At 71.2% G+C, this 55745-nt stretch carries 53 protein-coding genes and 1 tRNA gene (1 of these 54 running past the window's edge); 23 read left to right on the forward strand and 31 right to left on the reverse strand.

The genetic code is table 11. The features are described from left to right. Positions 1 to 206 precede the first annotated feature (206 nt). Complete coding sequence (locus ACZ6H8_RS11645) at positions 207 to 1343, reverse strand: benzoate/H(+) symporter BenE family transporter (protein WP_464147288.1); 1137 nt, start codon at positions 1341 to 1343, stop codon at positions 207 to 209. An 81-nt stretch (positions 1344 to 1424) separates the two neighbouring features. Continuing rightward, on the reverse strand, positions 1425 to 2129 hold the full coding sequence (locus tag ACZ6H8_RS11650; RefSeq protein ID WP_464147006.1) for a beta-ketoacyl-ACP reductase: 705 nt from the start codon (positions 2127 to 2129) through the stop codon (positions 1425 to 1427). A gap of 74 nt (positions 2130 to 2203) precedes the next feature. On the opposite strand from ACZ6H8_RS11650, the gene ACZ6H8_RS11655 reads away from it, so the two are divergent. The 5 genes from ACZ6H8_RS11655 (at position 2204) to ACZ6H8_RS11675 (ending at position 4592) form a co-directional block, all read left to right on the forward strand. Beyond that, on the forward strand, positions 2204 to 2464 hold the full coding sequence (locus ACZ6H8_RS11655) for a DUF3099 domain-containing protein (RefSeq protein ID WP_464147007.1): 261 nt from the start codon (positions 2204 to 2206) through the stop codon (positions 2462 to 2464). A gap of 16 nt (positions 2465 to 2480) precedes the next feature. After that, positions 2481 to 2717: a hypothetical protein gene (locus tag ACZ6H8_RS11660; RefSeq protein ID WP_464147008.1), complete on the forward strand. Its 237-nt coding sequence runs from the start codon at positions 2481 to 2483 to the stop codon at positions 2715 to 2717. Beyond that, positions 2717 to 3535 (forward strand): SURF1 family cytochrome oxidase biogenesis protein, encoded by an 819-nt coding sequence (locus ACZ6H8_RS11665; protein ID WP_464147009.1) that lies wholly within the window; start codon positions 2717 to 2719, stop codon positions 3533 to 3535. Before ACZ6H8_RS11660 ends, ACZ6H8_RS11665 begins: the two co-directional genes overlap by 1 nt. 78 nt (positions 3536 to 3613) lie before the next feature. Continuing rightward, positions 3614 to 3706 (forward strand) — tRNA-OTHER (locus ACZ6H8_RS11670). A 1-nt stretch (position 3707) separates the two neighbouring features. After that, the gene (locus ACZ6H8_RS11675) at positions 3708 to 4592 is read left to right on the forward strand and encodes a hypothetical protein (RefSeq protein ID WP_464147010.1); all 885 of its coding nucleotides are present in this window, start codon (positions 3708 to 3710) and stop codon (positions 4590 to 4592) included. Here ACZ6H8_RS11675 and ACZ6H8_RS11680 read toward each other — a convergent pair. Continuing rightward, on the reverse strand, positions 4589 to 5260 hold the full coding sequence (locus tag ACZ6H8_RS11680; RefSeq protein ID WP_464147011.1) for a trimeric intracellular cation channel family protein: 672 nt from the start codon (positions 5258 to 5260) through the stop codon (positions 4589 to 4591). The genes ACZ6H8_RS11675 and ACZ6H8_RS11680 overlap by 4 nt on opposite strands. A gap of 18 nt (positions 5261 to 5278) precedes the next feature. Beyond that, positions 5279 to 6889, reverse strand: coding sequence for an ABC-F family ATP-binding cassette domain-containing protein (locus tag ACZ6H8_RS11685; protein ID WP_464147012.1), 1611 nt, complete (start codon positions 6887 to 6889; stop codon positions 5279 to 5281). Between the two features lie 158 nt (positions 6890 to 7047). Between ACZ6H8_RS11685 and ACZ6H8_RS11690 the strand changes: the two genes are divergently transcribed. The 5 genes from ACZ6H8_RS11690 to ACZ6H8_RS11710 all read left to right on the forward strand — a co-directional run bounded on the left by ACZ6H8_RS11690 (position 7048) and on the right by ACZ6H8_RS11710 (position 12237). Beyond that, entirely contained in the window at positions 7048 to 8571 is a 1524-nt protein-coding gene (locus ACZ6H8_RS11690) for a DHA2 family efflux MFS transporter permease subunit (protein WP_464147013.1), read from the forward strand. Positions 8572 to 8661: 90 nt separating this feature from the next. Beyond that, a complete protein-coding gene (locus ACZ6H8_RS11695) occupies positions 8662 to 9522 on the forward strand; it encodes an ABC transporter ATP-binding protein (RefSeq protein WP_464147014.1) in 861 nt (286 codons plus the stop codon). Continuing rightward, positions 9519 to 10397, forward strand: a complete 879-nt coding sequence (locus ACZ6H8_RS11700; protein WP_464147015.1) for an ABC transporter permease — start codon at positions 9519 to 9521, stop codon at positions 10395 to 10397. Before ACZ6H8_RS11695 ends, ACZ6H8_RS11700 begins: the two co-directional genes overlap by 4 nt. 44 nt (positions 10398 to 10441) lie before the next feature. After that, positions 10442 to 11608, forward strand: a complete 1167-nt coding sequence (locus ACZ6H8_RS11705; protein WP_464147016.1) for a sensor histidine kinase — start codon at positions 10442 to 10444, stop codon at positions 11606 to 11608. Further along, entirely contained in the window at positions 11605 to 12237 is a 633-nt protein-coding gene (locus tag ACZ6H8_RS11710; RefSeq protein ID WP_464147017.1) for a response regulator, read from the forward strand. The genes ACZ6H8_RS11705 and ACZ6H8_RS11710 overlap by 4 nt, the downstream gene beginning before the upstream one ends. A gap of 9 nt (positions 12238 to 12246) precedes the next feature. On the opposite strand, the gene pnuC is transcribed toward ACZ6H8_RS11710, so the two are convergent. Next, a complete protein-coding gene (gene pnuC, locus ACZ6H8_RS11715) occupies positions 12247 to 12942 on the reverse strand; it encodes a nicotinamide riboside transporter PnuC (protein ID WP_464147018.1) in 696 nt (231 codons plus the stop codon). Between the two features lie 112 nt (positions 12943 to 13054). Here pnuC and ACZ6H8_RS11720 point away from each other — a divergent pair, with 112 nt between their 5' ends. The 4 genes from ACZ6H8_RS11720 to ACZ6H8_RS11735 all read left to right on the forward strand — a co-directional run bounded on the left by ACZ6H8_RS11720 (position 13055) and on the right by ACZ6H8_RS11735 (position 16927). Continuing rightward, a complete protein-coding gene (locus ACZ6H8_RS11720; RefSeq protein WP_464147019.1) occupies positions 13055 to 13651 on the forward strand; it encodes a biotin transporter BioY in 597 nt (198 codons plus the stop codon). Positions 13652 to 13684: 33 nt separating this feature from the next. After that, entirely contained in the window at positions 13685 to 14608 is a 924-nt protein-coding gene (locus ACZ6H8_RS11725; RefSeq protein ID WP_464147020.1) for an alpha/beta hydrolase fold domain-containing protein, read from the forward strand. 70 nt (positions 14609 to 14678) lie between these two features. Further along, the gene (locus tag ACZ6H8_RS11730; RefSeq protein WP_464147021.1) at positions 14679 to 16475 is read left to right on the forward strand and encodes a DEAD/DEAH box helicase; all 1797 of its coding nucleotides are present in this window, start codon (positions 14679 to 14681) and stop codon (positions 16473 to 16475) included. A 92-nt stretch (positions 16476 to 16567) separates the two neighbouring features. Next, positions 16568 to 16927 carry a tryptophan synthase subunit alpha gene (locus ACZ6H8_RS11735; RefSeq protein ID WP_464147022.1) on the forward strand — a complete coding sequence of 120 codons (360 nt, stop codon included), beginning with the start codon at positions 16568 to 16570 and terminating at the stop codon, positions 16925 to 16927. A gap of 75 nt (positions 16928 to 17002) precedes the next feature. Here ACZ6H8_RS11735 and ACZ6H8_RS11740 read toward each other — a convergent pair whose 3' ends face one another. From ACZ6H8_RS11740 to sufB, 5 genes are read right to left on the reverse strand one after another with little or no spacing between them, the layout of a single operon-like run. Continuing rightward, on the reverse strand, positions 17003 to 17335 hold the full coding sequence (locus ACZ6H8_RS11740; RefSeq protein ID WP_376915663.1) for a metal-sulfur cluster assembly factor: 333 nt from the start codon (positions 17333 to 17335) through the stop codon (positions 17003 to 17005). Further along, a complete protein-coding gene (sufC, locus tag ACZ6H8_RS11745; protein ID WP_464147023.1) occupies positions 17335 to 18093 on the reverse strand; it encodes a Fe-S cluster assembly ATPase SufC in 759 nt (252 codons plus the stop codon). The genes ACZ6H8_RS11740 and sufC overlap by 1 nt, the downstream gene beginning before the upstream one ends. 1 nt (position 18094) lies before the next feature. Further along, complete coding sequence (locus ACZ6H8_RS11750) at positions 18095 to 18448, reverse strand: non-heme iron oxygenase ferredoxin subunit (RefSeq protein ID WP_464147024.1); 354 nt, start codon at positions 18446 to 18448, stop codon at positions 18095 to 18097. Beyond that, positions 18445 to 19707, reverse strand: a complete 1263-nt coding sequence (gene sufD, locus ACZ6H8_RS11755; protein ID WP_464147025.1) for a Fe-S cluster assembly protein SufD — start codon at positions 19705 to 19707, stop codon at positions 18445 to 18447. The genes ACZ6H8_RS11750 and sufD overlap by 4 nt, the downstream gene beginning before the upstream one ends. Continuing rightward, entirely contained in the window at positions 19707 to 21125 is a 1419-nt protein-coding gene (gene sufB / locus ACZ6H8_RS11760; protein ID WP_464147026.1) for a Fe-S cluster assembly protein SufB, read from the reverse strand. Before sufB ends, sufD begins: the two co-directional genes overlap by 1 nt. Before the next feature lie 184 nt (positions 21126 to 21309). Here sufB and ACZ6H8_RS11765 point away from each other — a divergent pair, with 184 nt between their 5' ends. Continuing rightward, the gene (locus ACZ6H8_RS11765) at positions 21310 to 22206 is read left to right on the forward strand and encodes a COX15/CtaA family protein (protein WP_464147027.1); all 897 of its coding nucleotides are present in this window, start codon (positions 21310 to 21312) and stop codon (positions 22204 to 22206) included. A gap of 32 nt (positions 22207 to 22238) precedes the next feature. Beyond that, positions 22239 to 23159 (forward strand): Ppx/GppA phosphatase family protein, encoded by a 921-nt coding sequence (locus tag ACZ6H8_RS11770; protein WP_464147289.1) that lies wholly within the window; start codon positions 22239 to 22241, stop codon positions 23157 to 23159. Here the strand turns inward: ACZ6H8_RS11770 and ACZ6H8_RS11775 are convergent. Both ACZ6H8_RS11775 and ACZ6H8_RS11780 read right to left on the reverse strand, forming a co-directional pair. After that, a complete protein-coding gene (locus ACZ6H8_RS11775) occupies positions 23156 to 23977 on the reverse strand; it encodes an SDR family NAD(P)-dependent oxidoreductase (RefSeq protein ID WP_464147028.1) in 822 nt (273 codons plus the stop codon). The two genes, ACZ6H8_RS11770 and ACZ6H8_RS11775, sit on opposite strands and share 4 nt — an antisense overlap. A gap of 38 nt (positions 23978 to 24015) precedes the next feature. Then, a complete protein-coding gene (locus tag ACZ6H8_RS11780) occupies positions 24016 to 24927 on the reverse strand; it encodes a heme o synthase (RefSeq protein WP_464147029.1) in 912 nt (303 codons plus the stop codon). A 149-nt stretch (positions 24928 to 25076) separates the two neighbouring features. Here ACZ6H8_RS11780 and tkt point away from each other — a divergent pair, with 149 nt between their 5' ends. Genes tkt through pgl form a run of 6 tightly spaced genes read left to right on the forward strand, consistent with a single transcriptional unit; the run spans position 25077 to position 33141 of the window. Further along, positions 25077 to 27212, forward strand: coding sequence for a transketolase (gene tkt, locus ACZ6H8_RS11785; RefSeq protein WP_464147030.1), 2136 nt, complete (start codon positions 25077 to 25079; stop codon positions 27210 to 27212). Then, positions 27209 to 28330 carry a transaldolase gene (tal, locus tag ACZ6H8_RS11790; protein WP_464147031.1) on the forward strand — a complete coding sequence of 374 codons (1122 nt, stop codon included), beginning with the start codon at positions 27209 to 27211 and terminating at the stop codon, positions 28328 to 28330. The genes tkt and tal overlap by 4 nt, the downstream gene beginning before the upstream one ends. After that, complete coding sequence (locus tag ACZ6H8_RS11795; RefSeq protein ID WP_464147032.1) at positions 28327 to 29919, forward strand: glucose-6-phosphate isomerase; 1593 nt, start codon at positions 28327 to 28329, stop codon at positions 29917 to 29919. The genes tal and ACZ6H8_RS11795 overlap by 4 nt, the downstream gene beginning before the upstream one ends. After that, positions 29916 to 31451 (forward strand): glucose-6-phosphate dehydrogenase, encoded by a 1536-nt coding sequence (zwf, locus tag ACZ6H8_RS11800; RefSeq protein WP_464147033.1) that lies wholly within the window; start codon positions 29916 to 29918, stop codon positions 31449 to 31451. Before ACZ6H8_RS11795 ends, zwf begins: the two co-directional genes overlap by 4 nt. Next, positions 31448 to 32425, forward strand: coding sequence for a glucose-6-phosphate dehydrogenase assembly protein OpcA (locus ACZ6H8_RS11805; RefSeq protein ID WP_464147035.1), 978 nt, complete (start codon positions 31448 to 31450; stop codon positions 32423 to 32425). Before zwf ends, ACZ6H8_RS11805 begins: the two co-directional genes overlap by 4 nt. Then, positions 32422 to 33141 (forward strand): 6-phosphogluconolactonase, encoded by a 720-nt coding sequence (gene pgl / locus ACZ6H8_RS11810; RefSeq protein WP_464147036.1) that lies wholly within the window; start codon positions 32422 to 32424, stop codon positions 33139 to 33141. Before ACZ6H8_RS11805 ends, pgl begins: the two co-directional genes overlap by 4 nt. Positions 33142 to 33226: 85 nt before the next feature. Here the strand turns inward: pgl and ACZ6H8_RS11815 are convergent, their stop codons facing one another. The 14 genes from ACZ6H8_RS11815 to coaE form a co-directional block, all read right to left on the reverse strand. Next, complete coding sequence (locus ACZ6H8_RS11815) at positions 33227 to 33589, reverse strand: RNA polymerase-binding protein RbpA (RefSeq protein ID WP_464147037.1); 363 nt, start codon at positions 33587 to 33589, stop codon at positions 33227 to 33229. After that, positions 33589 to 33843, reverse strand: coding sequence for a preprotein translocase subunit SecG (gene secG, locus ACZ6H8_RS11820; protein ID WP_464147038.1), 255 nt, complete (start codon positions 33841 to 33843; stop codon positions 33589 to 33591). The genes ACZ6H8_RS11815 and secG overlap by 1 nt, the downstream gene beginning before the upstream one ends. Before the next feature lie 77 nt (positions 33844 to 33920). Next, complete coding sequence (gene tpiA / locus ACZ6H8_RS11825) at positions 33921 to 34703, reverse strand: triose-phosphate isomerase (RefSeq protein ID WP_464147039.1); 783 nt, start codon at positions 34701 to 34703, stop codon at positions 33921 to 33923. Beyond that, on the reverse strand, positions 34697 to 35908 hold the full coding sequence (locus ACZ6H8_RS11830; protein ID WP_464147040.1) for a phosphoglycerate kinase: 1212 nt from the start codon (positions 35906 to 35908) through the stop codon (positions 34697 to 34699). The genes tpiA and ACZ6H8_RS11830 overlap by 7 nt, the downstream gene beginning before the upstream one ends. Continuing rightward, positions 35908 to 36915, reverse strand: coding sequence for a type I glyceraldehyde-3-phosphate dehydrogenase (gene gap / locus ACZ6H8_RS11835; protein ID WP_464147041.1), 1008 nt, complete (start codon positions 36913 to 36915; stop codon positions 35908 to 35910). The genes ACZ6H8_RS11830 and gap overlap by 1 nt, the downstream gene beginning before the upstream one ends. A 76-nt stretch (positions 36916 to 36991) precedes the next feature. Beyond that, a complete protein-coding gene (locus ACZ6H8_RS11840; RefSeq protein ID WP_464147042.1) occupies positions 36992 to 37615 on the reverse strand; it encodes a superoxide dismutase in 624 nt (207 codons plus the stop codon). 98 nt (positions 37616 to 37713) lie between these two features. Further along, positions 37714 to 38679 (reverse strand): DNA-binding protein WhiA, encoded by a 966-nt coding sequence (gene whiA / locus ACZ6H8_RS11845; RefSeq protein ID WP_464147043.1) that lies wholly within the window; start codon positions 38677 to 38679, stop codon positions 37714 to 37716. A gap of 1 nt (position 38680) precedes the next feature. Next, positions 38681 to 39541 (reverse strand): RNase adapter RapZ, encoded by an 861-nt coding sequence (gene rapZ / locus ACZ6H8_RS11850; RefSeq protein ID WP_464147044.1) that lies wholly within the window; start codon positions 39539 to 39541, stop codon positions 38681 to 38683. Continuing rightward, on the reverse strand, positions 39538 to 41430 hold the full coding sequence (gene uvrC, locus ACZ6H8_RS11855; protein ID WP_464147045.1) for an excinuclease ABC subunit UvrC: 1893 nt from the start codon (positions 41428 to 41430) through the stop codon (positions 39538 to 39540). The genes rapZ and uvrC overlap by 4 nt, the downstream gene beginning before the upstream one ends. 18 nt (positions 41431 to 41448) lie before the next feature. Then, complete coding sequence (gene uvrA / locus ACZ6H8_RS11860) at positions 41449 to 44307, reverse strand: excinuclease ABC subunit UvrA (protein WP_464147290.1); 2859 nt, start codon at positions 44305 to 44307, stop codon at positions 41449 to 41451. Positions 44308 to 44446: 139 nt separating this feature from the next. Continuing rightward, a complete protein-coding gene (locus tag ACZ6H8_RS11865; RefSeq protein WP_464147047.1) occupies positions 44447 to 45025 on the reverse strand; it encodes a Dps family protein in 579 nt (192 codons plus the stop codon). 92 nt (positions 45026 to 45117) lie between these two features. Further along, the gene (gene uvrB, locus ACZ6H8_RS11870) at positions 45118 to 47169 is read right to left on the reverse strand and encodes an excinuclease ABC subunit UvrB (RefSeq protein WP_464147048.1); all 2052 of its coding nucleotides are present in this window, start codon (positions 47167 to 47169) and stop codon (positions 45118 to 45120) included. Positions 47170 to 47179: 10 nt separating this feature from the next. Beyond that, complete coding sequence (locus ACZ6H8_RS11875) at positions 47180 to 48652, reverse strand: serine hydrolase domain-containing protein (RefSeq protein ID WP_464147049.1); 1473 nt, start codon at positions 48650 to 48652, stop codon at positions 47180 to 47182. Beyond that, a complete protein-coding gene (gene coaE, locus ACZ6H8_RS11880; RefSeq protein ID WP_464147050.1) occupies positions 48646 to 49248 on the reverse strand; it encodes a dephospho-CoA kinase in 603 nt (200 codons plus the stop codon). Before coaE ends, ACZ6H8_RS11875 begins: the two co-directional genes overlap by 7 nt. Positions 49249 to 49331: 83 nt before the next feature. Between coaE and ACZ6H8_RS11885 the strand changes: the two genes are divergently transcribed. Continuing rightward, the gene (locus ACZ6H8_RS11885; RefSeq protein WP_464147051.1) at positions 49332 to 49946 is read left to right on the forward strand and encodes a DUF4126 domain-containing protein; all 615 of its coding nucleotides are present in this window, start codon (positions 49332 to 49334) and stop codon (positions 49944 to 49946) included. A 91-nt stretch (positions 49947 to 50037) separates the two neighbouring features. On the opposite strand, the gene rpsA is transcribed toward ACZ6H8_RS11885, so the two are convergent. The 5 genes from rpsA to polA all read right to left on the reverse strand — a co-directional run. Beyond that, positions 50038 to 51495 (reverse strand): 30S ribosomal protein S1, encoded by a 1458-nt coding sequence (gene rpsA / locus ACZ6H8_RS11890; protein WP_464147052.1) that lies wholly within the window; start codon positions 51493 to 51495, stop codon positions 50038 to 50040. A gap of 151 nt (positions 51496 to 51646) precedes the next feature. Then, complete coding sequence (locus ACZ6H8_RS11895; protein WP_464147053.1) at positions 51647 to 52159, reverse strand: hypothetical protein; 513 nt, start codon at positions 52157 to 52159, stop codon at positions 51647 to 51649. Beyond that, positions 52156 to 53838: a DUF885 domain-containing protein gene (locus tag ACZ6H8_RS11900; RefSeq protein ID WP_464147054.1), complete on the reverse strand. Its 1683-nt coding sequence runs from the start codon at positions 53836 to 53838 to the stop codon at positions 52156 to 52158. The genes ACZ6H8_RS11895 and ACZ6H8_RS11900 overlap by 4 nt, the downstream gene beginning before the upstream one ends. A 46-nt stretch (positions 53839 to 53884) precedes the next feature. Next, a complete protein-coding gene (locus ACZ6H8_RS11905) occupies positions 53885 to 54886 on the reverse strand; it encodes a TIGR03560 family F420-dependent LLM class oxidoreductase (RefSeq protein ID WP_464147055.1) in 1002 nt (333 codons plus the stop codon). Between the two features lie 69 nt (positions 54887 to 54955). Continuing rightward, positions 54956 to 55745, reverse strand: the 3' end of a protein-coding gene (gene polA, locus ACZ6H8_RS11910) for a DNA polymerase I (protein ID WP_464147291.1). It continues 1838 nt past the right edge of the window; 790 of the gene's 2628 nt are visible here — the last part of the coding sequence; the start codon falls outside the window, past its right edge; its stop codon occupies positions 54956 to 54958.

Consider the following 55745-nt stretch of genomic DNA (forward strand, 5'->3'; position numbering starts at 1 on the left):
CACACCCTCAAGCACGCCACCGCCTGGACCGTCGCACACCCACACCCCGGCGAGCTCCGCTGGCGATCACCACTCGGCCACACTTACATCGACCGACCACCACCGACCGGACCGACCTTCGCAGACCTGCAACCCCCATCCAGCCGCCCCGACACAGCAGACCGATGGGGCAACGGAGACGACGACGCCGACGCGCCCTTCTGACGTCAAGCCGGGCGTCGCCAGCCGCGCAGCACCGCACGCAGCAGGATGCCGACGACGAGCGCCCAGAACGCGGCGCTCACGCCCGCGATGGCGATGCCGGATGCGGCGACGACGAAGGCCACGACTGCGGGGATGCGTTCGTCGACCTCGTCGAGCGCGGCGTGCAGCGACGACGCGAGCGTGCCCAGGAGCGCGAGGCCCGCGACGGCGGCGACGACGCCGGCCGGCGCGAGGCCCACGAGCGTCGCGAGGGCGCTGGAGGCGACGCCGAGCACGACGAGCAGCGAGCCCGACGACACCGACGCGAGCCAGCGCCGCGAGCGGTCCTCCCCCGCATCCGGCCCGGCGGCGAGCGCCGCCGAGATGGCGGCGAGGTTGATGGCGTGGCCGCCAAGCGGCGCGACGAGCACCGTGCCTGCACCCGTGACGAGCATCGACCGCCGCCACGGCACCTCGTAGCCGAGGCCGCGCATGACGGCGACGCCCGGCACGTTCTGCGATGCCATGGTGACGAGGAACAGCGGTACCGCGATGCCGACGACGCCTGCGATCGTGAAGGTGGGCGCCGTGAGCGCCACGTGCGGGGCCAGGTCGGATGCCGCGGGTGCGGCACCCGTCGCGACGAGGTGCACCGTCACGACGACCGCGGCCGCGACGAATGCGAGCGGCGCAGCGAACCGCGGCGCGAGCCGCATCGCCACGATCCACACGACCACGACGGGTGCGACGCCCAGCGGGTTCGCCGCGAGCCCGGTCACGATGCCGAGGCACAGCTGCAGCAGCACGCCCGCGAGCATCGCCTGCGCGATCGACGTGGGGATCGCGGCGATGAGACGGCCCAGCCACGGCACGAGGGCGGTGAGCAGCACGAGCACGCCCGTGACGAGGAACGCGCCGACGGCCGCCTGCCAGCCGCCGTCGACGACGCCCGTGCCGACGAGCAGCGCCGCACCCGGCGTCGACCATGCCACGGTGATCGGCATGCGCGTCGACACGGCGAGCACGATGCTCGCCACGCCCATCGCGATCGTCACCGCGAGCAGGCCGCTCGCAGCCTCATCCGGCGACGCGCCCACCGACGAGAGCCCCTGCAGCACCACGACGAACGCCGACGTGAATCCGACGAGCGCCGACACGATGCCGGCTGCGACGGGCGTCGACCACGGACCCCGTGGCGCGGATCCGTGGGGCGGGGCGCTGCGCGGAGGGCGCGCGTCCGTCTAGTGCCCCATCCCGAGGCCGCCATCCACCGGGATGACGGCGCCGGAGACGTAGGCGGCGTCGTCGGACGCGAGCCACGTGATGACCTTCGCGACCTCCTCGGGGCTCGCGAAGCGGCCAGCGGGGATCTGCGCCTTGTACTGCTTCTGCTGCTCCTCGGGGAGCGCATCGGTCATGTCGGTCTCGATGAAGCCGGGCGCGACGACGTTCGCCGTGATGCCGCGGGAGCCGAGCTCGCGGGTGATCGAGCGAGCGAGACCCACGAGCCCCGCCTTCGACGCCGCGTAGTTCGCCTGCCCTGCGCCGCCGAAGAGGCCGATGACGCTCGACACCAGGATGACGCGGCCGAACCTCGCCCGCACCATGCCCTTCGACGCGCGCTGCACGACGCGGAACGAACCCGTGAGGTTCGTGTCGACGACGTCGGAGAAGTCCTGCTCGCTCATGCGCATGAGCAGCGTGTCGCGCGTGATGCCCGCGTTCGCCACGACGATCTCGACGGGGCCGAGCTCGGCCTCGATCTGCGAGTACGCGGCGTCGATCGACGCCGAGTCGGTGACGTCCGCACGCACCGTCAGCGTGCCCTCGGGGCCTTCGCCGGACCTCGCGGTCACGGCGACGCGGTAGCCAGCCTCGACGAAGGCGGTGGCGATCGCGCGGCCGATGCCGCGGTTGCCGCCGGTCACGAGCACGGTGCGGGACATGGGTTCCTCTCGAGGCGGAATGCAAGGCGTCGTCGGCAAGCCTAGCCAGGCGTACGCTCATGCTCAGGAACCCCATGCAGCACGACGATCCGTCCATCACCGACCTGCCTGTGTCGCCGACCGAGGATCGACGCAGGCGCACTCGGGCGTACCTGATCATGATGGGCATCAGGGTTGTGTGCATCGTCCTGTTCATCGTCGTGCCGGACTGGTGGAAGGTCGCGCCCGCGATCGTCGCGATCGTCATCCCCTGGGTCGCCGTCGTCGTCGCGAACGCGTCGAGCTCGCTCGCGACGAAGACCGACCGCGTCACCCGCAGGCAGCTCGATCCGTGATCGTGCGGACCGCCCGATGAGCCTGTGGGACCTCGGCGGCTCGTCCGACGCTGCCGAGTGCTCGTCGGCCGGGTGCCGTGCGGTCGCGACGTGGACGATCTCGTGGCGCAACCCGCGCATCCACGGCGCGGAGCGCGTCAAGGAGTGGGCTGCGTGCGACGCGCATCGCGACCACCTCCGCGACTGGCTCGCGAGCCGCGACTTCCCCGTCGCCGTGACGCCCTTCGGGGAGTCCGTGGCACGATTGGGCTGATGCTCGCCCTGCTCCGCACCCGCCGCTGGCTGGGCTACCTCGCTCTCGTCGCGCTCTTCGCGACCGTGTGCGTCGCGCTCGGCTCGTGGCAGTGGAACCGCCGCGAGGAGGCGCTGGCAGCCATCGCACGCCTCGACGCCAACTACGACGAGCCGGCCGTGCCGCTCGCCGACGTGCTCGTCGAGCCGGACGACTACGAGCTCGGTCAGCAGTGGACGGTCGTGGAGGCGTCCGGCGAGTACCTGGCCGACGAGCAGCTGCTGCTGCGCGGCCGCGTGCGCGACACGCAGGTGGGCTTCGACGTCGTCGTGCCGTTCCGCACCGACGAGGGCCGCATCCTGCTCGTCGACCGCGGCTGGCTGCCGCCCGGCGCGACCTCCGCGGCCCCCGACGTCGTGCCTGCCCCGCCGGAGGGCGAGACGACGATCGTCGTCCGGCTGCGCGAGGACGAGGGCGAGATCGCCGGGCGCGGTGCACCGGAGGGGCAGATCGCGAGCGTCGACCTCGACGCGATCGCGTCGACGCACGACGAGACGGTGTACACGGGTGCGTACGGACTCCTCGCGACGGAGGACGGCGACGTGCCGACCGACGTCGCCGTGTCGACGCGTCCCATCCTCGACGAGGGCCCGCACCTGTCGTACACGCTGCAGTGGTTCGTGTTCGCGGCGATGGGCGGCGTCGGCTACGTGTGGGCGCTGCGGCGCGAGGCGCGCGGCGACGCCGAGCTCGACGAGGCACCGCGCGAGCCGCGCAGGCCCAGGCGCCGCTCGGATGCCGACATCGAGGACGCGATCCTCGACGGCGCCGAGCGCTGAGCGCGAGCTCGATTACGCGCCCAGAAATGTCGGGTAGGCGCCAGAGCGTTCTCAGGGTCGTGCATTATCGTCGGGACCGCGTTGATGGTCTAGTTGGTATGGCGCCCGCCTTCATCGGTCGTTCTTCGATCTCTCAGAGCGGGAGACGCTCGTTCGAATCGAGCCAACGCACGTGGAACCGCTGAGCGTCCGATTGTCAACGACTCCTGCGCGCCGTGCCTTCAAACGTGCAGCAGGCCAAAACAATCACTTCCTCATCACGATCCTCGTTGGACTGGACGGCGTCGCCGGGGGCGACGTCACTCGCGCCAAAGAATTCTCGACGGCGTGGTCTCCGGTGGACGCAAAGCAGTCAGCCCTGCGCAGCCGCGAATTTGCGATCCGCACCTCCCTCGTGTGGGTCGCAGAGCTCGTCGACGACTACGCGAAAACACTGCGGCGGACTCCTGGTCTATTTTCGGACGCTGAGGTAGAGCGCCTTGCGACCGTCAAAGGGGGAAAGAGCGGACGTCTACTCGCGCTCACGAAGGCCCTGGCGGTGGAGAGCCCAATCGCGCTCGCCCTCACTCGGCTTGCCCTCACCTGGCGCAACAACACCGTGCACTTCGGATCAGCGCGTCCCACGAGCGACGTGATCGGGGCACTGCGGGCACAGCGTCAAGAGATCGCAAGCCGCCACCGCGGGCTGGACATCGACTTCGCGTTGCAGGGGGTCGTGACGCGCAGTCCCACCTTTAAGGAGGTCGCCTCGTTCATTGCCGCCGCACACCGGTTGATTCAAGATCTGGACGCGCGGGCAGTTGAGATGATCGACCTCGAGCGCTTCGTCGAAGCGGCCCTCCTCACCCATCTCCAGCAACTAGAAGAAGTTGAAGGCCCTGGGGTCTTCGCACGATACTGGCCAGGCTCGGTAGACAAGACACGGAACCGCGTCCAGCAGGTGCTGAGGCAAACCGGCATGACGGTGGGACCGTCCGAACTTCGAAGCGGATTTGGGACTGAGCTGTGCAGTCTCAGTGCAAGCGAAGCCAAGAGGCGGTTCGGCCGAACTGCCTAGGTAGCGTCGGGGTCGCGGCGCTCGACCACGGGCAGCACCGTCGTCGACAGCGCAGGCACCCGCCACCGGAACCGCTCGGCGAGCAGCCGGAAGGCGATGACGCCGGCGCCGACGCCCACGAGCACCCACGACGAGCCGACGCCGAGCTCGACGAGCAGCGCCGTCAACGCGGCCCCCGTGAGGGCCGGCAGCAGGTAGAGGCGCGACTCGCGGCGCATGACGGTGGGGATGTCGTTGCCGAGCACGTCGCGCAGGATGCCGCCGCCGACGCCCGTGAGCATGCCCACGATCGCAGCGCCGACGGGCCCGATGCCTGCCTCCATCGCCACGATGGTGCCCTCGACGCAGAAGATGCCGAGGCCGATGGCGTCGAACACGAGCACGGGCCTCGCGAGGTGCGCGATCCACCGGTGCAGCGCGAACACGGCGGCGGCGCCGACGACGGCGACCCCGACCATCCACACGTCGACGAGCACGACGGGCGTGCGTCCCACGAGCAGGTCGCGCAGCATGCCGCCACCCGTGGCGGTGACGACGGCGAGGAACGCCATGCCGACGACGTCCATGCGCTTCTCGGCAGCGAGCTGCGCGCCGGAGATCGCGAACGCGAGCACGCCGAGCCCGACGAGCACCGCGTGCACGGTGCCGAGCCAGCCGTCGATCACCATCGCGCCGCCATCATCCGGTCAGGCGAGCTCGATGAGCTCGAGGTACTCGGCGTTCCAGTGGTCCTCGGTGCCGTCGGGCATGATGAGCACCCTGTCGGGGTGCAGCGCCTCGACGGCGCCCGCATCGTGGCTCACGAGCACGACCGCTCCCTCGAAGGAGGCGAGCGCGCCGAGGATCTCCTCACGGCTCGCGGGGTCGAGGTTGTTCGTCGGCTCGTCGAGCAGCAGCACGTTCGCAGCGGACACGACGAGGGTCGCGAGGCTGAGGCGCGTCTTCTCGCCGCCCGAGAGCACGCGTGCGGGCTTGTGCACGTCGTCGCCCGAGAACAGGAACGAGCCGAGCACGCGGCGCGCCTCCACCTCGCCGATGTCGGGCGCCGACGACACCATGTTCTCGAGCACGGTGCGGTCGACGTCGAGCATCTCGTGCTCCTGCGCGTAGTAGCCGATGCGCAGGCCGTGGCCGCGCTCGATCTCGCCGGTGTCGGACTCGGACACCCCGGCGAGGATGCGCAGCAGCGTGGTCTTGCCCGCACCGTTGAGACCGAGCGCGACGACCTTCGTGCCGCGATCGATCGCGAGGTCGACGGCCGAGAAGATCTCGAGCGAGCCGTACGACTTCGACAGGTCGTGCGCCTGCAACGGCGTCCTGCCGCATGGCGCGGGCTTCGGGAAGCGCAGCTTCGCGACCTTGTCGTCGGCGCGCACCGCCTCGAGCCCGGACATGAGACGGTCGGCGCGCTTCGCCATCTGCTTCGCCGCGACGGCGCCGGAGGCCCGCGCACCCATCTTCGCCGCCTGCGTCTTCAGCACGCCCGCCTGCCGCTCGGCGTTCGTGCGCTCGCGTTTGCGCCGGTCTGCATCCGCCTCGCGCTGGCGTAGGTAGTGCTTCCAGCCCATGTTGTAGATGTCGATGACCTGCCGGTTCGCGTCGAGGTAGAAGACGCGGTTGACGGTCTCCTCGACGAGGACGACGTCGTGGCTGATGACGACGAGCCCTCCCTGGTAGCCCTGCAGGAACTCGCGCAGCCACACGACGGAGTCGGCGTCGAGGTGGTTCGTCGGCTCGTCGAGGATCATCGTCTCGGCCCCGGAGAACAGGATGCGGGCGAGCTCGATGCGGCGACGCTGACCGCCGGAGAGCGTCTCGAGGGGCTGATCGAGGATGCGCTCGGGGAGCTTGAGGTTGGAGGCGATCGCCGCGCCCTCCGCCTCGGCCGCGTAGCCGCCGAGACCGAGGAACTCGTCCTCGAAGCGCGAGTACGCCTTCATGGCGCGCTCCCCCTCGCTGCCGCCGAGCGCCATGCGCTCCGTGGCGGCGCGCATCTCCTCGATGACGGTGCCGATGCCGCGAGCGTCGAGGATGCGGGTCCTCGCCGTCTGCTTCGGATCGCCGGAGCGGGGATCCTGCGGCAGGTAGCCGATCTCGCCTGAGCGTTCGATGCGGCCCGAGAAGTCGTGGCCGTCGCGGTCGTCGGTGACGCCGGCGAGCACCTTCGTCATCGTGGTCTTGCCTGCGCCGTTGCGGCCGACGAGGCCGATCTTGTCGCCCCGCTCGACGCGGAACGACACGCCGGACATGAGGGTGCGTGCCCCGACGGAGAGGTCGAGGTCGGTGACGGAGATCATGGCGGTGCCTCGCGGCTCTCAGGTGGGGTGGGAGGTGGCCGACGTGGCCAGCCGCCCAGTCTACCGTGCTCGAGCGACGCAACGGTGCCGGAGGCGGCACGCCGATGTCGCCGGCACGTGCCACACTCGACCTCTCCCCTGGCGCAGAAGGACCTCGCATGACCGACGCAGCAGCCGTTCGATCCCCATGGCCGGCGCTCTGGGCGCTCGTCATCGGATTCTTCATGATCCTCGTCGACTCGACGATCGTGTCCGTCGCGATCCCGCACATCATGGCGGGGCTCGACGCCGGCATCAACGAGGTCATCTGGGTCACGAGCGCCTACCTGCTCGCCTACGCCGTGCCGCTGCTCATCACCGGGCGTCTCGGCGACCGGTTCGGACCGAAGCCCGTGTACCTCGCAGGCCTCGTGGTCTTCACCCTCGCGTCGCTGTGGTGCGGCCTGGCCGACTCGATCGAGATGCTCATCCTCGCCCGTGTCGTGCAGGGGCTCGGTGCCGCGCTCATGACGCCGCAGACGATGGCCGTCATCATGCGCACGTTCGCCCCGAACGCGCGCGGCGCGGCGATGGGCCTGTGGGGCGGCGTCGCAGGCCTCGCGATGCTCGTCGGTCCGCTCGTGGGCGGCGCGCTCGTCGACGGCCTCGGATGGGAGTGGATCTTCTTCATCAACGTGCCGGTCGGCATCCTCGGGTTCGTGCTCGTCATGCGGCTCGTGCCGCGACTGCCGCTGCACGCGCACTCGTTCGACTGGCTGGGCGTCGTGCTGAGCGCCGCAGGCATGTTCCTGCTCGTGTTCGGCATCCAGGAGGGCGAGACGTACGACTGGGGCACGATGCCGATCCTCGGCATCGAGGTGCCGCTCGTCGCCATGATCGTCGCCGGCATCGCGCTCATGGTCGCGTTCGTCGTGTGGCAGGCGCGCAATCCGCGCGAGCCGCTCGTGCCGCTGGGCATCTTCCGCGACCGCAACTTCACGCTCGCGAGCATCGCGATCGCCACGATCGGCTTCCTCGTCACGGCGATGGCCGTGCCGATCTTCCTCTACGCGCAGGGCGTGCGCGGCCTCAGCCCCACCGAGTCGGCGCTCCTCATGGTGCCGATGGCGCTCGGCGCCGGGTTCCTCTCTCCGTTCACGAGCCGCTTCCTGCAGGCGCGCGACCCTCGCCTGTTCACCGCAGCCGGCATCCTCGGCATGGGTGCCGCGGTCGCCTGGTATGGCATCGGCGTGCAGCAGCAGATCGACGTGTGGCTGCTCCTGCTGCCCGGCGCGCTCATGGGCGTCTCGAGCGCCTTCGTGTGGGGCCCGCTGGGCATCGTCGCCACGCGCAACCTCGACCCGCGACTGGCGGGAGCCGGATCGGGCGTCTACAACACCGTGCGTCAGATGGGCGCCGTCATCGGCTCGGCGGCCATCGCCGCGGCCATGTCGTGGCGCATCGACGCGGAGCTCGGAGCCGGTGCCGGCGACCAGGTCTCGGGCGCCTCGTTCGGCGGCGACCTGCCGGCGCAGGTCGCCGGGCCGTTCTCGGCGGCCCTCGGGCAGTCGCTGCTGCTGCCCGCGGCGGTCACGGCGGTCGGGGTCGTCGCAGCACTGTGCTTCGCGAAGCCGAAGGCGCAGCAGCCGCCCACCCTCGCGGCCGACGACGCCGCGGCCGCGGCAGCCGTCGCCGCCGACTGAGGCGCGACCGGCATGTCCACCGGATGGTGGACGCGCCGGTCCCCCGCACGCCGCTCGCAGCGGGGCCACCGCGAGCGCATGCTGGAGCACATGGCAGCGAACCGACTCGTCGACGTGCAGCACCTCCGGAAGTCCTACGGGGACCACGTCGCGATCGACGACGTGACCCTCCACATCGAGGAGGGCGAGACGCTCGCCCTGCTCGGGCCCAACGGCGCGGGCAAGTCGACGATCATCGAGATTCTCGAGGGCTACCGCGTGCGCTCCGGCGGCGACGTGCGCGTGCTGGGCGAGGACCCGCAGCGCGCGGGCGTCGCGTGGCGCGCCGGGCTCGGGATCGTGCTGCAGTCGAGCGGCGAGGCGTCGGTCGCGACCGTGCGGGAGGAGCTCCGCGGCCTCGCCGCGCTGCATCCCGACGCGCGCGACGTCGACGAGGTCATCGACGCCGTCGGGCTCGCCGACCACGCACGACGGCGCATCGCGTCGCTCTCCGGCGGCCAGCAGCGCCGCGTCGACGTGGCGCTCGGCATCGTGGGCCGCCCACGGCTGCTGTTCCTCGACGAGCCGACGACGGGGTTCGACGCCGAGGCCCGTCGCGCCTTCTGGCAGCTCATCCGCTCGCTGCAGCGCGACGGCACGACGATCCTGCTCACGACCCACTACCTCGAGGAGGCCGCGCAGCTCGCCGACCGCATCGTCGTGATCGCCGACCGCACGGTCGCCGCCGAGGGCACGCCGACGACGATCGGCGGTGCGGAGGCACGGGTGCCGATCGTGCGATGGCGAGAGGGCGACGGCGTGCACGAGCAGCGCACGCACGCGCCCGGCGCGTTCGTCGCGTCGCTCGCAGCACGCCTCGGCGAGCCCGACGGGCTCGAGATCGTGCGACCGAGCCTCGAGGACGTCTACCTCGACATCGTGCGCGCCGACCGCGAGGAGCTCGCAGCATGACGACGCACGCCTCGCCCACGACGCCGAGCGCTGCCGCGCTGCCCGCCTCGCTCTCCCCCGCGGGCATCGCGCGCACGACGCGCATCGCGGCGGGGCGCATCGGCTACGAGGTGCGCACCTACTTCCGGCAGCTCGACCAGGTCTTCTTCACGTTCCTGTTCCCCGTGCTCATGCTCGGCATCTTCGCGTCGGTGTTCGAGACCATGACCTTCCCGGACGGCGCGGGCGGCACCGTCGAGATCGCCGCGGCCGAGTACTACCTGCCCGCGATGCTCGCATCCGGCATCCTGCTCTCCGGCGTGCAGAACCTCGGCGTCGACGTCGCGGTCGCACGCACGAACGGCACCCTCAAGCGCCTCGCGGGCACGCCGATGCCGCCGATCGCGTACTTCGCGGGCAAGCTCGGCCAGGTGGTCGTCACGGGCTTCGCGCAGGCGGTCGTGCTGCTCGCCGTCGGCGCGCTCGTCTTCGGCGTCTCGCTGCCCTCCGAGGCCGGTGCGTGGGCGACGTTCGCGTGGGTCTTCGTGCTCGGCACGCTCACGAGCGCGCTGCTGGGCATCGCCCTCTCGCGCATCCCGCGCTCCGGTCGCAGCGCGACGGCCGTCATCATCCCGATCGTGCTCGTCGTGCAGTTCGCCTCAGGCATCTTCATCCAGTTCTCCGTGCTGCCCGAGTGGATGCAGCAGGCGGCGCAGGTGCTGCCCGTCGCGTGGATGGCGCTCGGCATGCGGGCGGCGCTGCTGCCCGAGTCGTACGCGGCGCTCGAGCCGAGCGGCTCGTGGAACCTCGAGGGCACGGCGCTCGTGCTGGGGATCTGGCTCGTCGTCGGGCTCGTGCTCGTGCGCCTCACGTTCCGCTGGATCCGGCGATCGTGACGACCAGCACCCGCCGCGGTGCGGGGGTGCGTCAGGATGAGGCCGTGGACCCCGTCGCCGCACGCCCGCCTGCCGTCCCGGCGGGGAGGCCGTGGGCCGACGTCGCGGTCGTCGCGATGGTCGGCATCGTGGGCGTGCTGCTCGTCGTCGCACCCGTGTCCGGCGCGCAGCGCGTCGTCGGCGCCGCGGCGATGGTCGGGCTCGTCGCGGCGTGGCTCGTCATGCGCCGGCACCTCGCGGTCGGGCCCGTGGGCTCCGCGTGGCGCACGCTCGCGCTCGCGGCCGTGGGATTCGCGTGCACGCTCGCCGCGCCGTGGCTCGCCATCGTGCAGGCCCTGCTGCATCCGCTCGTGTGGCTCGGCGGCAGGCGGCGACGGCAAGGGGTCGTCGGCTCGGGCGTCCTCTGCGCAGCAGTCGCCGCCGGATGGATCGTGCACGAGCCCGGCGACTGGTGGGCTGCGCTCGCGGTGCAGCTGGGCTCGTGGGGCTTCTCGGTCTGGTTCGGGCTGTGGATCGCGTCGATCGACAGGCTCAGCACCGAGCGGCAGCATCTCGTCGACGCGCTGCAGGCGACGCGCGAGGAGGTCGCGGCGCTCGCGAGCGAGCAGGGTGCCCGGCGCGAGCGCGACCGCATCGCACGCGACGTGCACGACACGATCGCGCAGGACCTCGCGGGCGTCGTCATGCTGCTCGAGGGCGCCAGGGCATCGGTGACGGGCGGGCCGGCGCAGGCGCTCGAGCGCGCGGAGCATGCAGCGAGGCGTTCGCTCGCCGATGCGCGCGCGCTCGTCGCGGGCGAGATCGACATCGAGGTCGACGGACGCGGGCTCGCGGGCACGCTGCGCGACGTCGTCGAGCGATGGTCGGCCGAGTGCGGCATCGAGGTCGACGCATCGATCGCCTCGACGTCGCTGGGTCGCGAGGCGCAGGTCGTGCTCGTGCGCGGGCTGCAGGAGGCGCTGTCGAACGTCCGCAGGCACGCGCACGCCAGCACGGTGCACGTGGTGCTCCGTCTCGAGGAGGCGGATGCCGTGCTGCGCGTCGACGACGACGGGGCGGGCATCGCGACCCGCCACCGCGCGGAGGCGGGGTTCGGCCTCGCGGCGATGCAGCGCCGGGCGGCGCTCGCGGGCGGATCGGCTGCGACGACGTCGTCGCCGTCTGGCGGCACGCGGGTCGAGATCCGCGTCCCCGTGGAGGAGCAGGCATGACCGACGACATCCGGGTGCTGGTCGTCGACGACCACGAGGTCGTGCGTGCCGGCATCGTCGCGCTGCTCGAGGCGGCGGAGGGCATCGTCGTCGTCGGCGAGGCGGACGACGGCGACGCGGCCGTCGCGCGCGTCGGGGTGCTGCAGCCGGACGTCATCCTCATGGACCTGCGGATGCCGCGCATGGGCGGGGTCGAGGCGACGCGGCGCATCGTCGCGGCCGACGCCGCCGCGCGCGTGCTCGTGCTCACGACGTACGAGTCCGACGACGACATCCTCGCGGCGATCGCCGCTGGCGCGACCGGCTACCTGCTGAAGGCGGCACCGGCCGCGGAGGTCGTCGCGGGCATCCGCTCGGTCGCCGCGGGCGAGACTGCCCTCGCGCCCTCGGTGGCGCGTGCGCTCGTGCGTGCGGCACGCGAGCCCGACGCGTCCGTGGTCGCGCTCTCGGCGCGCGAGGCGGAGGTGCTGGCGCTCGTGGGCGAGGGGCTCACGAACCGAGCGATCGGGGCGCGGCTCTTCGTCGGCGAGGCGACGGTCAAGACGTACCTCGCCCGCGTGTTCGACAAGCTCGGCGTCTCCGATCGCACGCGAGCCGTCACGAGGGCCCTCGAGCTCGGCCTGCTCTGATCGGGCGCATCACTCCTGGATGCGCGGATCCGGCAGCAGGGTCTCGACGGATGGCTTCCTGCCCTGTGCACGCCACCACACGACGAACCCGACGGCGGTGAACACGCCGTAGAACACGTACATCGCAGCGGTCGCGTAGTAGCCGGCGCTCACGAGCAGCGGCACGCCCACGACGTCGACGGCGATCCAGACGAGCCAGAACTCCGTCCATCCCCGCGCCATGCCGTAGGTGGCCAGCAGCGAGCCGACGAACGTCCACGCATCCGCCCACACGGGCTCGTACGAGCCGAGCAGCCGGAACAGCGGCGTGAGGGCGACGGTGCCGACGAGCATCGTCACGACGATGCCGACGCGGGCGCGTGCGCTCGCCCATCGCGGCACGATCTGCCCGCCGCCGGAGCGGGCCTGCCGCCACCGGATCCAGCCGTAGACCGACACGGCGATGAACATGACCTGCCTGCCTGCCTGGCCGAGCAGGCTCGGCAGCGAATGCGCCGGGTCGACGATGGAGGCGACGAAGACGCTCAGCAGCAGCACGTTGCCGACGATGCCGATCGGCCATGCCCAGACGCGCCTGGCCATGCCTCCGAGGGCGCTGGCGAGCCCGAAGACGTTGCCGACGACCTCGCGCAGCAGCAGCGACTGACCACCGGGCAGCGGGATCGTCGCGGTGTACGCGTCGACGAGCCAGGCGATGGGATCCATCCGCTCATGCTGGCACGCGGCGGCCGCCGACGACGGGAGCGCGCGTCACGTGCCGACGCGGACGGGTGCGTCGGCCTAGGATCGTGCTCATCGCCCGTCGACAGGAGCTCGCATGACCTCGATCGCCGCCCCCACCGTGCTCGCCGACCGGCTCGTCGCACGGCGATCCGTCGCGACCGACGTCGCGCTCGTCGCCGCAGGCACCGCGCTCACGGCGGTGCTCGCGCAGGTGGCGATCCCGCTGTGGCCCGTGCCCGTCACGGGCCAGACGCTCGCGGTGCTCCTCGTGGGCGCGTCGCTCGGCGCCGCGCGCGGCGCGGCGTCGCTGGCGCTCTACGCGGTGCTCGGCGCCATCGGCCTGCCGATCTACTCCGACGCCTCCAGCGGCCTCGCGGTGCTCGCAGGCCCCACGGGCGGCTACATCGTGGGCTTCGTGCTCGCCGCGGCGCTCACCGGCTGGCTCGCCGAGCGGCGCTGGGACCGCCGCTTCCTCGGTGCTGCCGTCGCGATGACGGCCGGCACGCTCGTGACCTTCGCGATCGGCATGCCGTGGCTCGCGTTCGCCACCGGCGGCACGGCCGAGCAGGTGCTCGGCTGGGGTCTGCTGCCGTTCATCCCCGGCGGCATCGTGAAGGCGCTCATCGCCGCCGCCCTCCTGCCGCTGGCGTGGCGCGGGGTCCGCGCGCTCGACGCACGTCGCGGCGAGTAGCGACCAGCGGCGACGACGGCAGCGACGATGGGGATGCGGCGTGCGTTCGCCCTCGCGGGCGTGGGCGCCGTCGGCGTGCTCGCGCTCGTCGGCGCCGTGCTCGTCCCCGGCATCACGTCGAGCCACTCGGGAGACGAGCGTGCGTCGCTGCCAGACCGCGACGCGTCGGGTGCGACGATCGTCGCCGACGTCGCATACGGCCCCGACGCATCGCAGCGCATCGACGTCTGCCTCCCGCCCGGTGCCGCGGTGGCGGATCGTGCGGCGATCCTGCTCGTGCACGGCGGCTCGTGGGCGCGCGGCAGCCGCACCGACCCGATCTGGCGCGACGCGTGCGAATGGCTCGCGGTTGCCGGGTACGTCGTCGCGAACGTCGACTACCGGCTCGCCCCCGAGGACCCGTTCCCAGCAGGCATCGACGACGTGACGGCGGCGCTGGCGTGGCTCCGCGCGCCCGCGACGCTCGAGACGTACCGCATCGATCCCGAGCGCATCGGCGCCGTCGGAGGCTCCGCGGGCGGCAACCTCGCGTCGCTGCTGGCGACGGCGGGCACGGGCTCGTGGGATGCGAGCGACCGCGTGGCCGCCGTCGTCACGATGTCGGCACCGCTCGACCTGACCGGCGTCGACGTCGTCGACGCCTTCGTGCCCAGGCAGCTCGCCTACCTCGGGTGCGGCTCGTTCGTGCGGTGCGACGCCGCCGAGCTCGCGAGCCCTGCCACGTTCGCCGACCCGTCGGATCCGCCCTTCCTCGTGCTGCACGGCGACGACGACCCGCTGATCCCGCTCGCGCAGGCCGAGTCGTTCGCCGCCGCGCTCGACGAAGCGGGCGCGCCGGTGCAGCTCGCCGTCGTCCCGTCGCAGCAGCACTCGGTCGGCCTCCTCGTCGAGCCCGACGTCCGCGACACGATCCTGGCGTTCCTCGAGGTCGCGCTGCAGGAGCCCGCGCTGGGCTGAGGAGCGTCAGCGAGACCCTCGTTCGCACGCATGGCGCGCGAAGGCCGCAGAGCCGCGTACCGTTGAGGGCATGACCGACACCGCGCCCGCCGAGGCAGCAGACGCAGAGCGCACGACGTTCGCCGACCTGGGCCTGCCGCCCGCCATCCTCCAGGCGCTCGCCGACGTCGGCTACGAGACCCCGTCGAGCATCCAGGCGGCGACGATCCCGACGCTGCTCGGCGGTCGCGACATCATCGGCCTCGCGCAGACCGGCACCGGCAAGACGGCCGCGTTCGCGCTGCCCGTGCTCGCCGCCGTCGACGTGACGTCGAACAAGACCCAGGCGCTCGTCCTCACCCCCACGCGCGAGCTCGCCGTGCAGGTGTGCGAGGCGTTCGAGCGCTACGCGGCGCACCTCGGCGGCGTGCACGTGCTGCCGATCTACGGCGGCCAGGCGTACGGCGTGCAGCTGTCGGCGCTGCGCCGTGGCGTCCACGTCGTCGTCGGCACGCCCGGCCGCATCATGGACCACCTCGCGAAGGGCACCCTCGACCTGTCGGCCCTGACGCACGTCGTGCTCGACGAGGCCGACGAGATGCTCCGCATGGGCTTCGCAGAGGACGTCGACCAGATCCTCAGCCAGACGCCGGAGGACAAGCAGGTCGCGCTGTTCTCGGCGACGATGCCGCGGCAGATCCGCGCGATCTCGCAGCAGCACCTCCGCAACCCGGCGGAGATCTCGGTGCAGGGTGGCGCGAAGACGTCGGCCAGCATCCGGCAGCGCGCGATCCTCGTGTCGTACCAGCAGAAGCTCGAGGCGCTCACGCGCGTGCTCGAGGTCGAGCCGTTCGACGGGGCGATCGTGTTCGTGCGCACGCGCTCCGAGACCGAGACGGTCGCGGAGCGTCTGCGCGCCCGCGGCTACACGGCCGCAGCCATCTCGGGCGACGTCGCCCAGCCGCAGCGCGAGAAGACGATCGAGCAGCTCCGCAGAGGAGGCCTCGACGTGCTCGTCGCGACCGACGTCGCCGCGCGCGGCCTCGACGTCGAGCGCATCAGCCACGTCGTGAACTACGACCTGCCGATCGACACCGAGTCGTACGTGCACCGCATCGGCCGCACGGGCCGTGCCGGTCGCACGGGCGACGCCATCAGCTTCGTCACCCCGCGCGAGCGCCGCATGCTCGGCTCGATCGAGCGCACGACGGGCGGCACCGTCGAGGAGATCCCGATGCCGAGCGCCGGCGAGGTCAACGCCTCGCGGCTGTCGAAGTTCGACGACGCCATCACGACGGCGCTCGAGGCGGAGCCGGCGCGCGTCGAGCGCTTCCGCGACATCGTCGCGCACTACGTCGAGCACCACGACGTGCCCTACAACGACGTCGCCGCCGCACTCGCCGTCGTCGCGCAGGGACCGACGCCCATGCTGCTCGACGAGCAGGACGACGTCGCCGCGCGTCCCATGCAGCGCACCCCGCGCGACCGCGACGACGCCCCGCGCGGCGACGACGACCGCGGCCCGCGTCGCGAGCGTCGCGGCCCGTCGGATGCGACGACCTACCGCCTCGCGGTGGGCTCACGCAACCGCGTCGAGCCCAGGCAGATCGTCGGCGCGCTCGCGAACGAGGGGGGCCTCGGGCGCGACGACTTCGGCCGCATCCAGATCCGCTTCGACTTCACGCTCGTCGAGCTGCCGCGCCTCGACGACGCGCAGCTCGCGCGCCTGTCGGAGACGCGCATCCTCGGCAAGCCGATCGACATCCGCGTCGACTCGGGCGGCCGCCCCGAGCGCGGCGAGCGTCCGCGTCGCGACCGCGACGACCGGCCTCGCCGTGACGCCGGCCCGCGCCGCGAGGAGCGCAAGCCGCGCCACGGCAGGGACTGACGCGCGGCCGCGGCCGCGCTGCTCCGACGCGCCGACGTCCGCGTTCGGCGGACACGCCGAACCCCGTCGCCTGCCTCGCGTAGCCTGGTCGGGTGACCGCCCAGCAGCCAGCTCCGCACCCGTCGCCTCGGCGACGCGCGAGCCTCGAGGTGCTGCGCGCGGAGGCCGCCGACGAGCGATCCGTGCTCGTCGACGAACGGCTCCGCGCAGGCGAGGACCCGTGGGACTTCATGGGCGACCTGCCCAGCATCGACGAGCTCGTCGTGCTGCTGCTGCGGTCCGAGCGCATCCTGCCGCCAGGGGCAGCCAGACCCGACGCCGACGTGAGCGACGTCGTGCTGCGCCGCATCGCCGCCGACTACCCGCCGCTGGCGACGACCGTGTGGTCGATGCTCTCCGAGTCGGAGTCCGTGCGCGCCTGGGCGCCCCGCATCCGATACCTCGGGCGCTGAGCACGTCCCGGCCTCGAGACGACGAACGGCGCGGCACCCGCAGGTGCTGCGCCGTCCATGCGTCTCAGAGATGCCTCAGATGGTGAACCCCAGGGCTCGCATCATCTCGCGGCCATCCTCGGTGATCCGCTCGGGACCCCACGGCGGCATCCACACCCAGTTGATGCGGAATCGCGCGACGATGCCGTCGAGCTTGTCGGCGATCTCGGTCTCGATCACGTCGGTGAGCGGGCAGCCCGCGCTCGTGAGCGTCATCGAGATGACGAGCGCGTCCTGCTCGTCATCCCACGCGAGGTCGTAGATGAGGCCGAGGTCGACGATGTTCACGTCGAGCTCGGGGTCGACGACGCCCTTCAGGGCCTCGGTCGCCTCGTCGAACAGCTCTGGTGCGAGCTCGGTGACTGCCATCAGACTCCTGCCTTCAGGAACCGATCGTAGCCCTCGTCCTCCAGGCGCTCCGCGAGCTCCCTGCCACCCTGCTCTGCGATCTTGCCGTCGACGAACACGTGCACGAAGTCGGGCTCGATGTAGCGCAGGATGCGCGTGTAGTGCGTGATGAGCAGCACGCCCATGTCGGTCTTCGACTTGACGCGGTTCACGCCCTCGCTCACGATGCGCAGCGCATCGACGTCGAGCCCGGAGTCGGTCTCGTCGAGCACGGCGAGCTTGGGCTGCAGCAGCTCGAGCTGCAGGATCTCGTGACGCTTCTTCTCGCCGCCGGAGAAGCCCTCGTTGACGTTGCGCTCCGAGAACGTCGAGTCCATGCGCAGGTCGGTCATCGCCTCGCGCACCGACGTGATCCACGGACGCAGCTGCGGGGCCTCGCCGTCGATCGCCGTCTTCGCGGTGCGCAGGAAGTTCGACACCGTCACGCCCGGGATCTCGACCGGGTACTGCATCGCGAGGAACACGCCGGCGCGTGCGCGCTCGTCGACGCTCATCGCCAGCACGTCCTGACCGTCGAACGTGATCGAGCCGCCGTCGACCTGATACCGGGGGTGGCCGGCGATCGTGTAGGCGAGCGTCGACTTGCCCGAGCCGTTCGGCCCCATGACGGCGTGGATCTCACCGGAGTTGATGGTGAGGTCGACCCCCTTGAGGATGGGCTTCGAACCCTGCTCGGTCTCGATCGAGACCTGCAGGTCCTTGATCTCCAGGGTGCTCACGTCAGCTCCTTCCGTCGGCCACGAGGCCGGACACGTCGATGGGGTTCGTCACGTCGACGAGCACGTCGTCGCCGTCGATGATCACCGGGAACACCGGTACCGGCTCGTAGGCCGGGAGGTTCAGGGGAACGCCGGTGCGCAGCGAGAACTGCGATCCGTGCGCCCAGCACTCGAGGGTCTCGTCGTCGGCGAATCCCTCCGACAACGACACGTCGCCGTGGGTGCAACGGTCGCCGAGCGCGTGGATCGCCCCCGCCGAGTCGCGCACGAGCGAGACGGCGATGCCGTCGATCTCGACCTTGCGCGGCTCGGCGACGGTGATCTCGCTGGCCGAGCAGGCGCGAGTCGCGCTCATGCCCCCGCCCGCGAGGCGGGTGCGAGGCCTGCACCACGTGCGATCTCGGCCTCGATGTCGGCAGCGAGCCGCTCCTCGAGCGCCGGGACGCCGATGCGCTGCACGATCTCCATGAGGAAGCCGACGACGACGAGCCTGCGCGCCTGCTCCTCGGGGATGCCGCGAGCCTGCAGGTAGAACAGCTGCTCGTCGTCGAAGCGACCCGTCGCCGAGGCGTGCCCGGCGCCGGCGATGTCGCCGGTCTCGATCTCGAGGTTCGGGATCGAGTCGGCACGCGTGCCGTCGGTCAGGACGAGGTTCTGGTTCTTCTCGTACGAGTCGGTGCTCGTGGCGCCCTGGCCGATCAGCACGTCGCCGATCCACACGGTGCGCGCACCCTGACCCTGCAGTGCGCCCTTGTAGAGCACGTCGCCCTTCGTCGAGACGCCCTCGTGGTGCATGTACACCTGCGACTCGAGGTGCTGCCCGGCGTCGGCGAACGCGAGGCCGAGCATGTCGCCCTCGGAGCCCTCGCCCGCGAGACGCATCGACGGGTTGACGCGCACGACGCCACCGCCGAACGACACCACGACGTGCTTGAGGTAGGCGCGATCGCCCACGACGGCCTGGTGCGCCGCCGCGTGCACGGCGTCGTCCTCCCACTCGTGCACGGCGATGACCGTGAGCCGAGCGCCGTCGCGCACGATGATCTCGACGTTCTGCGCGTACGCGGCCGAGCCGGAGTGCTCCAGCACGACCGTCGCGACGCTGTTCGCCTGCGCCTCGATCACGATGTGCGCCTGGCCGTGCCTGTCGGCGCCCTGACCCGTGAGGCGGGCGACGAGCGGCTCGGCCACCGTCTCGCCCTCGGGGACGCGGATGTGCAGGGCGTTCACGCCGTGCTTCCACGCGAGGGCCGCCGTGACGTCCTCCGGCTCGAAGATCTCGCCGCGCACGGGCGCGTCGTGGCCCTCGGAGCGCATGAGGTACCCGCCGGCCTCGATCGCCGCGACGTCGTACGCGATCGCGTTCGACTCGCCGGTCTCGGTCGCCTCGTCGACGAACAGCGGCGCGAGCCTGCGGACGTCGGAGAGCTTCCAGTTGACCTCGCGACCCGTCGGCGTGCCGAAGTCGCTCGGCTCGAACGACGTCGGTCGCTCGGAGCGCGTCTGCACCGGCACGGCGCTGCGCTCGCGGCCGATCGCGGCCTCGGGTGCCGAGGTCGCGCCGCCTGCGGCCGACTCGGTGGTGTCTACGGTGCTGGTCTCAGCCGTGGTCATCAGCCGACGGATCCTTCCATGCTCATCTCGATGAGCTTGTTCAGCTCGAGTGCGTACTCCATCGGCAGCTCGCGCGCGATGGGCTCGATGAACCCGCGCACGATCATGGCCATCGCCTCGTCCTCTGGCATGCCGCGGCTCATGAGGTAGAACAGCTGCTCCTCGGAGACCTTCGACACGGTGGCCTCGTGGCCGAGCACGACGTCGTCGACGCGGATGTCGATCGCCGGGTACGTGTCGGAGCGCGAGATCGTGTCGACCAGCAGCGCGTCGCAGCGCACGGTGTTCGCCGAGTGGTGCGCGTTCGCATCCACCCGCACCTCGCCGCGATACCCCGCGCGGCCGCCGCCGCGCGCGATCGACTTCGAGACGATCGACGACGTCGTGTACGGCGCCATGTGGATCATCTTCGCGCCCGCGTCCTGGTGCTGGCCGGGGCCGGCGAAGGCGACCGAGAGCGTCTCGCCCTTCGCACGCTCGCCCGCGAGGTAGATCGACGGGTACTTCATCGTCACCTTCGAGCCGATGTTGCCGTCGATCCACTCCATCGTCGCGCCCTCGTGCGCGATCGCACGCTTGGTGACGAGGTTGTAGACGTTCGTCGACCAGTTCTGGATCGTCGTGTACCGGACGCGGGCGTCCTTCTTCACGATGATCTCGACCACGGCCGAGTGCAGCGAATCGGACGAGTAGATCGGGGCGGTGCAGCCCTCGATGTAGTGCACGTACGAGCCCTCGTCGGCGATGATGAGCGTGCGCTCGAACTGGCCCATGTTCTCGGTGTTGATGCGGAAGTAGGCCTGCAGCGGGATCTCGACGTGCACGCCCTTCGGCACGTACACGAACGAACCGCCCGACCAGACGGCCGTGTTGAGCGCGGCGAACTTGTTGTCGCCGGACGGGATCACGGTGCCGAAGTGCTCCTCGAAGAACTCCGGGTGCTCCTTGAGCGCCGTGTCGGTGTCCATGAAGATGACGCCCTGGTCCTCGAGCTCCTTCTGGATGGAGTGGTAGACCACCTCGGACTCGTACTGGGCGGCGACGCCGGCGACGAGGCGCGAGCGCTCGGCCTCGGGGATGCCGAGGCGGTCGTACGTGTTGCGGATGTCCTCGGGGAGGTCCTCCCACGACTGCGCCTGCTTCTCGCTCGAGCGCACGAAGTACTTGATGTTGTCGAAGTCGATGCCGGACAGGTCGGCACCCCACGTGGGCATGGGCTTGCGCTCGAACAGCTGCAGCGCCTTGAGGCGCCGCTCGCGCATCCACGCCGGCTCGCTCTTCAGGTCGGAGATCTCCTCCACGACCTGCGGGTTGATGCCTCGCTTCGCGATCGCACCCGCCGCGTCGGAGTCGTGCCAGCCGAACTCGTACTGGCCGAGTCCCTCCAGCTCCGGTCGGTCGATCAGCACATCGGCCATCGCTCCCCCTCACCTCGTCGAAGTCTCAAACGGATGGGCCTCCCGTGCCATTCCATGGACACCGCTCGGCGGTGGCAGAATGGAGGGGCTGATGGTCGCAGCCCGAACGGGCCTCATCCGTGCCCACAGCCTATCGTGACCCGCCCACGCGCGACGGAACCCCATTGCGCTAGAAGAGAGACCCGTGACCCGAGGCATCCGCATCGCCAGCATCGCGACCCTCGCGACGCAGATCCTCATCGTCGGCACCGGCGGTGCCGTGCGCCTCACCGGCTCGGGCCTCGGCTGCACGACGTGGCCCAACTGCACGCCCGAGTCGTTCGTGCCCGTGGCCGCGCAGGGCATCCACGGCCTCATCGAGTTCGCGAACCGCGTGATGGGTGGCGTCGTGCTGCTCGCGGCCGCGATCATGCTCGTGCTCGCCATCGTCCACCGTCGCCGCCATCCCGGCGTCCTGCCGCTCGCGATCGCCATCGTGGTCGGCACGATCGCGCAGGCGCTCATCGGCGCCGTCGTCGTCTTCCTCCACCTGCGGCCAGACACCGTCGGCGTGCACTTCTCGCTCTCGGCCGTGCTCGTGGGCGTGGCGGCGTGGATGGCGTGGCGCGTCTTCCGCGGCCGCAGCGCCAGATGGGGCGGCTCGCTCGCACAGCGCGCCCTCATGCTCGCGACGGCCGTCATGGTGCCCGTCGTGGTCTACGTCGGCATCCTCACGACCGGCTCCGGTCCGCACGCAGGCGACGGCGGGGCCGCGCGCAACGGGCTCGACCCGTCGGTCATGCAGCACGTGCACGCGCTGCCCGCCTACGCGCTGCTCGTGCTCGCCGTCGGCCTCGTGCTCGTCGGCTGGCGCATGCGGCCGTTCGGCGTCTGGGCGGGCACGCTGCTCGCGCTGCTCGTGACGCAGGCGACCGTCGGCATCGTGCAGTCGAACCTGGGCCTGCCGATCGCGCTCGTCGGCTCGCACATGGTGCTGTCGGTCATGATCGTCGCCGCGACCGTCGTCTCGGCGCTGTCGCTGCGGGTGCGGGCTGCCAGCACCGCCGACGTCGACGACGTGCGCGAGTCCGTCGCAGCCTGAGCCGCTCGTCGGGCAGGATCGAGCCCATGAGCATGCGCCTGGGCGTCCTCGACGTCGGCTCCAACACCGTCCACCTGCTCGTCGTCGACGCGACGCCAGGTGGCAGGCCCATCCCCCACCACTCGCACAAGGTCGTCATGCGGCTCATGCGCTACCTCGTCGACGGCGCGATCACCGAGGAGGGCCAGCTCGCCCTCGTCGCGGCGATCCGCGAGTGCGTCGAGGTCGCTCGGGACGCGGGCCTGGAGCGGCTGCTCGTCGTGGCGACGTCCGCCGTGCGCGAGGCGGACAACGGCGAGGCCGTCATCGCGCGCATCGAGGCGGAGACGGGCGTCGAGCTCGACATCCTCTCGGGCGAGGACGAGGCGCGGCTGACGTTCCTCGCCGTGCGGCGCTGGTTCGGCTGGTCGGCCGGCCGCATCCTGCTGCTCGACATCGGCGGCGGCTCCCTCGAGATCGCGGTCGGCTCCGACGAGGAGCCGCAGGTCGCGCTGTCGGTGCCGCTGGGCGCCGGCCGCTCGACGGTCGCGTTCCTGCACGACGACCCGCCGTCGGCCGCGCAGCAGCGTGCGCTGCGCACGTACGCGAAGAGCGTGCTCGACGACGTCGTCGGCACCGTGCGGAGTCCAGGCAGGCCCGACCACGTCGTGGGGTCGTCGAAGACGATCCGATCGCTCGCGCGCCTCGCGGGCAGCGTCGTGCCCGGCCTCGGCGGCGAGGATCGCGTCGTGCTGCGGCGCAAGGAGCTCGACGACTGGGTGCCCCGCATCGCACGCATGGATGCCGACTCGCGGCACGCGCTGCCCGGCATCACGCCCGATCGCACGTTCCAGATCGTCGCGGGCGGCATCGTGCTGTCCGAGGCCATGCGCGCGTTCGGCGTGCGAGAGCTCGACGTCTCGCCGTGGGCGCTGCGCGAGGGACGCCTGCTGCGCCACCTCGACAGGCTCTAGCCGCCCGCGGGCCAGCGCTCGTCGCGGGCGTAGTCGTCGAGCCGCAGCCGCATCGCGGCGTGCGCCTGCCCGGGCGCGTCGTCGCCGACGAGGAGGCGCAGGCGGTCGTCGGGTGCCGCGACGTGCGCGAGGAGCGCGGCGGCCGCGTCGGCCGGGGCCGTGCCACCGCCTGTGCCCTCGGACGGCCACGGCACCGCTGCAGTGCCGAAGAGTCCCTCGCGGAGGGCGTCGTAGGCAGGGATCGGGGTCGCGAAGCGCATGCTGCTCGTGCCCCACTCGGTGTCGAGGCTGCCGAGCTCGGCGATCGTCACGTGCACGCCGAGGCCGGCGACCTCGGCGGCGAGCGCCCCTGCGAAGCCTTCGAGGCCCCACTTCGAGGCGTTGTAGAGACCGAACGTCGGCATCGTGCCGACGGCTCCGACCGTCGAGACGTGCACGACGTGCCCGCGCCCGGCCGCGCGCATGCCGGGCAGCACCGCCTGGGTGACCCACAGCGCCCCGAGCAGGTTGGTCTCGACCACGGCGCGCGCCTCGGCCTCCGACACCTCCTCCACGGCACCGACGAGGCCGTGCCCGGCGTTCGCGACGAGCACGTCGACGCCGCCGAGCGTGGCATCGACCTCGGCGACGAGCGCGAAGGCGCCGTCGCGATCGCGCACGTCGAGCTCGCGCACGTGCAGCCGGTCGTGCGCGGGCAGGTCGTGGACGCCGCGCACGGTCGCGACGACGACGTGCCCTGCGTCGAGCGCTGCGAGGGCGAGCGCGCGGCCGAGGCCACGCGAGGCGCCGGTGATCAGCCACAGGTCGGGATCGCTCATGCGGGCCAGTCAACCAGCGGTCGGCGCACCGCGGCGCGTCAGAACGGCAGCAGCGGGTCGATGCCCACCGCGAGGAACACGAGCGTCAGGTACGTGTTCGAGGCGTGGAAGACGCGCATCGCGCGAGCCTCCGCGCCGCGCACGGCACGCGAGTGCAGCCCGTGCGCCTCCGCGACGAACCAGATGCCGCCCGCGAGCGCCACGATCGCGTAGACGATGCCCATGCCGGCGACGGGGATGAGCAGCAGCGTGCACGCGAGCGACGCCCACGCGTACAGCACGACCTGGATGCCGACCGTCGCCCGGCCTCGCACCACGGCGAGCATCGGCACGTCGGCCGCCGCGTAGTCGTCGCGATACTTCATCGAGAGCGGCCAGTAGTGCGCAGGCGTCCAGAGGAAGATGAGCGTGAAGAGGATCCACGCTGGCCAGTCGAGCGTGCCCGTGACGCCCGCCCAGCCGATGAGCACGGGGAAGCAGCCCGCGATCCCGCCCCACACGATGTTCTGCTCGGTGCGGCGCTTGAGCAGCAGCGTGTAGACGAGCACGTAGAAGGCGATCGCGGCGATCGACAGCACGGCGGCGAGCCAGTGCGCGAACACGGCGAGCACGACGGTCGACACGACGGCGAGCGTCCACGCGAACACCGTCGCCTGGCGCGGCGTCAGCGCGCCCGTCACGAGCGGACGCCCCTGGGTGCGCTGCATGACCGCGTCGATGTCGCGGTCGATGATCATGTTGAACGCGTTCGCGGAGCCTGCCGAGAGGAAGCCGCCCACGAGCGTCGCGACGAGCGCGATCGGATTCGGGATGCCGTCTGCGGCGAGGAACATCGTCGGCAGCGCCGTGACGAGCAGCAGCTCGATGACCCTCGGCTTCGTCAGTGCGACGTACGCCTTCGCGCGGTCGGCGAGACGCGCTCGATCGGAGCGGTGGGCGGTGGCGGTCATGACCCTCGAGATTGCGTCGCAGGCGGCGATGTGACCTCAGGAGTCTATCGCGCCTGCGGGCCCGACGAGGGCGCATGGCGCCTTCACTATGCTTGGTCGAGTCGCACCACCTCTGCATCGGCCCTGCCCCGCCGCGGGTCCGATCCCGCATGGAAGGGCCCGCCTTGACGCTCGAATGGACTGAGACCGACGCGAAGGCCGTGGACACGGCCAGGCTGCTGGCAGCCGACGCCGTGGAGAAGGCCGGACACGGCCACCCCGGCACGGCGATGAGCCTCGCGCCCGCCGCGTACCTCCTGTTCCAGAAGGTCATGGACCGAGACCCGGCGGACCACCGCTGGCTCGGTCGTGACCGCTTCATCCTGTCGGCGGGTCACTCGTCGATCACGCAGTACGTGCAGCTGTTCCTCGCAGGCGACGGCCTCGAGATCGAGGACCTCCAGGCGCTTCGCACCTGGGGCTCGAAGACGCCGGGCCACCCCGAGTTCGGGCACACCGACGGCGTCGAGATCACGACGGGCCCGCTCGGCCAGGGCCTCGCCTCCGCCGTGGGCTTCGCCTACGCGCAGCGCTTCGAGCGCACCATGCTCGACCCCGACGCCGCAGACGGCGAGAGCCCCTTCGACCACTACACGTACGTCGTCGCAGGCGACGGCGACCTGCAGGAGGGCGTGACGAGCGAGGCTGGCTCGCTCGCCGGCCGTCAGGAGCTCGGCCGCCTCATCGCGATCTACGACTCCAACCAGATCTCCATCGAGGACGACACCGACGTCGCCTTCACCGAGGACGTCAAGGCGCGCTACGCCGCCTACGGCTGGCAGGTGCTCGAGGTCGACTGGCGATCCGGCGACCCCAAGGACGACGCCGACTACCACGAGGACCTCCCCGCGCTGCACGCCGCGATCGAGGAGGCGAAGGCCGAGACGCGCAAGCCGACGATCATCGTGCTGCGCACGATCATCGGCTGGCCTGCGCCCACGAAGCGCAACACGGGCGGCATCCACGGCGCGAAGCTCGGCGCCGAGGAGCTCGCAGCGACGAAGGAGCTCGTGGGCTTCGACCCCGAGGAGCACTTCGCCCTGCCTGAGGGGATCCTCGAGCACACGCGCAGCAACGCGCTCGAGCGCGCGGCGTCGACGCGCCGTCGCTGGCAGGAGCGCTTCGACGCCTGGGCGTCGGCGAACCCGGAGCGCAAGGCGCTGCTCGACCGTCTCGAGTCCGGCGACCTGCCGGAGGGCGTCGAGGAGGCGCTGCCGGTGTTCGAGGCCGGCGAGGACGTCGCGACGCGCGCGGCGAGCGGCAAGGTGCTCAACGCGCTCGCACCCCTGATCCCCGAGCTGTGGGGCGGCTCGGCCGACCTCGCAGGCTCGAACAACACGACCCTCGAGGAGTTCGGCTCGTTCCTGCCGTCTGGCAGCGGCACGGACTCGTTCCCCGATGCGTCGTTCGCCGGCCGCACGATGCACTTCGGCATCCGCGAGCACGCGATGGCCGCGATCCTCAACGGCATCGTGCTGCACGGCAACACGCGCCCGTACGGCGGCACGTTCCTGATCTTCAGCGACTACCAGCGCCCGGCGCTGCGCCTGGCGGCCCTCATGGGCGTGCACCCCGTGCACGTGTGGACGCACGACTCCGTCGCGCTCGGCGAGGACGGCCCCACGCACCAGCCCATCGAGCAGCTCGCGACGCTGCGCGCCATCCCCGGCTTCGACGTCGTGCGTCCGTCGGACGCCAACGAGACGGCATGGGCGTGGAAGACGATCCTCGAGCGTCGTGGCAAGCCCGTCGGCATCGCGCTCACGAGGCAGCCGATCCCCACGTTCGAGCGTGGAGACGGCGAGGCGACGAGCGAGACGTTCGCGGCCGCCTCGAACGTCGCGAAGGGCGCCTACGTGCTCGTCGAGTCCTCGACCGAGACGCCCGAGCTCATCCTGATCGCGACGGGCTCCGAGGTGCAGATCGCCGTCGCAGCCCGCGAGGTGCTCGAGGCGGAGGGCGTCGGCACGCGCGTCGTCGCCGCGCCGAGCCTCGAGTGGTTCGGCGAGCAGTCCGACGCGTACCGCTCGTCCGTGCTGCCGAAGGCCGTGAAGGCGCGCGTGTCGGTCGAGGCGGGCTCGACCCTCACGTGGGCGGGCATCGTCGGCGACGCGGGCCGCACCGTCGGCATCGACCACTTCGGCGCGAGCGCCGACTACAAGACCCTGTTCCGCGAGTTCGGCATGACGCACCAGGCCGTGGTGGCCGCGGCGCGCGAGTCGCTCGCAGCAGCGAAGGAGGCATGAGCATGACCGATTCCACGAAGGCCCTGAGCGACGTCGGCGTCAGCATCTGGCTCGACGACCTGTCGCGCGAGCGCATCGAGACCGGCAACCTGCAGGAGCTCATCGAGACGCGCGACGTCGTCGGCGTCACGACGAACCCGTCGATCTTCGCGGCGGCGCTCGCCGATGGCGAGCGCTACGAGGCGCGCCTCACCGAGCTCAAGGAGGGCGGTGCCGACGTGCACGAGGTCATCCGCACGCTCACGACCGAGGACGTCGCCGCCGCGTGCGACATCTTCCAGCCGATCTACGCCGCGACGAGCGGCATCGACGGACGCGTGTCGATCGAGGTCTCACCCGGCCTCGCGTTCGACACCGACGGCACGGTCGACGAGGCGAAGGCGCTGCACGAGCGCGTCGGCCGCGAGAACGTGCTCATCAAGATCCCCGCCACGAAGGACGGCCTCGAGGCGATCGCCGCGACGATCGGTGCCGGCATCAGCGTCAACGTGACCCTGATCTTCTCGCTCGATCGCTACCGCGACGTCATCAACGCCTACCTCACGGGCCTCGAGCGCGCGCAGCAGGCGGGCCTGGACCTGTCGACCATCCACTCCGTCGCGTCGTTCTTCGTCTCGCGCGTCGACGCCGAGATCGACAAGCGCCTCGACGCCGTCGGCACCGAGGAGGCCACCGCGCTCAAGTCGAAGGCGGGCATCGCGAACGCGCGCCTCGCCTACGGCGCGTGGCAGGAGGCGTTCTCGTCGGAGCGCGCGCAGACGCTGCTCGCGGCCGGCGCGAACTCGCAGCGCCCGCTGTGGGCGTCGACCGGCGTCAAGGACCCGTCGCTGCCCGACACGCTGTACGTCACCGAGCTCGCAGCACCCGAGACCGTCAACACGATGCCCGAGAAGACGCTCGAGGCGCTCGCCGACCACGGCGTCGTCACCGGCGACGAGGTCTCGGCGAACGTCGAGGCCGCGCAGGGCGTGCTCGACGCCGTCGAGGCGCAGGGCGTGTCGTACGTCGAGGTCACCGACCTGCTCGAGCGCGAGGGCGTCGAGAAGTTCGTCGCCGCATGGGACGAGCTCGTCGAGACGGTCCGCGGCCAGCTCGCGCAGGCAGGAGGCGACCGATGAGCTTCGTGCTCCACGCCACCGGCGCAGCCCAGGAGGCCATCGACCGCGTCGTGCCGCAGCTCGTGGCCGACGGCATCGCAGGACGCCTCGTCGCGAAGGATGCGACGCTCTGGGGCCAGGCGGCGGAGGCCGAGGCTGCGAAGCGCCTCGGCTGGATCGACGCGGCCTCCACCACGCGCGGCATCGTCGACGACGTGCTCGAGCTCAAGGCCGACCTGGCGGCGAAGGGCGTCGACCGCTTCGCCCTCGCAGGCATGGGCGGCTCGTCGCTCGCCCCGGAGGTCATCACGCGCACGTTCGGCGTGCACCTCACGGTGCTCGACTCCACCGAGCCCGGCCAGGTGCTCGCTGCACTGCGCGACGAGCTCGCACGCACCGCGATCGTCGTGTCGTCGAAGTCCGGCTCCACGCTCGAGACCGACAGCGCACGCCGGGTGTTCGAGCAGTGGTACCGCGAGGCGGGCATCGACCCCACCGAGCGCATCATCGTCGTCACCGACCCCGGCAGCCCGCTCGATGCGTCGGCGCGCGAGGCGGGATTCCGCGTCTTCAACGCCGACCCGAACGTCGGCGGCCGCTACTCGGCGCTCACGGCGTTCGGCATCGTGCCGTCCGCGCTCGCCGGCGTCGACGTCGTCGAGCTGCTCGACGAGGCGGAGGCCACGCTGCCGCTCGTCTCGATCGACGACGAGTCGAACCCTGGCCTGCGGCTCGGCGCCGTCCTCGCGGCCACGACGCCGCTCAAGGACTACATCGGGATCGTCGCGGACGGCACGCACATCGTCGGCCTCGCCGACTGGGCCGAGCAGCTCATCGCCGAGTCGACGGGCAAGCAGGGCACCGGCGTGCTGCCGGTCGTGCTCGACGTCGACGCGCCCGAGCTCGCCGAGGACCTCGACGACCTGCAGGTCATCCGGGTCGTCGGCTCGCGCGACGAGACGCGCGTCGTCGCCCCCGGCGAGGTCGAGATCGCAGGCACCCTCGGTGCCCAGCTGCTCGTGTGGGAGGTCGCGACCGCGGTCGCAGGACGCCTGCTCGGCATCGACCCGTTCGACCAGCCCGACGTCGAGTCCGCGAAGGACGCGGCCCGCGGCCTGCTCGAGGACCTCGCTCCCCCGGCACCCGCGACGGTCGTCGACGGCTCGATCGAGCTGCGTGGGAGCGTGTCGGGCGACACGCTCGAGTCGTCGCTCGAGGCGCTGCTCGCCGCGATCCCCGCCGACGGCTACCTCGCGGTGCACACGTACCTCGACCGACTCGGCGAGGAGCGCTTCGCGACGCTCCGCGACATGCTCGCGGCGCGCACGCAACGGCCCGTCACGTTCGGCTGGGGCCCTCGCTTCCTGCACTCGACCGGCCAGTACCACAAGGGCGGCAAGCCCGCGGGCGTGTTCCTGCAGATCCTCGGCACCCCCGCGGAGGACCTCGAGATCCCCGAGCGGCCGTTCACGTTCGGGCAGCTGCTGCAGGCGCAGGCAGGCGGCGACGCCGCCGTGCTCGCAGGCCACGACCGTCCCGTGCTCACGCTCACGCTGACCGACCTCGACGACGGGTACCGCCGCCTGGCCGCAGCAGCCGCAGCCGCATGAGCGCCCCGGCGGGCTGGTCGAATCCGCTGCGCGACGCGTCCGACCTCCGTCTGACGCGCATCCCCGAGCCGAACGCCCTCGTGCTGTTCGGCGTCACGGGCGACCTCGCGCAGAAGAAGCTGCTCCCGGCGATCTACGACCTCGCCAACCGCGGACTGCTGCCGCCGGGCTTCTCGCTCGTGGGCTACGGCAGGCGCGACTGGGATGCGTCGCAGTTCCGTGCCGTCGTCGAGCCCGCCGTGCGGAAGCACGCGAGGACGCCGTTCCGCGACGACGTGTTCGCGCAGCTCGCAGACGGCTTCCGGTTCGTGCAGGGCGACTTCGACGACGACGCGGCGTTCGACCGGCTCGCCGAGACGCTCCACGAGCTCGACGACGCACGCGGCACGATGGGCAACTACGCCTTCTACCTGTCGATCCCGCCCAGCCAGTTCCCCGTCGTGACGCAGCAGCTGAAGCGCTCCGGCGTCGCGACGAGCGACGAGTCGTGGCGCCGCGTCGTCATCGAGAAGCCGTTCGGACACGACCTCGAGTCGGCGCGCGAGCTCGCGACCGTCGTCGACTCGGTGTTCCCGCCGGACAGCGTCTTCCGCATCGACCACTACCTCGGCAAGGAGACGGTCCAGAACGTCCTCGCCCTCAGGTTCGCGAACAACCTGTGGGAGCCGATCTGGAACGCCAACTACATCGACCACGTGCAGATCACGATGGCCGAGGACATCGGCGTCGGCGGCCGCGCCGGCTACTACGACGGCATCGGCGCCGCGCGCGACGTCATCCAGAATCACCTCCTGCAGCTCTTCGCGCTCACGGCGATGGAGGAGCCCGTCTCGTTCGACGCGACCGATCTGCGCACCGAGAAGGAGAAGGTGCTCTCCGCCGCCCGCATCCCCGGCGACCTCGACGCGTCCACGGCGCGCGGGCAGTACGCGGGCGGCTGGCAGGGAGGCGAGCAGGTCACGGGATTCCTCGACGAGGACGGCATGGCCGTGGACTCCGCGACCGAGACGTACGCGGCCATCACCCTCGAGGTCGACAACCGCCGCTGGTCGGGCGTGCCGTTCTACCTTCGGGCGGGCAAGCGCCTCGGCAGGCGGGTCACCGAGATCGCGATCGTGTTCAAGCGCGCCTCGCAGTACCTGTTCCCCGAGACCGCGACGCAGTCGATGGGGCAGAACGCGCTCGTCATCCGCGTGCAGCCCGACGAGGGCACGTCCATGCGCTTCGGCTCGAAGGTGCCCGGCCCCGGCATGCACGTGCGCGACGTCACGATGGACTTCGGCTACGGCCACGCGTTCACCGAGGAGTCGCCCGAGGCGTACGAGCGTCTCATCCTCGACGTGCTGCTCGGCGACCCGCCGCTGTTCCCGCAGGCTCGCGAGGTCGAGCTGTCGTGGGCGATCCTCGACCCCGTCGAGGAGCACTGGGCCGCGGCGGGCGGACCGCTCGAGCAGTACGCACCGGGCTCGTGGGGCCCTGAGAGCGCCGACGCGATGCTTCGGCGCACCGACCGGCAATGGAGGCGCCCGTGATCGTCACGCTCGAGGGCACGACGACGAGCGCCATCCAGCGCCGTCTCGTCGAGATCCGCGAGGAGGGCGGCGTGCTCGCGCTCGGCCGCGTCCTCACGCTCATCATCCACACCCACCTCGGCGAGGAGGAGGACGCGATCGCCGCGGCGAACGAGGCGAGCCGTGAGCACCCCATGCGCGTGCTCGTCGTGTCGCGCTCGATCGACGAGATCGCCGCCACCGAGGAGCCGAGGCTCGACGCGGAGATCCGCGTCGGCGGCGACGCCGGCGCGAGCGAGGTGGTGCTGCTGCAGTGCTACGGCGAGGTGGGTGCGCACCTCATCGGCGTCGTGCAGGGTCTGCTGCTGCCCGACGCGCCCGTCGTGTCCTGGTGGCCGGACCGCATGCCCGAGCATCCCGCCTCCGCGCAGCTCGGCGCGCTCGCGCAGCGTCGCATCACCGACTCCGCCCGCCAGGAGGACCCCCGCTCCGTCCTGCGCGGCCTCGCGGAGGGCTACGAGCCCGGCGACACCGACCTGGCGTGGACGCGCGTGACGAACTGGCGCGCCCAGCTCGCCGCCGTGCTCGACCAGCCGCCGTACGAGCCCGTGCTGCACGCTCGTGTCACGGGTGCGCTGCGCAGTCCGTCGGTGCACCTCATGGCGTCGTGGCTGCGGCTGCGTCTCGGCATCGACGTCGACGTGTCGTCGCGGGCAGACGGACCCCTCGGCTCGAGCGGGCTGTCGTCGGTGACGCTCACGCGCGCCTCCGGCGACGCGACGCTCACGCGCATCCGGCCGTCGACGGGGCTCCTGCAGATCCCCGGGCAGCCCGACCACGAGGTCGCGCTGTCGCACCGCCAGCTGCGCGACCAGCTCGCGGAGGAGCTCCGCAGGCTCGACCCCGACGAGATGTACCACCAGGTGCTCGAGGCCATCCGCGTCTCGGGCACGGCGGGCACGAGCGTGCCAGCACCCGAGGGAGGCAGCAGATGAGCCGCGAGCTCGTGGTCCACGCAGACCGGGCGGCGCTCGTCGCAGAGACGGCCGACCGCTTCCTCGCCACCGTCGAGTCGGTGCTCGCCGAGCAGCCGGAGTGCCACGTCGCGCTCACGGGCGGCTCGGTCGGCATCGAGCTGCTCGAGGCGCTGCGCGGACGGGTGCTCGACTGGTCGCGCGTGCATGCGTGGTGGGGCGACGAGCGGTTCGTGCCGGCCGCCGACGGCGACCGGAACGCGCTGCAGGCGCGCGAGGCGCTGCTCGACCACGTCGGCATCCCTGCGGCCAACGTGCACGAGCTGCCCGCGTCCGACGCCGGTCTCGACCTCGACGCCGCCGCGGCCGCAGCGACCGCCGAGCTCGGCGATCGGGCGCTCGATCTCGTGCTGCTGGGCATGGGGCCCGACGCGCACGTCGCATCGCTCTTCCCCGGGCACGACGGCACCGACGTCGACGCGACGGGCATCATCGCCGTCCGCGACTCCCCCAAGCCGCCGCCCGAGCGGCTGAGCCTCACGTTCGGCTCCCTCAACAGGGCGCCGCGCGTGTGGATCGTCGTCGCAGGCGACGACAAGGCCTCGGCGCTCGCCCTCGCGATGTCCGCCGCCGACCGGCACGAGGTGCCCGCCGCGGGCGTGCACGGCACGCGCGAGACCCGCTATCTCGTCGACCGGGCGGCGGCGTCGCTGCTGCCGGACGGCCTCGTCGGCTAGCGCGCGTCCTGCACGACGAAGGCCCCGCATCCTCGAGGATGCGGGGCCTTCGTCGTGGGCTCGAGGCCCGTGGCGCTCGTACGGGTCAGGACGTCGCCTGGCCGCGGCGCGCGCGCAGCTTCTGCAGCGCCTCGTCGAGCAGCTGCTCGGCCTCCTCTGGCGTGCGGCGCTCCTTCACGTACGCGAGGTGGGTCTTGTACGGCTCCGCCTTCGACACCTGCGGAGGTGCATCCTTGTCGCGGCCGGCGGGCAGACCCGTCGACGGCGAGTCGATGACCTCGGGGATCTCGTCCTCCGGCAGGTCGGCCGCGAAGTAGCGCACGGTCTCGTTGCCGGATGCGTCCCAGTACGAGATCGCCACGCGCTCGGCGTGGAAGCCTCGGTCTTGCTCGCCCATGGGTCCCGCGCCGACGCGCGAGCCGCGGATGGCGCTGCCACCGGAGGCCATCAGGCACCCGCCCCGGAGAAGCGGGTGATGACGCCGAGCACCGTGATCGACGTGATCCACGTGAGCACGAACGTCACCGTGAGGATGTTCAGGTTGCGCTCGGCGACGCCCGAGGAGCCCATCGACGACGAGATGCCGCCGCCGAACATGTCGGACAGGCCGCCACCGCGGCCCTTGTGCAGCAGGATGAGCAGCGTCAGCAGCACCGACGTGATGCCGAGGATCACCTGCATGATGATCTGGAGGATCTCCACGTTCGCCTCTCGCGAGAAGTTCTGGTCGATCGGTCAGTCTATCGCAGCCCGAGGCCCCGTGGGCTCAGGCCGTGCGATCAGGTGCCGACGTGGTGGGTGAAGCGGCTGATCGCCGCGAACTCGACCGCGTCGAGGCTCGCGCCGCCGACGAGCGCGCCGTCGACGTCGGGCTGCCGCATGAAGCCTGCGATGTTCGCCGACTTCACGCTGCCGCCGTACAGGATGCGCGTCGACTCGGCCGCCTCGGCACCGCGGACGTCGGCGATGGCGGCGCGGATCGCGGCGCACACCTCCTGCGCCTGCTCGGCGGTCGCTGCCTGCCCGGAGCCGATGGCCCAGACGGGCTCGTACGCCACGACGACCTCGCCGGCCGGGAGGTCGGCGAGGATCGCGCGGATCTGCTGCACGGGCACGGCGGAGGCGCCGTGCTGCTCGAGATCCTCGGCCGTCTCGCCGATGCAGATGATCGGCGTCACGCCGTGCCGCAGCGCGGCGGCAGCCTTGCGTCCGATCAGCTCGTCGGACTCGCCGTGGATCTGTCGACGCTCCGAGTGGCCCACGAGCACGTACCGGCAGTCGAGGCGCGCCAGGAAGACGGGGCTGACCTCGCCGGTGTAGGCACCCGAGTCGTGCTCGGAGACGTCCTGGCCGCCGTAGGCGATGTCGAAGCGCTCAGCCGCGACGAGCGACTGCACGCTGCGCAGGTCGGTGAACGGCGGGAAGACCGCGACCTCGGCGTCCTTGACGTCGTGCTTCGCATCCTGCAGCGTCCATGCGAGCTTCTGCACCACCCGGATCGCGTCCAGGTGGTCGAGGTTCATCTTCCAGTTGCCTGCGATGAGCGGGGTACGGGTCACCATCCGAGTGCCTCCAGTCCTGGCAGCCGCTTGCCCTCGAGGAACTCGAGGCTCGCACCGCCTCCGGTCGAGATGTGGTCGAAGTCGTCGTCTGCGAAGCCCATCGAGCGCACGGCGGATGCGGAGTCGCCGCCGCCGACGACGCCGAGGCCGTCGACCTCGGTGAGCGCCTGCGCGATCGTCTTCGTGCCGTTCGCGAACGCCGGCATCTCGAACACGCCCATGGGGCCGTTCCAGAACACCGTGCGCGAGGCTGCGATGCGTGCCGCGAAGTCCTTCGCGGTGTCGGGCCCGATGTCGAGGCCGATGCCGCCCGCCCCGAACGCGCTCGACTCGATCGCGTCGGCCGCGACCGTCTCGTGCGCGGCGTCGGCGTCGAACGCCTCCGCGACGATCACGTCGGTCGGCAGCACGATCTCGACGCCGGATGCCTCGGCCTGGTGCAGGTACCCCCGCACCGTCTCGAGCTGGTCGGCCTCGAGCAGGCTCTTGCCGACGGCGTGGCCCTGCGCCTGCAGGAACGTGAACAGCATGCCGCCGCCGACGAGCAGCTGGTCGACGCGCGGCAGCAGGTGCTCGATGACGCCGAGCTTGTCGGAGACCTTCGAGCCGCCGAGCACGACCGTGTACGGGTGCTCCGGCGACTCGGTGAGCCGCGAGAGCACGTCGAGCTCGGCAGCCACGAGCAGGCCGGCAGCGCTGGGCACGAGGCCCGCGACCTCGTACACGCTCGCCTGCGCGCGGTGCACGACGCCGAAGCCGTCGGACACGAACGCGTCGGCGCCCTGCACGAGCGCCTCGGCGAACGCCATCCGCTCGGCCTCGTCCTTGCTCGTCTCGCGCGGGTCGAAGCGCAGGTTCTCGAGCAGCACGATGCCGCCGTCGACGAGCTCGGCGCGCTTCGCGGCAGCGTCGTCGCCGACGGTGTCGGTCGCGAACGCCACGTCGGCGCCGAGCAGCTCGCCGAGCCGCTCCGCGACCGGCGCGAGCGAGAACGCCGGGTTCGGCGCGCCATCCGGACGCCCGAGGTGGGACATCGCCACGACCTTCGCACCCGCGTCGAGCAGGTGGCGCAGCGTCGGCACCGAGGCCGCGATGCGACCCTCGTCGCCGATGACGCCATCCTTCAGCGGCACGTTGAGGTCGCACCGCACCAGCACGGTGCGGCCTGCGAGGTCCCCGAGGGACTCGAGCGTCCGGACCGGCATCAGAGCTTCGCGCCCACGTAGCTCGTGAGGTCGACGAGGCGGTTCGAGTAGCCCCACTCGTTGTCGTACCAGGCCGACACCTTCACGAGGTTGCCGATGACCGACGTCAGGCCCGAGTCGAAGATCGACGAGTGCGGGTTGCCCTGGATGTCGCTCGAGACGAGCGGCTCGTCGGAGTACTGCAGCACCTTCGCGAGCGGGCCCGACTCCGCCGCGGCGCGGTAGGCGTCGTTGATCTCGTCGACCGTGAGGCCGTCGCGCGTCACGAGCGTCAGGTCGACGATCGAGCCCGTGGGCACCGGCACGCGGTACGACGAGCCGTCGAGGCGGCCGTTGAGCTCGGGCAGCACCAGGCCGATCGCCTTCGCAGCACCCGTCGAGGTCGGCACGATGTTGATCGCGGCGCCACGAGCGCGGCGGAGGTCCTTGTGCGGGCCGTCCTGCAGGTTCTGGTCGGCCGTGTAGGCGTGCGCCGTCATCATGAAGCCGCGCTCGATGCCGAACGCCTCGTGGAAGACGCCGGCGAGCGGGGCGAGGCAGTTCGTGGTGCACGACGCGTTCGAGATGACGTGGTCGTTCTCGGGGTCGTAGTCGCCCTCGTTGATGCCCATGACGAAGGTCGGAGCCGGGTCGGAGGCGGGCGCCGAGATGATGACCTTCTTCGCGCCTGCCTCGAGGTGCTGCGCGGCGGCTGCGGTCTTCGTGAAGATGCCCGTCGACTCGATGACGACGTCGGCACCGAGGTCGCCCCACGGCAGCGCCTTCGGGTCGCGCTCGGCGAGCGCCTGGAACGTCTGGCCGCCGACCGTGATCGACGAGCCGTCGCTGTGGACGGGGACGTCGAGGACGCCGCCGACGGAGTCGTACTTGAGGAGGTGCGCGAGCGTCGCGTTGTCGGTGAGGTCGTTCACGCCGACGATCTCGATGTCGGCGCCCTGCTCGAGCGCCGCGCGGAGGAAGTTGCGACCGATGCGGCCGAAGCCGTTGATGCCAACCTTGGTGGTCATGCCTGCTCCCTGGGGTGGGGTGGTGGGTGCGAGGGGCTCGGGCTCTCTCGTTCTCGAGCCCCTCGCGGGGGTGGATCTAGAGGGTGATGAGACCCTGGGTCTTCGTGCGGGCGGCGTCGAAGCGCGCCTGCGCGTCCTGCCAGTTCACGATGTTCCAGAACGCCTTGACGTAGTCGGCCTTGACGTTGAGGTAGTCGAGGTAGAACGCGTGCTCCCACATGTCGAGCATGAGGATCGGCTGCGTGCCGACGGGCACGTTGCCCTGCTGGTCGAACAGCTGGAAGATGTTGAGCCGCTCGGCGATCGAGTCCCACGCGAGCACCGACCATCCCGAGCCCTGGATCGCGGTCGCGTTGGCCGTGAAGTGCGCCTGGAACTTGGCGTGGTCGCCGAAGAACTCCGCGATCGCGGCCGAGAGCTCGCCCTCGGGCTCGCCGCCGCCGTCGCCGGAGAGGTTGTTCCAGAAGATGGTGTGGTTCGTGTGGCCACCGAGGTGGAACGCGAGGTCCTTCTCGAGCTTCGTGATCGAGCCGAAGTCACCCGCATCGCGCGCCGCGGCGAGCTGCTCGAGCGCCGTGTTCGCACCGTCGACGTACGTCTTGTGGTGCTTGTCGTGGTGCAGCTCCATGATCTTGGCGCTGATGTGCGGCTCGAGCGCTGCGTAGTCGTACGGCAGCTCGGGCAGGGTGTAGACGGTCATGCGTGTCTCCTTCGATGGTCGATGGGTGTCGCGGACGTTCGTCTCGTACAGCGATCCTAGCCGCCGAGATGTTCCCGACGACGGGGTTGCACGACGGCTCAGTCGAGCTCGGGGACGCTGGACTCGGTGTCGGGGATGCCGCGATCCTCGGCGGTCTTGTCGGCGAGCGCGAGCAGCCTGCGGATGCGGCCGGCGACGGCGTCCTTCGTCATGACGGGGTCGGCGCGGCGGCCCAGGTCGTCGAGCGACGCGTCGCGGTGGTCGAGACGCAGACGCCCCGCGTACGCGAGGTGCTCCGGCACCTCGTCGCCGAGGATCTCGAGGGCGCGCTCGACGCGAGCGCACGCCGCGACGGCTGCCTGCGCGCTCCTGCGCAGGTTGGCGTCGTCGAAGTTGACGAGGCGGTTGGCGTTGGCGCGCACCTCCCGCTGCTGCCGCAGCTGCATCCACGACTCGACGGTCTCGGTCGCTCCCATGGCGGTGAGCAGCCTCGAGATCGGCTCGGTGTCGCGCACGACGACGCGGTGGACGCCGCGCACCTCGCGCGACTTCGCAGGCACGCCGAGGCGCTGCGCGGCGCCGACGATCGCCATGGCCGCCTCGCTGCCCGGGCTCGCGATCTCGAGCGCGGCGGAGCGGCCGGGGTCGGTGAGCGACCCGTGCGCGAGGAACGCCCCCCGCCAGACGGCAGCGAGGTCCTCCAGCGAGCCGGTCGTGAGCCGATTCGGCAGGCCGCGCACGGGACGACGCCTGGCGTCGAGCAGTCCCGTCTGCCGAGCGAGGGTCTCCCCCTGCGCGACGACGCGCACGAGGTACGCGCGCTGCCTGGCACCACCGGAGATGACGGCGATCTCGGCGCGCACGCCGTACAGGTCGAGCAGATCGCGTCCGAGGCGGCGCGCGATCGCCGCCGACTCGACCTCGCTCTCGACCGCGACGCGGCCGGAGATGACGTGGAGCCCGCCGGAGAACCGCAGCAGGGACGCGACCTCCGCTGCCCGTGCCTGCGGTCGCTGCACGCGCACGCGCGCGAGCTCCTCCTTGACGTCGTGCGTCAGGGTCACGTCACTCCCTTCCCAGGTCTCGGTGCTGGACCGTCACGGACACGCCGGACTCGGCGAGGCGTGCGGCCAGATGCTCGGACATCGCCACGGAGCGGTGCTTGCCGCCCGTGCAGCCGATGCCGAGCACGGCGTATCGCTTGTTCTCGCGGGCGTAGCCGGCGAGGATCGGCTCGAGCATGGCGAGGTAGGCGTCGGCGAACTCCGCCGCCCCCTGCTGCGCGAGCACGTAGTCGCTGACGGCCTCGTCGAGGCCCGTGCGCGCCTTGAGCTCCGGCTGCCAGAACGGATTCGGCAGGAAGCGCATGTCGGCGATGAGATCGGCGTCCGGCGGGGTGCCGTACTTGAATCCGAACGAGAGCACCGTGAGTCGCACCTCGTCGTCGCGATCGCGCGAGAATCGGTCGCGCACGCGGTTCGTGAGCTCGTGCACGTTGATGTCGCTCGTGTCGAGCAGCACGTCGGCGAGGTCGCGGATGCCGGACAGGCGCACGCGCTCGGTGCGGATGCCGTCGAGGATCGTGCCGTCGCCCTGCAGCGGGTGCGGCCTGCGCACCTGCTCGAAGCGGCGCACGAGCGTCGCGTCGCTCGCCGAGAGGTAGACGACCGTGATCGGCATCTCGGTGCGGAGCATCTCGATGAGCCTCATGGCGTCGTCGAACAGGACGCCGCCGCGGACGTCGACGACGATCGCGAGCCGCTGCAGCTGCTCGTTCGCGGTCGGCACGACGTCGACGAGCTGTCGCAGCATGACGGGCGGCAGGTTGTCGACCACGTAGTAGCCGAGGTCCTCCAGCGCGTTCGCCACCGTCGATCGCCCCGCACCGGACATGCCGGTGATGATGAGCACCTCTCGTGCGGTCACGATCCCCCTCGTCCTTCGTCCTCAACCGTATCGGTTCTCAGCGACGCGAAGACATGCGCTGCGAGCCTGGGGCCGATGCCCTTGACCTCGGCGATCTCCTCGGGCGTCGCCGCGCGGACGCGCTTCGCGGAGCCGAAGTGCTTGAGCAGCCTGCGCACCCGCTCCTCCCCGAGCCCCGGGATGGCCGACAGCTCGCTCTGGATGGCGCTCGAGCGCTGCTGGCGCTGGAACTGGATCGCGAAGCGGTGCGCCTCGTCGCGCAGCCGCTGCACGAGGTACAGGGCCTCGCTCGTGCGCGGCAGGATGACCGGGTGGTCGTCGTCTGGCAGCCACAGCTCCTCGAGGCGCTTCGCGATGCCGACGATCGCGATCGACGCGCCGGACTCGCGCACGGCGCGCGCGGCGGCTGCGACCTGCGGCTGACCGCCGTCGACCAGGAGCAGCTGGGGCGGGTAGGCGAAGCGGCTGCGCCCCTCGCCCTCCTCGGGATCGCCCTCTGCGAGGTACCGGAGCCTGCGCGTGAGCACCTGGTGCATCGCGTCGGTGTCGTCGGCGGCCTGCGCGATCTTGAACTTGCGGTACTGGTCCTTGCGCGGCAGCCCGTCCTCGAACACGACCATGGAGGCGACGATGCCCGTGCCGCCGAGGTGCGAGACGTCGAAGCACTCGATGCGCAGCGGAGCGTCGTCCATGCCCAGCGCCTCCTGCAGGTCGGCGAGCGCGAGCGACCTGGCTCCGTAGTCGCTCGTGCGTCGCGTCTTGGCGACCTGCAGCGCGTGGGAGGCGTTGGCGAGCGCCGAGTCGGCGAGCTGCCGTCGATCGCCGCGCTGCGGCACGCGCAGGCGCACGGCGCCGCGCAGGCCGTGGGCGTCGCGCCGCTCCCCCAGCCACGTCTCGACCTCCTCGGCGCTGTCCGGCAGCGTCGGCACGAGCACGTCGCGCGGCGGCGGCTCGTCGCCCTGGTACGCCACGCGCAGCATCTGGCTCGAGAGCTCGGCGGCGGTCATGTCGAGCTCGGTGTCGACGACCCACGATCGGGTGCCGCGGATGCGGCCGCCACGGACCGAGAACAGGTGCACGGCGGCCGAGAGCTCGTCCTGCACGCTGCCGAAGACGTCGGCGTCGATGCCGTCGGAGAGCACGACCGACGACTTCGAGAGCACGTTCTCGAGCGCGAGCATCTGGTCGCGCAGCGCCGCGGCGCGCTCGAACTCCTCGCGGGCGCTCGCGCGCTGCATGCGCTGGCGCACGTCGTCGACGACGCGTTCGTCGCGGCCGCCCATGAACTCCGCGAGCTCCTTCGCCGTGGCGCGATGCTCCTCCTGCGTGACGCGACCGACGCACGGCGCCGAGCACTTGCCGATGTCGCCCAGCAGGCACGGGCGCTGCTGCCGCTCGGCCTTGCGGTACACCGCCTGCGAGCACGACCGCATGGGGAACGCCTTCAGCAGCACGTCGAGCGTCTCGCGGATCGCCCACGTCTTCGCGTACGGCCCGAAGTAGCGGGCGCCGCGGATGTCGTGGTTGCGGGTCACGAGCACGCGCGGCACGTCGTCGCCGAAGGTCACGGCGAGGTACGGGTACGACTTGTCGTCGCGGAACTGCACGTTGAACGGCGGCTCGAACTCCTTGATCCACGTGTACTCGAGCTCGAGCGCCTCGAGCTCGGAGCCGACGATGGTCCACTCGACGCGCGCGGCCGCCAGCACCATGCGACGCGTGCGCTCGTGCAGCGAGCGCAGCGGCTGGAAGTAGTTCGAGAGGCGCTGACGGAGGTTCTTCGCCTTGCCGACGTACAGCACCCGCTCCTGCTCGTCGCGGAACCGGTACACGCCGGGCCGGGTGGGGATCTCGCCCGGCCGCGGCTTGTACGGGACGGTGTCGGCCATCTAGAGGATGCTCGCCATCTACAGGATCTCGGCCAGGAACCTGCCCGTGTGGCTCGCCTCGACGGTCGCGAGGTGCTCGGGCGTGCCCTGGCCGACGAGCGTGCCGCCGCCGGAGCCGCCCTCCGGACCGAGGTCGATGAGCCAGTCGGCCGACTTGATGACGTCGAGCGAGTGCTCGATGGTCACGACGGAGTTGCCCTTCTCGACGAGGCCGTCGAGCACCTTCAGGAGCTTGCGGACGTCTTCGAAGTGCAGACCGGTCGTGGGCTCGTCGAGCACGTAGATCGAGCGACCGCTCGACCGCTTCTGCAGCTCGGTCGCGAGCTTCACGCGCTGCGCCTCGCCGCCCGAGAGGGTCGTCGCGGACTGCCCGAGGCGCACGTAGCCGAGGCCGACGTCGACGAGCGTCTTGAGGAAGCGGTGGATCGACGAGATCGCCTCGAAGAAGTCGGCGGCCTCCTCGATGGGCATCTCGAGCACCTCGGCGATCGACTTGCCCTTGTAGTGCACCGACAGGGTGTCGCGGTTGTACCGCTTGCCCTCGCACACCTCGCACGCGACGTAGACGTCGGGCAGGAAGTTCATCTCGATCTTGATGGTGCCGTCGCCCTGGCAGTGCTCGCACCGGCCGCCCTTGACGTTGAACGAGAAGCGTCCAGGCAGGTAGCCGCGCGTCTTCGCCTCGACCGTCTCGGCGAACAGCGTGCGGATCTTGTCGAACACGCCCGTGTAGGTCGCGGGGTTCGAGCGCGGCGTGCGTCCGATGGGCGCCTGGTCGACGTGGACGACCTTGTCGAGGTGCTCGAGACCCGTGACGCGGCGGTGCCTGGCTGGCACCTGCTTCGCGCCGTTGAGCCCGTTGGCGAGGACCTTGTAGAGGATGTCGTTGATGAGCGAGGACTTGCCGGAGCCGGAGACGCCGGTGACGGCGACGAACATGCCCAGCGGCACGTCGACGTCGATGCCCTGCAGGTTGTTGGCGCGCGCCCCCTCGATGCGCAGCATGCGCTCGGGGTCGACGGGTCGCCTGGTCGCGGGCACCGCGATCGACTCGCGGCCCGCCAGGAAGTCGCCCGTGAGCGATGCGCGGTTCTCGAGCAGCTCGTCGTACGTGCCGGAGTGCACGATCTCGCCGCCGTGCTCGCCGGCGCCCGGGCCCACGTCGACGATCCAGTCGGCCGTGCGGATCGTGTCCTCGTCGTGCTCGACGACGATGAGCGTGTTGCCGAGGTCGCGCAGGTCGACGAGCGACTCGATGAGCCTGCGGTTGTCGCGCTGGTGCAGCCCGATCGACGGCTCGTCGAGCACGTACAGCACGCCCGTGAGGCCGGAGCCGATCTGCGTCGCGAGGCGGATGCGCTGCGCCTCGCCTCCCGAGAGCGTGCCTGCGGCGCGCGAGAGCGACAGGTACTGCAGCCCGACCTGGATGAGGAACGACAGCCGGGCGCGGATCTCGCGCAGCACCGCGGCGGCGATGCGCGCCTCGCGGTCGGTGAGGCCCAGGTCGTCCATGAAGGCCGCTGCGTCGGCGAGGCTCATCTCGGTCACCGAGGAGATCGAGTGGCCGTGGACGAGCACCGAGAGCACCTCGGGCATGAGGCGCGCGCCGCCGCAGTCGGGGCACGGGATCTCGCGCAGGTACTCGCCGTGCTTCGAGCGCGACCAGTCGCTGTCGGCCTCCATGAACTTGCGGTGCACGTAGGGCAGCAGGCCCTCGTACCCGGAGTTGTACGACAGCGTGCGGCCGTAGCGGTTGCGCCACTTGACGGTGACGTTGCCCTCGGAGCCGCGCAGCACGACCTCGCGCACGTCGTCGGGGAGCTCGCTCCACGGGGTGTCGAGCGAGAACTCGAGCTCCTTCGCGAGGCCCTTCACGAGCCGCTCGAAGTACGTGTAGAGCCCCTTGCCCGTCTGCGTCCACGGCAGCAGCACGCCCTCGGCGATCGACAGCGAGTGGTCGCCGAGCACGAGGTCCTCGTCGACCGCCATCTTCGTGCCGAGGCCGTCGCAGGTCTTGCACGACCCGAACGGGGCGTTGAACGAGAACGTGCGCGGCTCGATCTCGGTGAGCGTCACCGGGTGCCGGTTCGGGCAGGACAGTCGCTCGCTGAACGTGCGCGAGCCTGCGGCCGAGTCGTCGTCGACGAAGTCGACGGTCACGAGGCCGTCCGCGAGGCGGAGCGCGGTCTCGAGCGAGTCGGTGAGACGCGTCAGCACGTCGGGTCCTGCCACGAGACGATCGACGACGACGGCGATGTCGTGCTTGACCTGCTTCTTCAGCGCGGGCGCCTCCGACAGCTGCACGACCTCGCCGTCGATGACGGCGCGCGAGTAGCCGGTGGCGATGAGGTTGCGCAGCAGGTCGGCGAACTCGCCCTTCTTCTGCTGCACGACGGGCGCGAGCAGCTGGTAGCGCGTGCGCTCCGGCAGCTCCATGAGGTCGTCGGCGATCTGCTGCACCGTCTGGCGCTGGATGCGCTCGCCGCAGACGGCGCAGTGCGGGATGCCGATGCGAGCCCACAGCAGGCGCATGTAGTCGTAGACCTCGGTGATGGTGCCGACGGTCGAGCGCGGGTTGCGGTTCGTCGACTTCTGGTCGATCGAGACCGCAGGGCTCAGCCCCTCGATGAAGTCGACGTCGGGGCGGTCGACCTGCCCGAGGAACTGGCGCGCGTAGGCCGAGAGCGACTCGACGTAGCGCCGTTGTCCCTCCGCGAAGATCGTGTCGAACGCGAGCGACGACTTGCCGGAGCCCGACAGGCCGGTGAAGACGACGAGCGAGTCGCGCGGGATCGCGAGGTCGACGTCCTTGAGGTTGTGGACGCGCGCGCCCTTGACGCTCAGCTGCGGCGTCTCGGGGTCCAACGAGGACTCCACGGCGCGGTGGGATGCGATGTCGACGGTCACCTGAAGAGCCTACGTCGCACCACCGACACGGATCGCACGGTTCGCGTGCGGCGCAGCGACGGGGCCGGCACCAGGCCGGCCCCGTCGGGCGTCGTCGCGCGGCTCGGCGTCAGGACTGCGCCTCCGCGGCCTTCGCCGCACCGAGCTCCGACGACGCGGACTCCGCGGGGATCGCACCCTGCGCGTCCTCGAGGTGCGCGCGCAGGAACCACTGGAACTGCTCGAGCCCGCGGATCTGCTCGATCGCGACGTCCTCCGAGATCGGGTCGATCTCCGCCAGGCGCGCCTGCGCGGTGCGGTAGTCGCCGATGATCCCGTCGTACACGAGGTTCAGCGCGGCGATGTGCGCCTGCGTGGGCGCGCGGTGGATCGAGTAGTCGTCCCAGGAGCGGGCGGCGACGATCGCGCCCGGCAGCCCGTTCGGCGACAGCCCGAGCGTCGCGATGCGCTCCGCGAGGTCGTCGACCCAGCCGCGCACGAGCTCGATCTGCGGGTCGAGCATCTCGTGCACCGCGATGAACTGCGGGCCGACCACGTTCCAGTGGGCGTGCTTCAGGGTGAGCTGCAGGTCGTTGAGCGCGTGGAGGCGCTCCTGCAGGATGCGGGCCGACTCATGGCCCTCGGTGAGCGAGAGCCCCGGGACCGTGTACGGCGCCTCGTCGAGCTTCGAGCTGGTGACGTTCGTCATGGGTGTGCTCCTTCCCTCTCGTCTGGTCCAACGCTGGCACGCGCGATCGTGTTCCGCGCGGCCTTGACGCCGCGGGCTGCATGCGTCTGCCGTCAGCCCGCCTCGCGCAGCTGCCGCAGATCGCGCTTGAGATCGTGCAGCTCGTCGCGGATGCGCGCGGCGAGCTCGAACTTCAGCTCGCCTGCCGCCTCCGACATCTGCGCGGACAGGTCGGCGATGATCTGCTCGAGCTGGGCTGGACCGTCGAGCGACGAGCGGTCCTTCGCGAGCCGCGGCGTCGGGGCGCCGCGCTTGCGATCCGACAGCAGCTCGGCGGTGTCGGCCTCTTCGCGGGCGAGCATCGCGGTGATGTCGCCGATCTTCTTGCGCAGCGGCGTCGGGTCGATGCCGTGCTCGAGGTTGTAGGCCTGCTGGATCTCGCGGCGCCGCTCGGTCTCGTCCATGGCGAGCCGCATGGAGTCGGTGATGGTCGAGGCGTACATGTGCACCTCGCCGGAGACGTTGCGCGCGGCGCGACCGATGGTCTGGATCAGCGACGTCGACGAGCGCAGGAAGCCCTCCTTGTCGGCATCGAGGATCGCGACGAGCGACACCTCAGGCAGGTCGAGGCCCTCGCGCAGCAGGTTGATGCCGACGAGCACGTCGAACACGCCGGCGCGCAGCTGCGTCAGCAGCTCGACGCGTCGCAGCGTGTCGACGTCGGAGTGCAGGTAGCGCACGCGCACGCCCGCGTCCGTGAGGTACTCGGTGAGCTCCTCCGCCATGCGCTTCGTGAGCGTCGTGACGAGCACGCGCTCGTCGCGGTCGGCGCGCGTGCGGATCTCCTCGAGCAGGTCGTCGATCTGGCCCTCGACGGGCTTGACGACGAGCTGCGGATCGACGAGGCCCGTCGGGCGGATGATCTGCTCGACGATCGTGTCTGCGAGGCCCATCTCGTACTTGCCAGGCGTCGCCGACAGGTAGACCTTCTGCGGCACGCGCTCGAGGAACTCGTCGAACTTCAGCGGACGGTTGTCGAGGGCGCTCGGCAGTCGGAAGCCGTGCTCGACCAGCGTGCGCTTGCGGCTCGCGTCGCCCTCGTACATCGCACCGATCTGCGGGATCGTCACGTGCGACTCGTCGATGACGACGAGGAAGTCGTCTGGGAAGTAGTCGAGCAGGCAGTCGGGCGCCTCGCCCGCCTCGCGCCCGTCGATGTGGCGCGAGTAGTTCTCGATGCCGGAGCAGAAGCCGATCTGCTCCATCATCTCGAGGTCGAACGTCGTGCGCATGCGCAGCCGCTGCGCCTCGAGCAGCCTGCCCTCGCGCTCGAGCTGCTGCAGGCGCTCGTCGAGCTCGTCGCGGATGCGCACCATGGCGCGCTGCATGCGGTCGCTGCCGGAGACGTAGTGGGAGCCAGGGAAGACCGACACGGCATCGAGCCGGTGCAGCACCTCGCCCGTCAGCGGATGCAGCCTCGAGATCGCCTCGATCTCGTCGCCGAAGAGCTCGATGCGGATCGCCTGCTCCTCGTACATCGGGATGATCTCGATCGTGTCGCCGCGCACGCGGAACGTGCCGCGCTCGAACGCGACGTCGTTGCGCTGGTACTGCATGCTGACGAACCGGCGCAGCAGATCCTGCCTGTCGATGCGCATGCCCACCTGCAGGGCGATCATCGCCTCGAGGTACTCGGCAGGCGAGCCGAGCCCGTAGATGCAGGAGACGGTCGAGACCACCACGACGTCGCGCCTGGACAGCAGCGAGTTCGTCGCCGAGTGGCGCAGGCGCTCGACCTCGGCGTTCAACGACGAGTCCTTCTCGATGAAGGTGTCGGTCTGCGGCACGTAGGCCTCTGGCTGGTAGTAGTCGTAGTACGAGACGAAGTACTCGACCGCGTTGTTCGGCAGCAGCTCGCGGAACTCGTTCGCGAGCTGGGCGGCGAGCGTCTTGTTGTGCGCGAGCACGAGCGTGGGCCGTTGCACGGCCTCGACGAGCCACGCGGTCGTCGCCGACTTGCCCGTGCCGGTCGCGCCCAGCAGCACCACGTCGGTCTCGCCGCGGTTCACCGCGGCCGCCAGCTCGGCGATCGCCTTCGGCTGATCGCCCGAGGGGGTGTACTCGGAGATGACCTCGAACGGCCGGACGGCACGGGTCGGTTCCATGCTGTCGAGCCTAGGAGCGACCCCCGACACCACCCGAATCCTGGCGGTACGCCTCCAGCGATCGGGCGGGCTCGAGCCGCCACCCGCCCGTGATGCGGCGCACCGAGCCCCGCGCGTCGAACTCGTAACGGATGGGCTCGCCGATCGACGCGAATCCCGGTGCGTCGTCGACGCGCAGCGTGCGCTCGTCGAGCACCGTGAGCCGTTGCGCCGCCGCCATCGGCGCGGGTGCGCCAGGCGGGATCGCGTAGAGCGCGTCGCCGAGCCGCACGACGTCGACGAGCTGCCATGGGCTCTCGAACCTGCCGGTGAAGCGCATGAGGTCGACGCGCCGCGCGCCGCGCACGGGCTCCATCGACGCGGAGCCGTGCGCGGGGACGTCGTGCCCGGACGACATGGCCAGGTCGTCGACGTCGCGTCGCTGCGTCGCCATGAGGATGTCGACGACGCCCTCGGCGATCTCGGCGGCCGGGCCGTCGATCGCGTTCGTCAGCACGCTCACGGCGATGCCGAGGCGCGGCTCGAAGAGCGTGCGGGTGATCTGACCAGGCCACGCCCCGCCGTGGCCGAGCCACGTGCGACCTGCGATCTCGCGCAGCTGCACGCCCAGCCCGTAGCCGGCGGCCACGCCGTCGCGGTCCACCGTCGACCAGTGCTGCTGCGCCATCCACCGCTTCGTGCGGTCGCCGAGCAGCTCGCCGGACCCGAGGAAGTGCGCGGCCGCGAAGCGCACGAGCTCCGACGCCGTCGACGTGACCCCCGTGGCCGCGGCGAGCGAGCCCGACGTGGGGCTCTCGAGCACCTCGCGCGTCATCGACGTGAGGATGCCGGAGTGCGACGCCACGAGCCGGGCGCTCTTGCGCGCATCGACGTCGGGGACGGTGCGCGTGAGGCCGAGCGGCTTCACGACCGACTCGCGCAGACGCTCCTCGAATCGCTGCCCAGCGACGGCCTCGACGACGAGGCCCAGGATGCCGAACCCGATGTTCGAGTACTTGAACGCCGATGCGCTCGGCAGCACGTCGAGCGGCTCCGCGAGGATCGCATCGAGTTCGACGGCATCGGGGAAGGGTCGCTGCAGCGACCAGAACGTCGTGTCGGCGGAGTCGCGCGTGATGCCGGAGCCGTGCGAGAGCAGCTCGCGGATCGTCACGTGCTGCGCGCCCGTGCCACGCAGCTGCGGCACGTGCTCGCTCGCGAGGTCGTCGAGGCGCAGGCGCCCCTCCTCGACGAGCTGCAGCACGACCGTCGCCGCGAGCATCTTCGAGTGGCTCGCGACGCGGAACTGATGCGTCGGCGTCAGCCGCTCCCCCGTGCGCACGTCGGCGACGCCGAAGGCCTTCGACATGCGCAGCTCGCCGCCGAACCAGATCGCCACCTGCGCACCCGGCACCCGACTGCGCCACACGCGGTACTCGATCCAGCTCACGAGGTAGTCGAGCGCGCTGCGCGCGGCGATCGACCCGTCCGACTCCTTCACCACGCCGTCCCCTCCTGGATCGCCGACCACAGCGCATCGGTCTGCGCGATCGTCTCCGCCATCGTGCCCGACGTGGCGATGACGACGTCTGCCACCGCGAGGCGCTCGTCGTCGCTCGCCTGCGCGCGCACCCGGCGCTCGGCCTCCTCCTCGTCGAGCCCGCGCAGGTCGACGAGCCTGCGGATGCGCTGCTCGGCGGGCGCGTGCACGACGACGACGCCGTCGAAGTCGTGCGGCACCCGTGCCTCGACCAGCAGCGGCACGTCGTAGACGACGATCGCGGACGGGTCGTCGGCATGCGCCGCGATGCGCTCGCGCACGCGCTCCTGCACGGCAGGATGCGTGATGCGCTCGAGGTCGCGCCGCGCCTGCGGGTCGGCGAAGACGATCGCGCCGAGCGCCGCGCGGTCGAGCGCACCCTCGACGACCACGGCGTCGCCGAACCGCTCGGCGATGCGGGCCAGCGCCGGCTCCCCCGGCTCCACGACCTCGCGGGCGACGCGATCCGCGTCGATGACGATCGCACCGAGCGCCGCCAGGCGCCCAGCCACGGTGGACTTGCCGGCGGCGATGCCGCCGGTGAGGCCGATGAGCTGCATGGTGCCATCATCCCAGGCCCCACCCACCACCGCGGCGCTAGCATCGGCCCGATGGGGGACGCACCCCCGCGTCTGGAGGCATCGTGCTCGAGCTGCTCACCGGATCCGGCCTCGCTGCGGCAGCTGGCATGAACGCCTACGTGCCGCTGCTCGCGATCGGCGTCGCCAACCGCTTCCTCCCCGACGTGCTCGCGCTGCCGGAGGGATGGCAGTGGCTGTCGAACGGATGGGTGCTCGGCATCGTCGCCGTGCTGCTCGTCGTCGAGGTCGTCGCCGACAAGATCCCCGCCGTCGACACCGTGAACGACGTCCTGCAGACGATCGTGCGCCCCGCAGCCGGTGGCCTCGTCTTCGGCTCCTCCTCGACCGCCTCGACCGTCGCGGTCACCGACCCCGCCGAGTTCTTCGCATCGAACCAGTGGGTGCCGATCGTCGTCGGTGCCGTCATCGCCCTCGCCGTGCACGGCACGAAGATGGCCGTGCGCCCCATCGCGAACGTCGCGACGGGCGGCACGGCCGCTCCCGTCATCTCGACCCTCGAGGACGTCGGCGCCGTCGGCATGACGGTGCTCGCCATCGTGATGCCCGTGCTCGTCGTCGTCGGCATGCTCGTGCTCGTCGTGGTCGCGGTCGCGATCGTGCGCCGCGGACGCCGAGGCGGCGCTGCGCTGGCACCCAGCGCGCCCACTGCCACCTAGCCGCCAACGCGCCCGCGCATGCGACGAGGGCCGCACCCCGTGCTGGGGTGCGGCCCTCGTGCGTGAGCGCGATGCTCGGTGCTGCTCCGACTCAGTCGGTGCGGCCCGTGAGCTTCTCGCGGAGCGCTGCGAGCGCCTCGTCGTCGGCCAGCGTGCCGCCGCCGTTCGACTCGGACGAGTAGGTCGAACCCGTCGAGGTGCCGGCTGCCACGTCAGCGGCCTCCACCTCGCGTGCGTTCTTGACCTGCTCCTTGTGCGACTCCCACCGTGCCTGGGCGGCCGCGTACTCGGCCTCCCATGCCTCGCGCTGCGAGTCGAAGCCCTCGCGCCACTCGTTCGTCTCGGCGTCGAAGCCCTCGGGGAACTTGTAGTTGCCCTGGTCGTCGTACTCGGCGAGCATGCCGTAGAGCGCCGGGTCGAACTCGGTCGCCTCGGGGTCGACGTCGAAGTTCGCCTGCTTGAGCGACAGCGAGATGCGGCGACGCTCGAGGTCGATGTCGATGATCTTCACGAAGACCTCGTCGTTGACCGACACGACCTGGTCGGCCGTCTCGACGTGCTTCTCGGAGAGCTCCGAGATGTGCACGAGACCCTCGATGCCGTCTGCCACGCGCACGAACGCGCCGAACGTGACGAGCTTCGTGACCTTGCCAGGTGCGAGCTGTCCGATGGCGTGCGTGCGCGCGAAGACCTGCCACGGGTCCTCCTGCGTCGCCTTGAGCGACAGCGAGACGCGCTCGCGGTCGCGCTCGACGGTGAGGACCTCGACCGTGACCTCCTGGCCGACCTCGACGACCTCGGAGGCGTGCTCGATGTGCTTCCACGAGAGCTCCGAGACGTGCACGAGGCCGTCGACGCCGCCGAGGTCGACGAATGCGCCGAAGTTGACGATCGACGAGACGACGCCCTTGCGGATCTGGCCCTTCTGGAGCCCGTCGAGGAACTGCGTGCGCGACTCCGACTGCGTCTGCTCGAGGAGCGCGCGGCGCGAGAGCACGACGTTGTTGCGGTTCTTGTCGAGCTCGAGGATCTTCGCCTCGATCTCCTGGCCGAGGTACGGCGTGAGGTCGCGGACGCGGCGCAGCTCGATGAGCGAGGCGGGCAGGAAGCCGCGCAGGCCGATGTCGACGATCAGGCCACCCTTGACGACCTCGATGACCGAACCGGTCACGACGCCGTCGGTCTCCTTGATCTTCTCGACGTCGCCCCATGCGCGCTCGTACTGGGCACGCTTCTTCGAGAGGATCAGGCGACCCTCCTTGTCCTCCTTCTGGAGGACGAGCGCCTCGACGGCGTCGCCGACCTCGACGACCTCCGTGGGGTCGACGTCGTGCTTGATGGAGAGCTCGCGCGAGGGGATGACGCCCTCGGTCTTGTAGCCCACGTCGAGAAGGACCTCGTCGCGGTCGATCTTGACGACGGTGCCCTCGATCAGGTCGCCATCGTTGAAGAACTTCAGGGTCTTCTCGACGGCGGCCATGAAGTCCTCGGCGCTGCCGATGTCGTTCACGGCGACCTGCTTCGGAGCCTTGGTCGTTGCAGTGGTCATGTGGTGTTGGTTGCCTTCGGTTCGGACAGAGTCTGGCCCGAGGAGTCATCCTGGTGTGGATTCGTCCGCGAGCATGCGGAACTGGGGTCGCAGAAGCGACGACCCAGGCTATCGCATCCGCAGCACGCTCGCACCCCGCGACGAGCGCGCGTCAGTCGTGGGCGAGCGCCGCGTGCAGGAGGAGGTCGCCGAAGGGATGCCGAGCCACGATGTCGACCATCTCGCGCGTGGCCTTGCCGTCCGCGACGAGCGCCTCGAGCGCAGCGTCGCGATCGGCGAGCGCCGACGCGAGCCACTGCTGATCGACGGCCCCGCGCCACGCCTCGACGCTCGCCTTCGACGACGCCTCGAGCGCGTCGACGCGCTCGAACCACGCATCCATCGCCGCCCGCAGGCGCGCCTGCCGCTCCTCGTCGGAGCCGTCGCGGGCGCGCAGCAGCCCCGCGAGCAGGCCGGGATGCGCGGACGGCGGCGTGCCGGGTCCCGGCTCCTGCGGTCGGTCGGCCAGCAGCCGCTGCGACGCCTCCATCGCGTCGTCGCAGATCGCGAGCAGCGTCTGCAGACGCTGCGGCTCCCCCGTCGTCGCCGCGACCTCGAGGTGCGCGAAGCCGTCGAACGTCTCGACGGGTCCGTGCATCTCGGCCGCGCGGTCGACGGCGCTCATCGACCCCGCAGCACGGCGGCCTTGAGGGTGTCGAGGCCGACGCCGCCGATGTTCAGCACGCGCATGTGGAAGTCCTTGAGGTCGAAGTCGGCGCCTTCGGCCGCCTGCGCCTCGTCGCGGATCTGCTCGAAGATGCGCTGGCCGATCTTGTACGACGGCGCCTGCCCCGGCCAGCCGAAGTAGCGGTTCACCTCGAAGCGCACGAACGGCTCGTTCATGTTCACGTTCTGCCGCAGGAAGTCGAACGCGTAGTCGAAGTCCCACGACCCCGTGCCGTCGAGCCGCGGCTTGCCGAGGTGCACGCCGATGTCGAGCACGACGCGAGCGGCACGCATGCGCTGCCCGTCGAGCATGCCGAGCCGGTCGGCGGGGTCGTCGAGGTAGCCGAGCGACTCCATGAGGCGCTCGGCGTACAGCGCCCAGCCCTCGGCGTGCCCCGACGTGCCGGCGAGGCGTCGCCACGTGTTCAGCTGCCCCCGGTTGTACGTCGCCTGCGCGATCTGCAGGTGATGGCCGGGCACGCCCTCGTGGTAGACGGTCGTGAGCTCGCGCCACGTGTCGAACTCGGTCACGCCCTTCGGCACCGACCACCACATGCGACCGGGACGCGAGAAGTCGTCAGCCGGTCCCGTGTAGTAGATGCCGCCGGTCTGCGTGGGCGCGATCATGCACTCGAGCGCCTCGATGGGCTTCGCGATGTCGAAGTGGGTCTTGCCGAGCTCGGCGATCGCCGCGTCGCTCGTCGCCTGCATCCACGCCTGCAGGGCGTCGGTGCCGTGCAGCTTGCGCGACGCGTCGCCGTCGAGGTGCGCGATGGCCTCCTGCACGCTCGCGCCCGGCAGGATCTCCTTCGCGATCCGCTCCTGCTCGTCGCGCATGCGAGCGAGCTCCTCGATGCCCCACTCGTACGTCTCGTCGAGGTCGACGGTCGCACCGAGGAACCGACGCGACATCAGCTGGTAGAACTCCCGACCGACGGCGTCCTCCTCGCGCGCAGCAGGCAGCAGCTCGTCGCGCAGGAACTCGCGCAGCACGCCGTACGCGCGCGTCGCCGACTGCGCACCGCCCTGCAGGTCGCTGCGCAGGCCCTGCGTCAGCTCACCCTCGTCGGCCGTCGCGCCGTTCGCGAGGTCGTGGAAGAAGCCCGTGCCCTCTCCGAGGTCCTCGAGCTGCTCGAGCACCTGCTCCACCTGCCGGCGGGCAGGCGTGTTGCCGACCTCGATGCCGGCGCGCAGCGAGTCCACGTAGCCGTCGATCGCGCCGCGCACCGTGCGGAGACGACCCGACACGTCGGCCCAGTCGTCCTCGGAGGCCGTCGGCATCATGTCGAAGACGTCGCGGATGCCCTGCGCCTCCGACGCGATGTTGTTGAGGTCGCGCTGCCACCAACCCGACTCGAGCGTCTCGACCTCGAGCTCGAGCTCGCGGCTCAGGTCGGTCTTCGTGACCCAGTCGACGTCGTCGACCGGCTCCTCGGCGGCGAGCGCCTGGAGCGTGCCGCGCGCGGCGTCGAGACGGGGCTGCACCCCCTCGCGCGACAGGTCGCCGTACTGCGTCTTGTCGCCCTCGGCTCCCAGCCACACCCGGGTGCGTGGCTCGAGCTCGATCTCCTTCTGCACGACCGCCTCGGCGATCGCGTCGATGGGCGTGGGCGTGCGGTCCTGCGGGGTCTCCGTCATGCTTCGACCCTACCTTCGGGCTGCCGGCACCCGCAGGCTCGGCAGGTCAGTCGAGCAGGGGCAGCACGCCCTCCTCGAAGGCGTCGACGCCGTCGAGCCCGTACGCCACGTCGGGCATGTACACCACGAGGTAGTCGCAGCCCGCGGCCTGCAGCGCACGCACGCGCTCCGCGACCTGCTCGGGCGTGCCGACGACGGCCGTGTCGGCGTTGAAGGCGGCACCAGCCTGCTCGGCGGGGAGCACGGCGTCGGTGCGCGCGTGCACCTCCTCGACGACGCGGAGCGCCTCGGCCTCGGTCGAGCGCACGACGACGTTGAGGTTCGTGGAGTTGACGATCTCGCCGGGGTCGCGTCCGACGGTCTCGCAGTGGCCGTGGAGGATGTCGCGCTTGCGCGCGAACTGCTCGGGCGTGCCGCCGAAGTTCGACGCGTCGCCCCACCGTGCCGCGTAGCGCAGCGTGCGCTGCTCGCCGCCTCCCGCGATCCACGTGGGGATGTGCGGCGTGCCGTCTGCGCGCTGCTGCAGCGGCTGCGGACGGCAGATCGCCCCGTCGACCGAGTACCACTCGCCCTCGAGCGTCGCCTCGCCCTCGTGCCAGAGACGCTGCATGATCTGCACGCCGTCGCGGAGCCTGCCGATGCGCTCCCCCGTGCCCGGGAACCCGTAGCCGTACGCGCGCCACTCGTGCTCGTACCAGCCGGCGCCGATGCCCATCTCGACGCGCCCTCTGGAGATCGCGTCGACGGTCGCGGCGACCTTCGCGAGGTACGCGGGCTCGCGGTAGCCGATGCACGTGCACATCTGCCCGAGTCGCACGCGCTCGGTCGCCGCGGCGAGCGCTGCCATGAGCGTCCACGCCTCGTGCGTCGCCTCGCGCGTGGGATGCGGGGTCGTGTGGAAGTGGTCGTAGACCCACACCGACTCCCACGGGCCCGCCTCCGCTCGGCGCGCGACGTCGAGCATCGTGCGCCACTGGTCGGCTGGGTCGACGTCGACGAGGTCGAGTCGCCAGCCCTGCGGGATGAAGAGTCCGGTGCGCAGCGTCATGCTCGGAAGCCTAGGCCTGCGTCGCCCCCGCGCGCGGCGATGCCGCGAGCGGCGATGCCGCGAGCGTCGTCAGTGGCCGGCGGCATCCCAGTCGGGGCCGACGCCCACGGCGACGTCGAGCGGCACCGACAGGTCGGCGGCGCCGCCCATGCCGTCGCGCACGATCTCGGTCATGCGGTCGAGCTCGCCAGCAGCGACCTCGAAGACGAGCTCGTCGTGCACCTGCAGCAGCATGCGCGACTCGAGTCCCTCTGCGAGGATCTGCGCGTCGATCGCGAGCATCGCGCGCTTGATGATGTCGGCCGCGGAGCCCTGGATGGGCGAGTTGAGCGCCTGCCGCTCGGCGTTCTCGCGCAGCACGCGGTTCGCGGAGTGCAGGTCGGGGAACGGGCGCCGGCGACCGAAGATCGTCGTCGTGTACCCGTCGTCCTTCGCCTGCATGACGACGCCGCGCAGGTAGTCGCGCACGCCGCCGAAGCGCGAGAAGTACTCGAGCATGAGCGCCTTGGCCTCGGACTGCGGGATGCGCAGCTGCTTCGACAGCCCGAAGGCGCTCAGGCCGTACGCGAGACCGTAGGACATGGCCTTGACCTTCGTGCGCATGAGCGCGGTGACGTCGGCGGGGTCGACGCCGAAGACGCGCGAGCCGACGAAGCGGTGCAGGTCCTCGCCCGAGTGGAACGCCTCGATGAGGCCGGCGTCCTCGGAGAGGTGCGCCATGATGCGCATCTCGATCTGCGAGTAGTCGGCGGTCAGCAGCGTCTCGAATCCCTCGCCGTGCACGAACGCCGTGCGGATCTCGCGACTCACGTCGGTGCGGATCGGGATGTTCTGCAGGTTCGGGTCGTTCGACGACAGC

It is taken from the genome of Agrococcus sp. AC640b (assembly GCF_979255995.1).

What these genes read in the sequence shown, in the direction of transcription:
- ACZ6H8_RS11650 (WP_464147006.1), bottom strand. Translation starts at nt 2,129, where the DNA reads ATGTCCCGCACCGTGCTCGTGACCGGCGGCAACCGCGGCATCGGCCGC.
- ACZ6H8_RS11655 (WP_464147007.1), top strand. Translation starts at nt 2,204, where the DNA reads ATGCAGCACGACGATCCGTCCATCACCGACCTGCCTGTGTCGCCGACC.
- ACZ6H8_RS11660 (WP_464147008.1), top strand. Translation starts at nt 2,481, where the DNA reads ATGAGCCTGTGGGACCTCGGCGGCTCGTCCGACGCTGCCGAGTGCTCG.
- ACZ6H8_RS11665 (WP_464147009.1), top strand. Translation starts at nt 2,717, where the DNA reads ATGCTCGCCCTGCTCCGCACCCGCCGCTGGCTGGGCTACCTCGCTCTC.
- ACZ6H8_RS11680 (WP_464147011.1), bottom strand. Translation starts at nt 5,260, where the DNA reads ATGGTGATCGACGGCTGGCTCGGCACCGTGCACGCGGTGCTCGTCGGG.
- ACZ6H8_RS11685 (WP_464147012.1), bottom strand. Translation starts at nt 6,889, where the DNA reads ATGATCTCCGTCACCGACCTCGACCTCTCCGTCGGGGCACGCACCCTC.
- ACZ6H8_RS11690 (WP_464147013.1), top strand. Translation starts at nt 7,048, where the DNA reads ATGACCGACGCAGCAGCCGTTCGATCCCCATGGCCGGCGCTCTGGGCG.
- ACZ6H8_RS11695 (WP_464147014.1), top strand. Translation starts at nt 8,662, where the DNA reads ATGGCAGCGAACCGACTCGTCGACGTGCAGCACCTCCGGAAGTCCTAC.
- ACZ6H8_RS11700 (WP_464147015.1), top strand. Translation starts at nt 9,519, where the DNA reads ATGACGACGCACGCCTCGCCCACGACGCCGAGCGCTGCCGCGCTGCCC.
- ACZ6H8_RS11710 (WP_464147017.1), top strand. Translation starts at nt 11,605, where the DNA reads ATGACCGACGACATCCGGGTGCTGGTCGTCGACGACCACGAGGTCGTG.
- pnuC (WP_464147018.1), bottom strand. Translation starts at nt 12,942, where the DNA reads ATGGATCCCATCGCCTGGCTCGTCGACGCGTACACCGCGACGATCCCG.
- ACZ6H8_RS11720 (WP_464147019.1), top strand. Translation starts at nt 13,055, where the DNA reads ATGACCTCGATCGCCGCCCCCACCGTGCTCGCCGACCGGCTCGTCGCA.
- ACZ6H8_RS11725 (WP_464147020.1), top strand. Translation starts at nt 13,685, where the DNA reads ATGCGGCGTGCGTTCGCCCTCGCGGGCGTGGGCGCCGTCGGCGTGCTC.
- ACZ6H8_RS11730 (WP_464147021.1), top strand. Translation starts at nt 14,679, where the DNA reads ATGACCGACACCGCGCCCGCCGAGGCAGCAGACGCAGAGCGCACGACG.
- ACZ6H8_RS11740 (WP_376915663.1), bottom strand. Translation starts at nt 17,335, where the DNA reads ATGGCAGTCACCGAGCTCGCACCAGAGCTGTTCGACGAGGCGACCGAG.
- ACZ6H8_RS11750 (WP_464147024.1), bottom strand. Translation starts at nt 18,448, where the DNA reads ATGAGCGCGACTCGCGCCTGCTCGGCCAGCGAGATCACCGTCGCCGAG.
- sufD (WP_464147025.1), bottom strand. Translation starts at nt 19,707, where the DNA reads ATGACCACGGCTGAGACCAGCACCGTAGACACCACCGAGTCGGCCGCA.
- sufB (WP_464147026.1), bottom strand. Translation starts at nt 21,125, where the DNA reads ATGGCCGATGTGCTGATCGACCGACCGGAGCTGGAGGGACTCGGCCAG.
- ACZ6H8_RS11770 (WP_464147289.1), top strand. Translation starts at nt 22,239, where the DNA reads ATGCGCCTGGGCGTCCTCGACGTCGGCTCCAACACCGTCCACCTGCTC.
- ACZ6H8_RS11775 (WP_464147028.1), bottom strand. Translation starts at nt 23,977, where the DNA reads ATGAGCGATCCCGACCTGTGGCTGATCACCGGCGCCTCGCGTGGCCTC.
- ACZ6H8_RS11780 (WP_464147029.1), bottom strand. Translation starts at nt 24,927, where the DNA reads ATGACCGCCACCGCCCACCGCTCCGATCGAGCGCGTCTCGCCGACCGC.
- tkt (WP_464147030.1), top strand. Translation starts at nt 25,077, where the DNA reads ATGGAAGGGCCCGCCTTGACGCTCGAATGGACTGAGACCGACGCGAAG.
- tal (WP_464147031.1), top strand. Translation starts at nt 27,209, where the DNA reads ATGAGCATGACCGATTCCACGAAGGCCCTGAGCGACGTCGGCGTCAGC.
- ACZ6H8_RS11795 (WP_464147032.1), top strand. Translation starts at nt 28,327, where the DNA reads ATGAGCTTCGTGCTCCACGCCACCGGCGCAGCCCAGGAGGCCATCGAC.
- zwf (WP_464147033.1), top strand. Translation starts at nt 29,916, where the DNA reads ATGAGCGCCCCGGCGGGCTGGTCGAATCCGCTGCGCGACGCGTCCGAC.
- pgl (WP_464147036.1), top strand. Translation starts at nt 32,422, where the DNA reads ATGAGCCGCGAGCTCGTGGTCCACGCAGACCGGGCGGCGCTCGTCGCA.
- ACZ6H8_RS11815 (WP_464147037.1), bottom strand. Translation starts at nt 33,589, where the DNA reads ATGGCCTCCGGTGGCAGCGCCATCCGCGGCTCGCGCGTCGGCGCGGGA.
- tpiA (WP_464147039.1), bottom strand. Translation starts at nt 34,703, where the DNA reads ATGGTGACCCGTACCCCGCTCATCGCAGGCAACTGGAAGATGAACCTC.
- ACZ6H8_RS11830 (WP_464147040.1), bottom strand. Translation starts at nt 35,908, where the DNA reads ATGCCGGTCCGGACGCTCGAGTCCCTCGGGGACCTCGCAGGCCGCACC.
- gap (WP_464147041.1), bottom strand. Translation starts at nt 36,915, where the DNA reads ATGACCACCAAGGTTGGCATCAACGGCTTCGGCCGCATCGGTCGCAAC.
- ACZ6H8_RS11840 (WP_464147042.1), bottom strand. Translation starts at nt 37,615, where the DNA reads ATGACCGTCTACACCCTGCCCGAGCTGCCGTACGACTACGCAGCGCTC.
- uvrC (WP_464147045.1), bottom strand. Translation starts at nt 41,430, where the DNA reads ATGGCCGACACCGTCCCGTACAAGCCGCGGCCGGGCGAGATCCCCACC.
- ACZ6H8_RS11865 (WP_464147047.1), bottom strand. Translation starts at nt 45,025, where the DNA reads ATGACGAACGTCACCAGCTCGAAGCTCGACGAGGCGCCGTACACGGTC.
- uvrB (WP_464147048.1), bottom strand. Translation starts at nt 47,169, where the DNA reads ATGGAACCGACCCGTGCCGTCCGGCCGTTCGAGGTCATCTCCGAGTAC.
- coaE (WP_464147050.1), bottom strand. Translation starts at nt 49,248, where the DNA reads ATGCAGCTCATCGGCCTCACCGGCGGCATCGCCGCCGGCAAGTCCACC.
- rpsA (WP_464147052.1), bottom strand. Translation starts at nt 51,495, where the DNA reads ATGACCACTGCAACGACCAAGGCTCCGAAGCAGGTCGCCGTGAACGAC.
- ACZ6H8_RS11895 (WP_464147053.1), bottom strand. Translation starts at nt 52,159, where the DNA reads ATGAGCGCCGTCGACCGCGCGGCCGAGATGCACGGACCCGTCGAGACG.
- ACZ6H8_RS11900 (WP_464147054.1), bottom strand. Translation starts at nt 53,838, where the DNA reads ATGACGGAGACCCCGCAGGACCGCACGCCCACGCCCATCGACGCGATC.
- ACZ6H8_RS11905 (WP_464147055.1), bottom strand. Translation starts at nt 54,886, where the DNA reads ATGACGCTGCGCACCGGACTCTTCATCCCGCAGGGCTGGCGACTCGAC.